This is a genomic window from Streptomyces platensis (assembly GCF_008704855.1).
In the GTDB taxonomy this organism is placed as follows: domain Bacteria; phylum Actinomycetota; class Actinomycetes; order Streptomycetales; family Streptomycetaceae; genus Streptomyces; species Streptomyces platensis.
The window spans coordinates 8,012,239-8,067,578 of record NZ_CP023691.1 but is presented as its reverse complement, the minus strand read 5'-3'; the positions used below and the strand labels follow the sequence as shown (position 1 = coordinate 8,067,578).

Here is a 55,340-nt window from a genome sequence, read left to right as displayed (position 1 = left end):
GGGTGCGCACGCATCGCGTCCAGCACCGCGTCGGCGTGCTCGCGGGGGACGAACGCCACCAGCTTTCCCTCGTTGGCGACGTACATCGGATCCAGGCCGAGGATGGCGCAGGCGTTGGCGACGGCCGACGGCACGGGGATCGCGCGCTCCTGGACGACGATGCCGGTACAGGAGGCGGTGGCGATCTCGCACAGGGCGGCGGCCAGCCCGCCGCGGGTGGGGTCGCGCAGCACATGCAGATCGGGGGTGACCGCGAGCATGGACTCGACGAGGCCGCCGAGGGCCGCGCAGTCGCTCTCGATCTCGACGCCGAACTCCAGGCCCTCGCGGACGCTCATGATGGCCACGCCGTGCAGGCCGATGTCACCGCTGACGATCACCACATCGCCGGGAACGACGCGCTGCGGGCGCAGATCGACGCCCGGCGGGATCAGGCCGATGCCGGCGGTGTTGAGGTAGACACCGTCACCGTGGCCCGCCTCGACGACCTTGGTGTCACCGGTCGCCACCTCGACCCCGGCGGCCCGCGCCGCCGCGCCCATGGCGTCGGCGACCCCGGCGACCACCGGCATCTCGACCCCCTCCTCCAGGATGAAGCCGCAGGAGAGATAGGCCGCTCTGGCGCCGCTCATGGCAAGGTCGTTGACGGTGCCGTTGACGGCGAGGTCGCCGATGCAGCCGCCCGGGAAGAAGAGCGGCCGCACGACATAGGAGTCGGTGGAGAACGCCAGGCGGACGCCCCCGAGGGACACCGCGGCGGAGTCGCCGAGCTGCGCGAGGATCTCGCCGCCGAAGGCGGGGGCGAAGATCTGCTGGACGAGTTCGGCGGACAGCGCACCGCCGCCGCCGTGCCCCATGACGACCCGGGGCTGGTCACGGAGCGGCGTGGGGCAGGTCCAGCCGGAGATGTCCACGGTGGGCAGACCGCGGTCGGCCGGGGTGGGGCCGCCAGAGGTGGGGTGCTTGGTGTCAGGCAACGGGGCTCGCCTCCTGCGGGGTGGGCGTGGTGCCGAGTCGGCGGTAGAGGTAGTAGGCGGCGCAGGCGCCCTCGCTGGAGACCATGGTGGCGCCGAGCGGGGAGCGCGGGGTGCAGGTGGTGCCGAAGGCTTCGCACTCGTGCGGTTTGATGAGCCCCTGGAGGACTTCCCCGCTGCGGCAGGCGGCGGGTTCGCGGGTGGTGATGCCGTCGACGGAGAAGCGGTACTCGGCGTCGAAGTCGCGGTAGCGCTCCGACAGCCGCCAGCCGCTGGCGGGGATGGTGCCGATACCGCGCCAGGCGCGGTCGGTGACCTCGAAGACATCGGCGAGCATGGCCTGCGCGGCCGGGTTGCCCTCGCTGCGGACGGCGCGCGGATAGGCGTTGTCCACGGTGTGTTCGCCGCGTTCCAGCTGGCGGACGGTGCGGCGGATGCCCTCCAGGATGTCCAGCGGTTCGAAGCCGGTGACGACGATGGGCACCTGGAAGCGGTCGGCCAGTTCGGGGTACTCCCCCATGCCCATCACACTGCACACATGGCCGGCGGCGAGGAACGCCTGGACCCGGCAGCTGGGCGACGTCATGATCGCCTCGATGGCGGGCGGCACCCGGACGTGGGAGACCAGCATGCTGAAGTTGGGGATGCCGAGCTTGCGGGCCTGGTGGACCGTCATGGCGTTGGGGGGCGCGGTGGTTTCGAAGCCGATGCCGAAGAACACCACCTCGCGGTGCGGGTTCTGCTGGGCGATCTTCAGGGCGTCGAGCGGGGAGTAGACGACGCGGACGTCGCCGCCGTGACCGCGCACCTGGAAGAGATCGCGGTCGCTGCCGGGGACGCGGAGCATGTCACCGAAGGAACAGAAGATCACGTCGGGCCGGGCGGCGATCTCCAGGGCCTTGTCGATGACCTCCAGCGGCGTCACACAGACCGGGCAGCCCGGACCGTGGATCAACTCGACCTGATCGGGCAGCAGTTGGTCGATACCGTGCCGGATGATGGTATGGGTCTGCCCGCCGCAGACCTCCATCAGGGCCCAGGGGCGGGTCACCGTGGCCCGGATCTCGTCGAGCAGCCGCCGGGCCAGCTCGGGGTTCTGGAATTCTTCGAGGTACTTCACCGGCTCACCTCCCGTGATCCGTCGTTGCGGACGGCCGGGGGCGTGCCGCCCGCCCCGTCCCCTCCCTCGGGGGCGGCAGCCGCCTCCCAGGGATCGCCGAACTCCTCCTGGAGCAGGCCCAGTTCCTCGAACAGGGCGAGGGTGTGCCGGGCGGATTCCTCGTCCAGCCGCTGTAGCGCGAAGCCGACATGGACGATGGCGTACTCACCGACCTTCAGGTCGGGGACGTACTCCAGGCACACCTCCTTGACCACACCGCCGAAGTCGACGGTCGCCATGCGGGTGCCGTCCCGTTCCTCGATGTCCAATACCTTGCCGGGTACCGCCAGGCACATGGGCCCTCTCCTCGTCGTGGGTACGTTGCGTCCGCCGCGCCGCGGTCCCGCTCAGCGCACGGCGGCTCCTGCCGTGCGCGCCGCCACGACGATCTGACCGAGCGCCAGTCCCCCGTCATTGGGCGGGACGCGGCGGTGGCGCAGGACGGTGAAGCCGTCCTCCCGCAGGAGGCGGGCGGTGGTCTCGGCCAGCAGGGTGTTGGCGAAGACCCCGCCGGTCAGGGCCACGGTCGTCAGACCGGCCCGCTCCCGGGCCGACGCGCACCAGCGCCGGACGAGGTCGGCGACCGCGGTGTGGAAGCGGGCCGCGATCAGCGGGACGGCGGTGCCCGCGCGGAGGTCCCCGACGACGGCGGTGAGCACCGGCGCCGGGTCCGCGACGAGGTCGGCGGCCGCCGGTCCGGTCTGCCCGGCGCGCAGCGCGAACGTGTAGCCGGGACCGGGGTCCTCGCCCGCGGTCAGGGCGGCGGCTTCGAGGGCGATGGCGGCCTGGGCCTCGTACCCGGCCCGGTGGCAGACCCCGGCCAGCGAGGAGACGGCGTCGAAGAGCCGGCCCATGCTGGAGGTGGGCACGCAGTTGAGGTCCCGTTCGAGCTGCCGGGCCAGCAGCCGCCGCTCGTCCGGCGGGCAGGCCGCCACCGGGGGAAGCTCCGCGGCCCAGTCGATACCGGCGGCGCGCAGGTGGGCCAGGGCCATCCGGTAGGGGCGCCGTACGGTGGTGTCGCCGCCGGGCAGCGGCACGTAGGCGAGCTGTCCGAAGCGGCGGTAGCCGTCGTAGTCGGCGAGCAGGATCTCGCCGCCCCAGATGGTGTGGTCGTCGCCGTAGCCGGTGCCGTCGAAGGCGACCCCGATGACGGGGTGGCCGTCGCGGAGTCCGTGTTCGGCCATGGCCGAGGCGATATGGGCGTGGTGGTGCTGGACGCGGACCAGCGGCCGGCCGTCGGTGTGGCACTGCGCCCACCGGCCGGAGCGGTAGCCGGGGTGCCGGTCGGCGGCGAGGAGTTGGGGGCGTACCCCGGTGACCGTCTCCAGATGCTCCTCGGCCCGCTCGAAGGCGAACTGGGTCGCCACATCGTCCATGTCGCCGATGTGCGCGGACAGCCAGGCGCGGTGCCCTTCGGCGAGGCAGAACACGTTCTTGAGGTCGCCGCCGGTCGCGAGCGCGGGCCGGACCGGCACCGGGAGCGGCACCGGGAACGGGGCATAGCCGCGGGAGCGGCGGACGAACAGCGGCTCCCCGTCGCTGATCCGGACCACGGAGTCGTCACAGGGAATCCGGATCGGCCGGTCGTGGGTGAGCCAGGCGTCCGCCAGATGCGCGAGGCGGCGTACGGCCTCGTCGTCGTCGGTGACGATCGGTTCGCCCGCGACATTGCCGCTGGTCATGACGAGCAGCCGGGGCCCCGGAGGGTCGCCCGGCAGGCCGAGGAGCAGGTGGTGCAGCGGGGTGTACGGAAGCATGACGCCCAGGTCGGGGCTGCCGGGGGCGACGGCGTCGGACAGCGTGGGTGCGCCGGGGGCCGGGGCCGGGTGCGTCGTGCGGCGCAGCAGGACGATCGGGCGCACCGGCCCGGTGAGCAGGGCGCGCTCCTCCGCCCCGGCGCGCACCAGGTGGGCCACCTCATCGACATGACGGGCCATCAGGGCGAAGGGTTTGTCGCCGCGGGCCTTGCGGCGGCGCAGCAGGGCGACGGCGGTGTCGTCGGAGGCGTCACAGACCAGGTGGTAGCCGCCGAGACCCTTGACGGCCACGATCGCGCCCTCGGCGAGCAGCCGCCGGGTGTCGGCCACCGGATCGGCGCCGGGTGCCGGGAGCGGGGGGCGGGTGCGGTCGGCGGGGTCCGCGGTCAGCAGCCGCAGCCGGGGGCCGCAGTCATGGCAGGCGATGGGCTGGGCGTGGAATCGCCGGTCGCCCGGGTCCGCGTACTCCCGCGCGCAGCGGGGGCACATCGGGAAGCGGTCCATGGTCGTCAGCGCCCGGTCGTAGGGGATCGCGGTGACGATGGTGAAGCGCGGCCCGCAGTGGGTGCAGCTGAGGAAGGGGTGCCGGTGGCGGCGGTCGGCCGGGTCGGTCAGCTCGGCCAGGCAGGCCGCGCAGGTGGCGGCGTCCGGGGCGACCAGGGTGCGGGAGGGGCCGTGGGCGCGGGAGGGGAGGATCTGGAAGCCGGTGTCGCCGGCCAGGGAGATGTCCTGGCCGTCGACGGTCTCCACGACGGCCAGCGGCGGGGCCTCACCGCTGAGGCGTTCACCGAAGCGGGCCAGCGCCGCCGGGGCGCCCTCGACCTCGGCGACCACGCCCTCACCGGTGTTGGTCACATGACCCGTCAGCCCCAGTTCGGTGGCGAGGGTGTGGACGAACGGGCGGAAGCCGACGCCCTGGACGACGCCGCGCACGGTGATCCGGCGGCGTACGGCGGCGGTGGGAGGGGCGGTCGCGGTGCTCCCCTCGGCCTGCCGGATGGTCATGAGCGGCTCGACGCCACGGTGTCGGGGTCGGTGGTGTGCGCATGGCCGCCCGGTGTCCGGTGCGGGTGGGTGTGCTTCCCGGCGTGGGTGTGCTCCCCGTGCGAGGGGGCTGCCGTGTGGGTGTGCCCCTCGTCGCACGGCTGGCCGTCCTCGGCGTCGTGGACGTGGTGGGACTTACGGGTCATGACCGGGATGTGCACCGGTGTGCCGTCCCGCGCCGCCAGCGCCCGGTCCAGCAGCAGCCCGTCGCCCTCCCCGCCGCGCGCCGAGGTGAGGACGACCTCCACACCGGGGTTGATCTGTTCGACGTTGGCGCGGAACTCCTTCTCGTCGAACGACACCGCCTCGGCGATATCGGTCTTGGTGACCACCACCAGATGCGCGAGACCGAAGGCGGTGGGGTACTTCAGCGGCTTGTCCTCGCCCTCGGTCACCGACGCCAGCACGACGCGCAGCGTCTCGCCGAGGTCGTAGGAGGCGGGGCAGACCAGGTTGCCGACGTTCTCGATGAACAGCAGCCGGGTGTCAGCGGGGAGCCAGCCGTGCAGGTGCCCGCCGAGCATCTCGGCCTCCAGGTGGCACAGCCCGTCGGTGAGCACCTGTTTGACGGGCACGCCGGAGCGGGCCAGCCGGACGGCGTCGTTCTCGGTGGCGAGGTCGGCGGTGAGCGCCGCGACGGGGATGCCCCGGTCGCGGGCGAGGGTGAGTTCCCGTTCCAGGAGCGCGGTCTTGCCGCTGCCGGGGCTGGAGAGCAGATTGACGAGCGCGGTGCCACGGGCGGCGAGGTCCTCGCGCAGGGTGTGGGCACAGGCGTCGTTCTTGGCCAGGACCGCCTGTTGCAGGTCGACGACACGGCACATGGTTCAGCGCTCCTCGTGGGTCGGTGCGTGTACCGGGGCGTCGTTCCAGCACACGCTGACGATCTGGAGTTCCCGGCCGGACAGCAGCTCGGCCGTGGCGCCGCCGCAGCCCGGACAGCTGAGCTGCGGCGGGCTACCCACCGGCCAGCTGTCCGCACAGGGCTCGCAGCGGGCGCGGGCCGCGACGGGTTCCGTCACCAGCTCCGCCCCCTCCAGCACCGTTCCGGCACAGGCGAGTTCGAAGGAGAAGGCCAGCGCGTCGGGGACCACCCCGGCCAGTTCACCGACCCGCAGCCGGACACTGTGGACGGCGGTGGCGCCTGCGGGCCGGGCCGCGCTCTCGACCTGGTCCACGACCGCAAGCGCGATGGACATCTCGTGCATCGGTCCCTCTCTGGTGCGGGGACGACCGGGTGCCGCTCGGCTTCATTAGACGGCGCGGCCGGAGGGCGGCCGGGGTGCCTCGCCGGGGCGGCGCGGTGGCGTACACCGTTCGGTGCAGCGCCACCCCGTCACATGGCGCGGATGCGCAGATAGCGCTTGAGGTCGGGCAGCATGGACTTCACGACGAGGGCGAGCGCGGCGGCGAGCGCCCCGCTCAGGGCGAGCTTCAGCATGGTGTCGTGTTCCTCTCACTGGTGTGCGGTCCGGCGGCGGACGGAGTCGGTTCCTCCGCGCCGACCAGCCGCAGGATGAGCTGTACGGCCTCGTCGACCGCGGCGTCGACGGGTTCGCTGAGCCCGATGCCTTCGGTGACATCGGCGGGTTCGCAGCCGACGACCAGCACGCGCTCCGGGCGCTGGCCGCCGGTGCCCGCGCTGAGGGTGTCCAGGAGCGCGAGCACGGCGTCGGGGGTCATGTGGTGGCCGTCCAGCGCGGTGTCCGGCGGGCGGGCGGCGGGCGCGGTGGCGTCGAGGAGGTAGACGGTGCCGGGATCGCCGCCGCGCGCGGAGGCGTCCACGAGGAGCACGGTGTGGTAGCCGTCCAGCATCTGGTAGGCGAGGTGCACGCCCCGTACGCCGACGTCGACGACCTCGACCCCGTCGGGGAGTTGCTGCTCACCGAGCCGGCGGACGGCCTCGACGCCGAAGCCGTCGTCGCCGAGGAAGATGTTGCCGACGCCGGCGATCAGCGTCTTCGCGGGCCGTCTGACGACGGCTGCCTCGGGACTCACGCGTCCTCCAGGGGAGCGACCTCGTCGGGTTGGAAGTACAGGAACCGGCCCTGTTCGCGCCGGATGTCGGCGCCCGGGTCGCCCTCCACGGTCACCGCGAGGTGCACCCCGCCGTCGACGTCGTGCAGGACCGCCTCGACCTGCGCGGTACGGCCCTGGAGGAAGAGGTCCTGGGCGTCGGTGCGCCGCAGGCCGGGGCGCAGCAGCACCCGGCTCCCGGCGCCGACCGACTGCCCGTCGAGGGTGATCCGGTCGCGGACGGGGTCGACGCTGCGGTCGCTCGCCGGGTCCCACCAGGGGGTGTCCGGGCGGAGGCCCGGCACGTCCGGGGTGAGCGTGTCCGGGGCGGCCGGGCCGGGCCCGGTGACCTCGCGCAGGGCCCGTACGGCGCCGTGCAGCCGCTCCAGCACCTCGGGCGGCATGGTGTCGGCGAGCTCGATGACCTCGGCGGCGCGGGGGTCGGTGCCGCGGGCCTCGCGCTTCTCCTCGTCGGTGAGGGCCGCGGTGCGCAGGGTCAGGATCTCGTCGATCTCCAGGGCGTCGTAGAGCGCGCCGGGGCTTTCCGGGGCGATGGCCGGGTGGTCCTCCAGGATGATCGGCGCGGAGAGCATCACATCGGCGCGGCCGGACTCGCCGGCCAGCACGGGCCAGGCGTGCTCGTTGCGGCAGGCGGCGACGGCCGCCTTGGCCCACTCCTGCGGGTCGGTCATGGAGACGAACGCGCCCGCGCTCAGGCCGAGGAGGAGATGGGACCCGACCAGCGAGCGGGGCAGTGCGGCGGCGCGGTCGGCGCCGTCTTCGTCCGGTTGCCAGCTGCTGGTGTTCTCGACGGTCGCGGTCAGCCGGAACGCCACGTACGGGCCGCCGAGTTCGGTCGCGGTCAGCCGGACCCGGCCGTCGATCCGGGCGGTGTGGCGCACCAGCCGGCCGACGAGCTGGCCGTCGGCGTCATGGACGGGCTCGGTCTCGTCCCGCGCGGGCCGGGTGAACGGGACGGCGACGCCCTCGCCGGTGAGCTTGGAGACATCGGCCGTGAGCGTGACGCGCTCCTCGACGCCCTCGTCCCAGGGGACCAGCACCCGGTCGGGCAGTGCGAGCTCCGCCACGGTCTCGAACCCGCCGTCCGGGGACCGGCGTTGGACCGTGCGCCGCTGAGCGCGCAGAAACCGCAGCTCGGCCGAGAGCCGGGCGCCGGAGCGGGGCTCCATGAGGCATTCGGTGCGCTGGAAGGAATGCTCCGCGCTGCCGGCGCCCCAGTGGGGCGGGACGAGCACCCCGAACTGCCAGCGGAGTTGGTTCTTGGCGGCGGACGCGCGGTACGGATAGAGCACATAGCCCTCGAACAGCACGGCGTCGGCCACCTGGCGGGCGGCGGCGAAGCGGTCCGCCATCTCCTCGGGCAGCACGCTGGTCGTCACGGCGCGGTCCTCTCACTGACGGGGCGGACGGCGGCGCCCGGGAAGAGCCGGGCGTGCGGTGCGGGTGGTGGGGTGCCGTCGGCGGCGGCCAGCAGCGACTCGACGGTCGCCTGCCAGGAGGGCAGGGCGTGCCGGGAGCGGTAGGCGAGCAGCGCGTCGAGGGTCTCGCGGGGCAGCCGCAGCCAGCCGCAGCCGGGGAAGTGTGCCTCGGTCATCTCCTGCCAGACGGCCACCGGCATCCGTACGGACGCTTCCTTGTTCCAGGGCACCGGGTGCACCTGGAAGCCGCCGGCGCCGGCGAAGACCGTGCCGGAGAACAGCAGCAGCAGCGGGACCTCGCCCTCGCGCAGCGCATGGAAGTAGCGGCCGACCGCGACGTCCAGGTCATAGGTGCAGGGAACCGGCAGATCCACCTCGGTCTCACCGGTGAAGCCGGGGACGACCAGCGAGACCTGGGCGAACTGGAGCGGGTGCAGGGTGGTGCCCCAGCGGGACCGCTCGCCGAAGAGGTCGGACAGCGCCTCGGCCTCGTCGGCCCGGTAGCCGCGGCGGGCCGGTTCGATACGGAGCTGGCAGCGCAGCGCGAGGGCGTGCACCCGGGCCGCTTCGGCGGCGGTGATCCGCAGCCGGAAGAGGAGGGTGGGGGCGGCCGCGTAGCGGTCGGCGCGTACGCCGGTGCAGACGAAGGACAGCTCGGTCACGGCCGGTCGTCCTCCCTCGGCTCGCGGGCCCGGCGGGCGACCTTGGTGAAGAAGTCGGCGAGCGCGGCGCGTGCCTCGGCGCCGCCGTCGAAGCCCTGCCACAACAGGCGCATCCGGCCGACGAGTTCGTAGCAGATGTCGACGGGCACCAGGTAGCAGTCGATCCGGCCCTCGGCGCGGCGCAGCAGCAGCGCCTCCACATCGGGCCGGAGGAGGGCCGCCAGCCGGCTGGCGGAGAACACGGTCTGCCAGGTCGACGGGTCGAGTTCGCTCTCGGTGGCGCCGGCCGGGCTGGGGTAGAGGGCGGCCAGCCGGTCCGGCTCGGCGGTGCGCAGGAAGAAGGCGACACCGACGGGGATCTGGAGCCGGTCCCAGGCCGTGTCGTCGAGGGTGTGGCCGGGGTCGACGAAGTAGCGGTCGGGGACCGTACGGAACTGTCCCGTACCGGCGCCGGGCCGGTCGAAGAGCAGCGCGCACGGGGTGCAGGCACAGGCCAGCGCGCGGCGTGCGGTGTCGACCAGGTGACGGTGGTTGTGCTCGGCGAGCACCACGGCGCACAGCTCGCAGCGCTCGGGGGCGGCCGGCACCGGGGCCCGGAAGCGGCGCAGGCCGCGGTGGGCGGGCGGCGGTCCGAGGCGCGGGAGCGCCGATGGCCGGCCGCTCACGAGGCGGTGGCGGCGGTCGGCGGGCGACGGGAGATCTGCAACAGCGCCGGCTCGGCCCGTCCGCCCGCCGCCTCCCACTCCATGGAGGTCACCTCGGGCGCGAAGCAGGAGACGGCGGCCTCGACGGCCTGCTGGGCCTGTTGGCTGGTGCTCGGGCAGCCGCAGCCGCCGGAGTCGGCGGCGCGCAGTCGCAGCGTTCCGGCGTCCGCGTCGAACTCGGCGACCTCGGCGGGGTGTTGGCGGCGGACACTGTCCAGGGCGCGGCCGATGCGGGTCGCGGTGTCCTCGGGGTGCAGATCGTGCAGCACCAGCAGGCTGGTCACCAGCTCGTCCCGCAGCAGCGCAGAACGGGCGCCGTCGCCGCCCGTGGCACTGCCCGTGAGGTGCATGATCCGGGCGAGGCCCGCGCCGTAGAAGTCCATCAGGACGCGGACGAGTTCCTCGGCGGCGGCGCTGGCCTCGCGGTCGTCGCGCTGCGCGAGCCGGTCCAGCACCTCTTCGACGCGCCGGCCGGTCGCCTCGGCGTTCGGCACGGCTGTGGAGGCGGCGGCTGCGGACGGCGCGGCGGCCTCGGGTGTACCGGTCCGCGGTGCGGCGGCCTCCACCGTGGTGGCCCCGGCGCTCATCCGGCGAGCCCGCTCAGCCCGGTGGGCACATGCATCTTCTCGACCGACTTGCCGTTGCCGACGTACATATGGACGCCGCACGGCAGACACGGGTCGAAGCTGCGCACCGTGCGCATGATGTCGATGCCCTTGAAGTTCTCCGGGGAGTTCTCCTCGAAGATCGGGGTGTTCTGGACGGCGTCCTCGTACGGGCCGGGGGTGCCGTAGGTGTCGCGGGTGCTGGCGTTCCACGGGGTCGGCGGGTACGGGTGGTAGTTGGCGATCTTGCCGTCCCGGATGACCATGTGGTGCGAGAGGACGCCGCGCACCGCCTCGGTGAAGCCACAGCCGATCGACTCGTCGGGGACCTCGAACTTCTCCCACGTCTGGGTGCGCCCGGCGCGGACCTCCTCCAGGCCCTTCTCCGCGAAGTGCAGCGCCATGGCGGCGGTGTACGCCTGGAAGTAGGTGCGGGCCCGGTTGCGCTCCAGCGCGTTGCTCCACTTGGGGATCTTCCACTCGAAGCGGGCCTCGGGCCGCGTCATGGAGCGGGGCAGGTCGATGGTGACGCTGTGGCCGGTGGACTTGACGTACGGGGTGTCGACGAGCCCCGACAGGGCCGTGGACCACAGCCGGGCGATCGGGCCGCCGCCGGTGTCCAGGGCCAGATGCTCCTTGCCGTCGAACCAGCGCGGCGACATCACCCAGCTGTACTTGTCGTTGAAGTCCCGCTTCTGCGGGGCGGGGATGGTGTGCTGGTTCCACGGGTGGCGCGGGTCGACGGGGTTGCCGAGCGGGTCGTGGGTGACGAACTGCTCCTGGCCCTCCCAGTCCTGGTAGTAGGAGCTGCCCAGCAGGATCCGGATACCCAGGTTGATCTCGGTGAGGTCGTTGGTGACCAGCTTGCCGTCGACGATGATGCCCGGGGTGACGAACATCTTCCGTCCCCAGTCCGTCATGTTGCGATAGGTGAAGTCGCAGTGGTCCGGGTCGTTGAGCGCACCCCAGCAGCCGAGCAGCACGCGCCGGCGGCCGACCTCCTCGTACCCGGGCAGCGCCTCGTAGAAGAAGTCGAACAGGTCGTCATGGAGCGGGACGACCCGCTTCATGAATTCGACATAGCGCATCAGCCGGCTGAGGTAGTCGGTGAAGAGCTGGACGCTGGCGATGGTGCCGACACCGCCCGGGTAGAGCGTGGAGGGGTGCACATGGCGGCCCTCCATGAGGCAGAACATCTCCCGGGTGTAGCGGCTGACCTGGAGAGCCTCGCGGTAGAACTCGCCCTCGATGGGGTTGAGGGAGCTCATGATGTCGGCGATGGTGCGGTAGCCGTGGTCGCCCGCGTGGGGGGCCTCGGTGCGCTGGGCGAGCTCCCAGACGCCGGGGTTGGTCTCGCGGACCATCTTTTCGCAGTAGTCGACCCCGACCAGGTTCTCCTGGAAGATGTTGTGGTCGAACATGTACTCGGCGGACTCGCCGAGGTTGATGATCCACTCCCCCAGGTGCGGGGGCTTCACCCCGTAGGCCATGTTCTGGGTGTACACCGAGCAGGTGGCGTGGTTGTCACCGCAGATACCGCAGATCCGGCTGGTGATGAAGTGCGCGTCGCGCGGGTCCTTGCCGCGCATGAAGACGCTGTAGCCACGGAAGACGGATGAGGTGCTGTAGCACTCCGCCACCCGCTTCTGCTTGAAGTCGATCTTGGTGTGGATCCCGAGGCTGCCCACGATCCGGGTGATCGGATCCCAGGACATCTCCGTCAGACCGCTGCCGTCGGCCGCCTTCGTTCTCGGTGCCATCGTGAGTGCCGTGCCCTTCTTTTGCGTGCGCGCGGAGGTGGGGTCGGACGGAGGGTCCGGGGTGCTGCCGGACGGCTACGGGCGGGGTGTGCTCACCACGGTTTCCGGTAGCCGGTGGTCAGTTGGTCGCCGCGGTGGCGCCACTTGGGCTCGTGGTCGACGGTCCTGGCCGTGATGCTCCGGAGACGGCGGACCACGCTGCCGTACGCGGAGCTGGCACTGCTGGAGATCTTGCCGCCGGGCGGCTCGTCCATGAACGGCATGAACTTGTCGGGGAAGCCGGGCATGGTGCAGGCGATACAGATACCGCCGACGTTCGGGCAGCCGCCGATGCCGTCCATCCAGCCCCGCTTGGGCACGTTGCATTTGACCACGGGACCCCAGCATCCGAGCTTCACCAGACACTTGGGCGAGTCGTAGGTGGTGGCGAACTGGCCCTGCTCGTAGTAACCGGCCCGGTCACAGCCCTCGTGCACGGTCTCGCCGAAGAGCCAGGTGGGCCGCAGCTGGTCGTCCAGCGGGATCATCGGAGCCGCGCCCGTCGCCTGGTAGAGCAGATAGGTCAGCGTCTCCGAGAAGTTGTCCGGCTGGATCGGGCAGCCCGGCACACAGACGATCGGGATCCCGGCCTTGGACGTCCAGTCCCAGCCCAGGTAGTCGGGCACACCCATGGCTCCGGTCGGGTTGCCCGCCATCGCATGGATACCGCCGTAGGTGGCGCAGGTGCCGATCGCCACGACGGCCAGCGCCTTGGGGGCGAGCCGGTCGATCCACTCACTGGTGGTGATCGGCTGGCCGGTCTCCGGGTTGTCACCGAAGCCGCACCAATAGCCCTCCGGCTTGATGGACTCGTTGGGGATGGATCCCTCGATGACCAGCACGAACGGGTCGATCTCGCCGCGTTCGCCCTTGAAGAACCACTCGATGAAGGTGTCCGCGCCGTCGACCGGACCGCATTCGAAATCGATCAGTGGCCAGTGGACGGCGATCTTGGGCAGCCCGGGCAGCACACTGAGCGCGATCTCCTCAATGCTCGGCTGCGTCGCGGCGGTGAGCGACACGGAGTCGCCATCGCAGCTCAGGCCGGCGTTGATCCAGAGAATGTGGATCGGGGACTCGTCCTCGGCGGACGGCTTTCCGTTCGCAGCGGCCTTGTCGGCCACGCTCGAAGCTGCGGACATGGGCAGGTCTCCTAGGCAGATATGCAACGAAAGCGCTCATTCAAGGCTTCCATCCACCTTGGTAACACCGATACCCGGACACGGGGCGGTCACCAGGGGCCGTTGCGGTGACACACCACCCGAGCGTCCGCATCAACGGCCACAGCACCACAACGGGTCACCGCCGACCGCCGTCACGCCACGTGCGTCGTGCCTGGGCGCCACACACCACACGCCCCCGGCGCACCGTGCGCCGGGGGCGTGCTGTCGTGGCGGGTCGTCCGCGGCCGTCCTAGTCACGGGTCCGCGGACCGGGCCGTCAGCCCAGGGCACCGGCCTCCACCGCGGTCACCTCGAACCGTCCGCCGCACACCCGCAGCCCGCGGCTGCCGGTGGTCATCGACTCCTTGGAGCCGGGCGGGTAGACGAAGACGATCTGCGACTTGCCCCAGCACGGGGTGTCGGAGACGCCCTCGTTGAGGGTGTGCAGCAGGGCGTGGGCGCTCTGGCCCGGCTGGAGGCGGACGACACCGCCGGCACCACCGTCGCGGGTAGCGGGCTTGCCGACGGGCGAACCGTCACGGTTGATCAGCGAGACGCCCGGGAAACCGCGCAGCGAACAGGCCTTCGTGCCCTTGTTCGTGAAGACGAGGGGGTAGCGGATGTTGCCCGCACCGGCGTCGGCGGCGCCCAGGCGCAGCGACATATTGGCGGCGGTGCAGCGGTCCGACGCCGCCTGGGTGGAGGTGTGGGCCTCCGCGGCGCTGGGGGCCTTGCCCGTCGGCTTACCGCCCGGCGTGGCCGCCTTCGCCGACGGCCGCTGAGCGCCCGCGGAGGACTGCGCCTTCGCACCGGACGACTCCGCGCTGCCGTGGGACGACGAGGAGCCGCCGCTCTCCTTGTCGTGGGAGCTGGCGGGTGCGGCGGCCGACGAGGGGCGGGATGCGGCGTCGGGGCCGCCCTCACAAGCGGTGAGCGCAAGCGCCGCGACAGCGATCAGCGATCCGGCGGCGACACGACGACCGCGGCCGAGCGTCTTGATGGTGAGCGACATAACTGTCCCCCTCGTCTGGTAGGTGCGAGCTCTCGTAGTGGGGTGCGGTCCGTCCGTTGCTCGTTCCAGCGTGGCCCTGGGCACTGCCGGTCCGCTAACGAGGCACTAACACATCACTAACGAGTGTGGGTCACCGACACGCCGAAAACCCCGGCAACCGGCGTGGCCAGCCGGGATGTGGGGCGTGCCGCTCAGAATCGCAGAAAATTCCCGGATTGCGGATGCGGCACCGCCGGGTTCGGCCGTTCCGCCGACCGAGATCACCGGTCCCACGGCCCCCTGCGGTGCCTCCGGCCCCGGTGGCACCGCTCCGGTGTCACCCGTCCGGACGCCCCGAGTTGCGGGCGGGGAGGTGGTGGCGTAGGCGTGATCGGACGCAAGGGCGGTCGGCGGGCGCCGGAGGAGCGCCCGCCGACCGCCGTGCCTAGCGGTCCTCCCGCTTCGCCCGGTTCACGGCCGACAGCACCGCCCGCACCGAAGCCGTCAGGACGGAGGTGTCCTGGCCCGCGCCCCAGTACGTGGTGCCGCCGATGCGGCACCGGACGTAGGCGACGGCGGCGCTGTCCGGGCCCGGGGCGAGGGCGTGGCCGGCATAGCCGAGGATGTCGACGGGGTGTCCGGCGGCGGCCAGCGCGTCGGCGAACGCGGCCAGCGGACCGTTGCCGGCGCCTTCGTGGCGCCCCCGGCCGTCGGCGGTGCCGCCCCCGGCGAGGTCGCAGCGGACGCGGTGCTCGCCCGGCGCGGGCTCGGACGTACTCCAGGAGTCGAGCGTCAGCGGGCCCTCCTCCCCCGGCGCGAGATAGGTGCTCCGGAACAGCTCCCACAGGTCCTTCGGGGTGGCCTCCTGCCCGCTGTCGTCGGTGGCGCGCTGCACCGTGCGGGAGAAGTCGGGCCGCATGTCGGGCGGCAGGTCCAGGCCGTGGTGCAGTTGCAGCAGATGGGCGATCCCGCCCTTGCCGGACTGGCTGTTGACCCGGATGACCGCCTCGTAGGTGCAGCCGAGGTCGGCCGGGTCGACGGGCAGATACGGCACCGTCCAGGGCGCCTCGGACTCCGGCACGCCCAAGTAGGCCGCGCGCCGGGCGTGGTGGGCCAGGCCCTTGCTGATGGCGTCCTGGTGGGTGCCGGAGAAGGCGGTGTGGACGAGGTCACCGGCGTAGGGGTGGCGTGGGTGGACGGGCAGCCGGATGCAGTCCTCCACCGTGCGGCGGACGGTGCCGAGCTCGGAGAAGTCGATCATCGGGTCGACGCCCTGGGTGTGCAGATTGAGGGCCAGCGTGACCAGGTCGACGTTGCCGGTGCGCTCCCCGTTGCCGAACAGACAGCCCTCCACCCGCTGCGCCCCGGCCAGCACGGCGAGTTCCGCACACGCCACCCCGGTACCGCGGTCGTTGTGCGGATGCACGGAGAGGACCACCGCGTCCCGCCGCGTCAGATGACGGTGCAGGTACTCGATCTGGTCGGCGTACACATTGGGGGTGGCGACCTCGACGGTGGCCGGCAGATTGTGCGTCACCGGACGGTCGGGCGAGGCGTCCCACAGGTCCGTCAGGCCATTGCAGATCTCCAGTACGAGATCGGGCTCGGTGAGGTTGAAGACCTCCGGCGAGAACTGGAACCGGATGTCGGCCCCGGGCCGTGCAGCGGCCAGCCGGGCCATGTACGTCGCGGCGTCGTGTACCAGGTCGCGCACCTCCGTACGGCTGCGACCGAGAACCACCTCACGCCACGTGGGCGCGGTCGGCGTGTAGAGGTGCACGACGGTGCGCGGCAGCCCCTCGATGGCCGCGAAGGTCCGCTCGATCAGTTCACGCCGGGCCGGGGTGAAGACCACCACCGTCACGTCGTCCGGCACCGCGCCGCTGTCCGCCAGGTGGCGGACGAAGTCGAAGTCGGTACGGCTCGCGGAGGGATAGGCGACCTCGATCTCCTTGAAGCCCATCGCGACGAGCAGATCGAACATCCGGCCCTTCCTGGGGGTGTCCATCGGCTCGGCGAGCGCCTGATTGCCGTCGCGCAGATCGACCGGCACCCACAGCGGGGCGCGCTCGATCCGGGCGGCGGGCCAGGCCCGTCCGGTCAGCGGTACCTCGACGCGCTCATGGGCGGGCCGGTAGCGGTGGGACGGCATCGCGCTGCCGCGCTGCGGATTCCACGCCGGCGCGTCGGCGGGCACCGGCCCGGCGGGCGTACGGAGCGCGGGGAAGGCGCTCGCGGCGGCGGGATCGGCGGAGTGGGTACGGGGCATGACGGTCCTTCACAAGCCGGAGGGAGACCGGCAGCACCGAACCCCACGGCGGGGTGCCGGTCGCGTCAGGCCCCGCCGCGGCGGCCGAGAAGGAGACCACGCAGCTTCATGGCCGGTACAGTAACCACGGATCAACTCCTCAGACAACCTGAGAGGTGTGACGGGATGTCACTCGAAGCGCTCAGCCCGAGCCCCCTGGTCGAACAGGCCGCCCAGCGGCTGCGCGACCAGATCAGCGGCGGCCACTGGCCGGTGGGCACCAAGCTCCCCGGCGAGACGACGCTGGCCAGAACCCTTGGCGTCGGCCGCTCCACGGTCCGCGAGGCCGTACGGGCCCTGGTCGGCGCCGGACTGGTGCGGCCACGCCAGGGCGCCGGCGTCTTCGTGATCGCCACCGAGCCCACCGAGGACTGGCCCACCCGCCTGCGCCGCGCGGCCGTCGCCGATGTCTACGAGGTGCGCGCCATGGTCGAGGTGCAGGCCGCCCGGCTGGCTGCCGCCCGGCGCACGGAGGCCGACATCACAGCGATGCGGGCCGCCCTGGAGGGCCGCCGCACGGCCGCGGGAGCTGACCACGCGGCGTTCGTGGACGCGGACATCGCACTGCACGCCGCCGTGGTCGACGCCGCCCACAACCCCGTACTGACCGATCTGTTCACGGAGTTCGCGCCGGCCCTGCGCCAAGGACTGATCGACCTCGTGGAGCTGCTGGGGCTCCGGGACGGGGACCCGCAGCACGGCGACGCCCGGCACGCCGCGCTCGTCCAGGCCGTGACGGACGGCGACGGAGAGGCGGCGAGCCGCGTCCTCCAGACCGAACTCGACGCGACACTGGCACAGCTCCTGGGCCGCTGACCTGCACCGGACGGCCCGCGTACGGACACCCGCCGATTACCGCCGCGCCCCCGTATTCGACAGGATGGGCGGCATGACCGAGATCCGCACCCCCCGCCTCATCCTCCGCCGCTGGACCGACGACGACCTCGCCCCCCTGGCAGACATCCACGCGGACCCGCAGGTCATGCGCTGGATCGGCGACGGCTCCACGCTCGACCTGGACCAAACCGCCGAGGAGATCGAGCGATGGGAGGAGGAGTGGGACGACGAGGGCTTCGGCATCTTCGCCATCGAACTCCTCGCCTCGGGCGAACTGGCCGGATGCGCCGGCCTGTCCGTCCCCGCCTTCCTCCCGGAGGCCGAGCACGAGGTGGCGATCAGCTGGCGCCTGGGCCGGCAGTACTGGGGCCAGGGCTACGCCTCCGAAGCCGCCCAGGCCGTCCTGGAGTTCGCCCTCCAGGACCGCGGCCTCGACCGCGTCATCGCCGTCAACCCGCTCGGCCATGAGTCCTCCCTGAACGTCGTAGGCAAGCTCGGCATGACCTTCGAACGGGAGGCCACACATCCGGAGTACGGCCATGCGCTGACGGTGCACAGCATCGATCTCACGGAGTACCAGGCCTGAGGGACACCCCGACACCCCTGGCGCTTCGATTTCAGAAGCACCAGCCTCCTTCCACTGCTTCGAAGAGCGAATCAAGCGGAAGGGGGAGTCATGCCTGCCCGGATTGCACCGCCCGAGGCGCCGCACCCGTCAGAGGTGGCGGAAGTACTGCACCGCATGATGCCGGGGGACGAGGAGCCGATCGCGCTCTTCCGGCTCTACGCACGCAACCTCCCGCTGACCGAGGCGCTGCACGCCTGGGGCTCGTACCAGCTCAGCCGGCGACTCGGTTCGCAGCTGCGAAACCGCCGCCCTGCCGGGTGAGGGGGAGTCGGCAGGGCGCCTGCATGCGTCTGCGGGTGTGCGTCCGCGTGCCGGAGTCCGTCAGCCGGCGAGTGTCGGTGACTGTGCCAAGTCCAGTTCCAGGTCGAGGGTTTCGTGGGCGCCGGCGGTGAGGGATATCGGTGCGGCGTGTGGCGGGTAGCCGGCCGCCGTGAGGGTGTAGTCGGCGCCGCTCAGGCCGGAGAAGGCGAAGGCGCCGTCCGGTCCGGTGACGGTGTGCCCGGCGACCGTGCCGTCCTCGGCGAGGGTCACGGCGGCGTCGGCGACCGGCCGGCCGTTCGGGCCCCGGACCGTGCCGCGCACGGTAGCCGTCGGCTTCAGGCGGGTGTCCTGCCGTTCCGGTGCGCCGCCGGACAGGTCCACGGCGCGGGCCTGCGGCTGGTGACCGGCGGCACTGAGAACCAGGGTGTAGTGGCCGGGCGGCAGAGGGGAGATGTCCCACGCTCCCTCGGCGCCGGAGGTCGTACGGGCCACCACAGCGCCCTCGGCGTCGGTGACGACGATGCTCCCGCCGGTCAGCGGGGTGCCCTCCGCGCCGCCGAGCAAGGTGCCGCCCAGTCGGCCGGTGCCGGTGAGGACCAGGTCGACCCGGGTCGCGGCGCCCGCGCCGCGATAGGTGGCGGAGGCCGCGTGCGGGGTGTGGCCGGGCGCGGCACCCGTGAGGACGTAGGTGCCGGCCGTGGGGGCGTCGAGTGCGAAGTGCCCGTCGGCGCCGGCCGTGGCGAGGCCGGCCTGGCGGCCCTGCCGGTCGATCAGGGTGATGCTCGCGCCGGGGACCGGGCTGCCGGAGGAGTCCGCCACCCGGCCCCGGAACCCGGCGGCGTCGGCACTCGCGGCCGTCGTCCCGAAGGTGGGCCGGGTGAGGACCTCGTGCGGTTCGGTGACCGGCCGTGCCCAGGACGGCGCCGGCTTCACCAGCGGCCTCATCTGCCCGTCCGCGGTGATGAGTTCGACGGCGTCATCCGCGGCCATCGGTTCGGCTGCTTTGACCGAGGCAGCCGGTTCGGCTTCGTCCGCCGCGACGAGATCAGCGTGCACGGGCGGCATGGCGGTGAGCGGCGCAGCGGGCATCGTTGCCGGCCGGGGCGCACCCTGCGTCCCCTCGGCGTCCACCGCGTCCACCGGGCCGTCGGTGCTCTGGGCGACCAGGGTCGGGCCGGCCGCCTTGCGCTGTGAGGGCAGGAAGCAGGCCAGGGCGACGCCGACGAGGACGGCGGCCGTGGCGATGAGGAAGGAGACCCGGAAACCGGCCATCGTGGGCACCGTGACCGGCCCCATCTTCTGGGACATATCGGCCAGCACCATGCCGATCACGGCGCTGGACACCGAGGTGCCGATGGAGCGCATCAGGGTGTTCAGGCCGTTGGCCGCGCCGGTCTCCGAGGCGTCGACGGCGCCGATGATCAGGGCGGGCAGCGAGGAGTACGCCAGGCCGATGCCGGCGCCGACGACCACCGCGATGATGACGGTCTGCCAGGCGGCATCCATCAGGCCGATGCCCGCGCCGTAGCCGATCGCGATGACGAGCATGCCGAGCAGCAGCGAGACCTTGGGGCCGCGCCGGGCGGCGATCCGGGCGTACAGCGGGGCGACGAGCATCATCGTCAGACCCAGGGGCGCCATGCACAGCCCGGCCACCACCATCGACTGGCCGAGCCCGTAGCCGGTCGACGTGGGCAGCTGGAGCAGCTGCGGCAGCACCAGGGAGATGGCGTAGAACGCCACACCGACCGTTATCGAGGCGAGGTTGGTCAGCAGCACCTCGCGGCGCGCGGTGGTCCGCAGGTCGACCAGCGGATCGGCGAGACGCAGCTCCATCACGCCCCACAGCACCAGGATCACGACGGCAACGCCGAAGAGTATGAGGGTGGTCGGCGAACCCCAGCCCCAGTCGCTGCCCTTGGTGAGGGGCAGCAGCAGTGCCACCAGACCGGCCGACAGCCCAAGGGCGCCCGCCACGTCGAAGCGCCCCTGGGCCCGTACCGAGGTCTCCGGGACGACGAGGAGGGTGAGCACCATCGACAGCACGCCGATCCCGGCGGCACCGAAGAACAGGGTGTGCCAGTCGGCGTGTTGGGCGACCAGGGCCGCGACCGGCAGGGCGAGCCCGCCGCCGACGCCGATCGATGAGCTCATCAGGCCCATGGCCGAGCCGAGCCGCTCGCGCGGCAGCTCGTCGCGCATGATGCCGATACCGAGGGGAATGGCGCCCATGGCGAAGCCCTGGAGCGCCCGGCCCACGATCATGGTGACCAGATCACTGGTGAAGCCGCAGACCAGCGAGCCGACGACCATGACCGCGAGGCTGGTCAGCAGCATCCGCCGCTTGCCGTACAGATCGCCGAGGCGCCCCATGATGGGGGTCGAGACGGCACCGGCGAGGAGGGTGGCGGTCATGACCCATGTGGCGTTGCTGGGCGCCGTGTTGAGCAGCACCGGCAGGTCTTTGATGACCGGCACCAGCAGCGTCTGCATCACCGCGACGACGATGCCCGCGAAGGCGAGGACCGGGACGATGCCGCCGGGGGATCTCCGCCGCCCGTCCACGGCCGGGTCGGGCCCCGGGTGGGTGGCCGCGGTCTCCGCCGCCCTTGCGGGGAGTTGGTCCGTCGTCGTCCGGGTCATGCGTGCGGCCTCCAGGGCGGCAGAGGTGGGTGGGTGTCGTCCAGCGATGAAGCCGGCGGTGAAGCATGGGGTGGGCGGCAGGCGTTCGGGCGTGGGGCGTCGTCTACGGGCACGGGCACGATCAGGCCGTGGACGGATGGCGGGCCGATCCGCACAAGACTGATACGTGCATGACGAACGTTTTGCCTGCGCGCGCTATTCCGCTGCGCGGCCCCGCATCTGCCCCCGGCAGCGGTGATCCCCCTCACCCCGCACCACTCCCCCGCGCCCTCACACGCCTTACTCATCGCGCCTCCCCCTGACCCGCCCATCGACGCGGACTTCACTGGCCCCGCTGAGACCAGTGAACAGCACACCACTGACAATCCCGTTCGACGACGACGAGCCCCCTGCCCACCCCGTCGCCACCGCGCTCACGACTGCTCATCCACCGCCGCACCCGTCAATGGCGAGAGGCGCCGCGATCCCTCCGCGACGCCTCTCGCCTGCACAAGTCATCCATGACTCATACACACTTCACCATTCAACCGTCTGCGCGGTATGTTTCCGCCGCCCTCAGGACGCCGCCCGGATCGCCTCCACTCGCCCCGGACCCCGGCCTCCGGCCGGGCCGAACTCACCCCGTGACGACGTCAACCTCGGCATCGGCGCCGGCCGCGGCCTTTGCCACCGTCTTCGCCTGCAGTGCGGCATTGAGTTGTGCGCCCCGCTCGGAGTCCAGGTTGAGCTTGGCGAGGATGGCGGGCACGGCGATGCTCGGGAGGGTGTGCTCGAAAAAAACGGTGAGCCGGCGGCTGAGGTCGGCCCGGTTGGTCAGGGCCTGCGACATCATCTGCAGTCCTGCGAAGGCGCCGACGAACAACTCGGCGGTTTCCCCCACGACGACGCTCTCCAGGACTTCGCCGCGGCTGCGGGCGTCGTTCAGCAAGCCCTCGACGAACCGGGTCCACGACAGCATCGACTGCTTGCGGTCGAGGTGATTGGAGCCCTGCTCGACCGCCAGTCGCGCCGCGCCCCGCTGAATCGGGTCGCTGCGCAGCCGGAAGGCCAGCACCTGGCCCGAGTCGACGAATTCCTGCAGCTTGATCGTCTGCGGCTCCACGGCGATATCGACCACCTGCTCCTCGATCACCGCGAGCGCCAACTGTTCCTTGGAGGCGAAGTGGAAGTACAAGGCGCCCTTCGTCACGCCGGCACGCTCGAGGACTTCGGCGATCGTCGCGCGGTCGTAGCCCTGCTCGTCGAAAACCGACGCGGCCGCCTCCAAGATCACTCGCCGGGTCCGAATCGCGCGGTCCTGTTGTGCCACAGGACGCCTCCTGTCTCTCAATGTCTCAACGTTCCGCAACAGTTAGTTACAGCTCAAGTCGTCGCTCGATCAGCCACTTTCCCCTTTTCGACGGCCCGGCATTGAAAATAAAACCGGATGGTACGTATCTTATCAGCGATGTACCTCAACCCGTAGCGACGCCTGGGGGCAGTCATGAGCAATACGATGCAGGTCAGCACTGTTCAGCCCAGGTCTCCACACCCACTGCCGGCCCCCGGTGGGGACCGGGTGACCGGACCGCGGAGCCCCCACGACGTCCGGGTTCCCCGGGAGTTCGTACACCGTCCTCTCACCGACGACATGCTGATCACCTCATGGCGCCGGCACGATGACACGCGTTTCTCGCTGACCGCCCAGTGGCCGCACGATCACGGGTACTTCACCCCCAACCGCGGGCGACACCATCTCATCCTCACGGGTGAGACCATCCGTCAGGCCGGGTTGTTGCTCTGCCACGCCGAACTGGGTGTGCCGCTCGGCCACCACTTCATCCTCGGTGACCTCGTGTATACGACCCACCCCGAGCATCTCGCGGTGGGCAGCGGGCCCACTGCGCTGACCATCGACGTCCGCTGCAGCCGGATGCGCATGCGGGCGGGCACGCTGACCAGTGGCCGCTTCGACATGACGATCCGTAAGGCGGGCCGGATCGTGGCGACCGGCCACTCCGACGTCACGGTCACCTCACCCGCCGTGTACCGCCGGCTCCGCGGCGATCGGCTGAGTGCGCGGCACACCCCCGGCCCCCTTCCCACCCCCGTTCCGCCCCGGCTGACCGGCAGCGCCAAGGACGGCGACGTCCTGCTCTCCCCCACCGGCCGGCCCCACCGCTGGCTGTTGCGCGTCGCGCCCGGTCACCCCGCGGTGGTGAACCCGGCGAACGATCATGTCCCCGGCATGGTGCTGCTCGACGCCGCCCAGCAGGCCGCCCGCACCCTCACCTTCCCCAGCACCTTCGTCCCGTACGCCTTCGGGACTGTCTTCCACCGGTACGCCGAGCACGGCACCCCCTGTGTGATCGAGGCCCACGGTGTCCCGTCGGCGCTGCCCTGCACCACCACGGTGCAGGTGACCGGCCTGCAGGACGGCCATCCGGTCTTCGTCTCCACCCTGACGGCGCTGGACCCACGGGACTGACGACCCCGTTCTCACGGCGCCCCGTTCACCGTCGACCGACGCACTGCGCGGCGCCGGCGCACCCCGCCCCGAGCGGCCACCCGCCCGTGCGAGCGGCTGTCGCAGCTCGGGCGGCCGGACCGGTGCGGCCGCATCACCAGCACACCAAACGACCGTCCTCGGGGGCGGTATGCCCACCACAGGCACGCGAAAGGCCAGACCACCATGGGTGAACTCAAGGGAAAGACCGCGCTGGTGACGGGATCCAGCCGGGGTATCGGCCGGGGCATCGCGCAACGGCTCGCCGCCGACGGCGCACTGGTCGCCGTCCACTACGGCAGTAACGACACAGCGGCCAAGGAGACGGCCGAGAGCATCATCGACGCGGGCGGCCAGGCCTTCATAATCGGTGCGGAACTGGGTGTTCCCGGTGATGCCGAGGCGCTCTACGCGGCGTTCGACCAGGGACTGTCGACGTACGGCGCCGAGCCCGGTCTCGACATCCTTGTCAACAATGCGGCGATCAGCATCCCGGGGCACATCGACGAAGTGACACCGGAGGACTTCGACCGCACCCTCGCGGTCAACACCAAGGCCGTGTTCTTCATCGCCCAGCACGGTCTGCGCCGGATGCGGGACGGCGGACGCATCATCAACATCTCGTCGGCGGTGACGAGTACGGCGTTCCCCTCGACCATCGCCTACGGCGTCTCCAAGGGTGCGGTGGACGCCTTCACCCTCACCTTGGCGAAGGATCTGGGAGCGCGGGGCATCACGGTGAACACCCTCTCCCCCGGCTTCATCGAGACCGACATGAACGCCGCGATGCGGGCGACGCCGGAGGCGCACGCCGCGCTGGCCTCCCTCTCGGTCTTCAACCGGATCGGCAAGCCCCAGGACATCGCCGACGTCGCCGCCTTCCTCGCCTCCGACGCGTCCCGCTGGATCACCGGCCAGCGCATCGACGTCACCGGCGGCTCCATGCTCTGAGGCCGCCCGCCCCTGGGTCCGCGTGCGGCCGGGGCCGCTTCAGGCGTCGTGGAAGACCAGGCCCAGGGAGTGCCGCCGGCCGGAGCGGACCATGCTCACGCCGTGGCGTACGGGGCCGGCCGACCAACCCCGGGCGGAGCGTACGGGGCGGTCGCGGGTCGTGAAGATCAGTCCGTGGCCCTGTGTCCAGTCGGCGGCCGCGACGCGTCGGGCGAGTGTGCCGGGGCGGGCATGGCGCTTGGTGGCCGTAGTGGTCGTGGTGGTCATGGAGCGCTCCTGTGGGCGTGGGTCGGTGCGGCGCTCGGCGGTCGCGGGAGGTACGGGGCAGCTCAGCTGACCTCCGGCCAAGCGCCCTCGATGCCGAGGAGTTGCTGCTTGCGTTCGGGCCCGCCCGCGTAACCCGACAGGGCACCGTTCGCGGCGATCACCCGGTGGCAGGGCCGGACGACGAGCAGCGGGTTCGCGCCGATCGCCGTGCCGATGGCGCGTACCGCACCGCGCGCCGCACCGATGTCGGCGGCGATCTTCCCGTACGTGGTGGTGGTGCCGTACGGGATGGCCTCCAGTGCCTGCCACACGCGCCGCTGGAAGTCGGTGCCCCGGGTTGGGGCGTAGGCGAGGGCGAAGCGGGTCAGCTCCCCGTCGAAGTAGGCACGGAGCTGGTGGGCGATACCGGCGAAGGCGGCGGGGGCGTATGTCCAGCCGTCCTGGACGGTCGCCCCACCCTTCTGCCCGGGTACGGACAGCGAAGCGAGCGCGGTGCCGCCCGGCGCGGTGGCCGATTCCTCGCCCACCAGCAGGAGTTCGCCCAACGGGCTGTCGAGGGTGGTGTAGAGCGTCATGGTCCGGTGCTTTCCGTGGTGGTGGGGCGGGGGCCGGCCGGCTCCGTGACCGGCGCGTTCCAGAAGTGGTGCATCGCGTACGAGCGCCAGGGGCGCCAGGCGTTCGCCCGCTCCCGCAGACCGGCCGTGGGTGCACCGGCCCGGCGCATGCCGGCCAGTACGGCCACATCGCCGGTCAGCAGGACATCGGGGTCCCCGAGGGCGCGCATCCGGATGTATCCGGCGGTCCACGGGCCGATGCCGCGCAGCCCGAGAAGCGCGCGTTCGGTCTCGTCCCGGTCGGCTCCGGCATCCAGGACGACCGTGCCGTCGACGAGGGCGGTGCTCAGGGTGCGCAGGGTCGCGCGCCGGGACTCGGGCATCCCGAGTTCGGTGAGGGCGGCCTGCGCCAGGTCGTCGGGGCGGGGGAAGAGGTGAGTGAGCGCACCGGCCGGTTCGGGCAGCGACTCTCCGTAGGCGGCGACCAGGGCGCCGCCCAGTGTGCGGCCGGCCGCGACCGAGACCTGCTGGCCGAGTACGGCACGGACGGCGAGCTCGTCCGGGGCGGGAGCGCCCGGGGAGCGCAGACCGGGGTGCCGGTCCACCAGCCGCGCCAGTACGTCATCCGCGCGCAGCCGTTCGGCGACCGCGTACGGGTCGGCGTCCAGATCGAAGAGGCGGCGCACCCGCTGGCTCGCGGTGGTGAGGTCCCGCAGCTCGGACAGGTGCAGCCGGCAGTCCAGCCAGCCGTCGCCGGCCGCCTCGTCGACCTCGGCGATGCCGGCGCCGTGCGGCAGCCGCAGGGTCCGCCGGTAGGTACGGGCTCCGGGCTCGCCGCTGACCTCCTCGATACCGGTGACCGCGCGCCGCTGGAGGTGGTCGAAGAGCTGCCGCGCCGCATACGGCCCGCGGAAGGCGAGCCGCAGCGGCAGCACCCCGGGCGTGCTGGGCGGTGCCACCGGGCCGAAGCGGGTTCCCTTACCGGGGCGGGCGGCACGCAGCTCGCTCGGGGTGAGCGCGTAGATCTCCTTGATGGTGTCGTTGAACTGCCGCACGCTGGCGAAGCCCGCCGCGAAGGCGATCTCGGCCGCCTGGAGTGCGGTGGTCTGGAGCAGAACCCGGGCGGTGTGGGCGCGCTGTGCCCGCGCCAGGGCCACCGGTCCGGCGCCCAGCTCGGCGTTCAGCTGCCGCTGGACCTGCCGGGCGCTGTAGCCGAGCCGGGCCGCCAGCCCGGCGACTCCTTCCCGGTCGACCACACCCTCGCTGATCAGCCGCATCGCCCGTCCGACGACATCGGCGCGGGCGTTCCACTCCGCCGAGCCGGGCACCGCATCCGGGCGGCAGCGCCGGCAGGCGCGGAATCCGGAGCCCTGGGCGGCCGCGGCGGTCGGGAAGAAGGCGACATTCCGGCGCCGGGGCGTGGTGGCGGGACAGCTCGGCCGGCAGTAGATCCCGGTCGTGGACACCGCGAAGAAGAAGGCGCCGTCGAATCGGGCGTCCCTGCTGCGCACCGCCTCGTACCTGCTGTCCTCGTTCATCACAGGGTCCACTGTGCAGCAGGTCAGACGGCGGCGCTGGCGGAAATCGGACGGGGCGTTCGGGGGGTGTGGCGCTGCGCGGCGCGCCCTGGACACTCCGACGGGACAGCAGGCAACGACTCGACTCCCAAGAGATCAACCGGAGTTCAGGAATCCCGCCGCGTCCCGCTCGTGCTACGAGGCCAGCGTCACGAGGATCAACAAGACCGCCAACAGCGCGAACGTCTCCCAGCGCATCGCCCTCCGCAGGACACTCAGGTCCGGAAAGCTCCCCGACCCGCCACCACCGCGCGTCGCGGACCCGCTGTCGGAACCGTCGTCGTCGCACCCGCTGTCGTCGCTCATTACCCTGCCCCCGCTCTCCTGCCGTTGCTGACCAGCCACGACGACCTTCCGATCGCCGGTCGTCAGCGTATCGGCCTGCCGTGCGGCACCGAGTGACGGGGACGGAGACGAGGAGCGAGACGAGTCCGGCGAGCGGGCCTTCAGGCCGGTGGCATCGGCCAGTCGTCCAGCGAGCCTCCGCGCCATTCGACGAGGCGCGGGTCGTCCAGCGCGATGCTCCCGGCCGGACCGGTGACACCCGCGCGGCGGAGGAATTCGGCAACATCGCCGCGGCCATGGGCCAGGCCGACGATCTGCCCACGCACGGTCACCCGTCGGCCACCGGAGGGCGTCGGCGGGTGCACGATGACAGGCGGATGCTCGGTCATGCATCCAGCCTGCGCCGGGGTTCGCGCTCGCGCATTTCGGCAGCCGCCGTGCGCGTCAGCCGTCCGCGGTCGCGGGACGCCTCCTCACCGGCCCGCTCTCGCCGGATACGGGGCACCCTTCGACGAGGCGGGTGGCCGTGTGGCATCGCCGCGCGGATCTCCGCCAATCCGCTGGATGCGGACGGGTCATAGCGGACACCCCCTGCGGCCCGCGGGCCACGTCGCCCTCGGCAAGAGGAAGCCCCGGCCAGACGGGGGGATGCTGGCCGGGGCGGCTCGGGAGGGGTGCCGCAGCACCCACACCCAATTGAACGGTGAACAACAGCTGCGCGTTCCAGACGGCGGAGTGATGACCGTCACCCCTGTCCGCGCACGGCGTGCCCCGCCCGCCCGGAGACGCTCGCCCGGCCCCGCTCAGCCTTCGGTGGTGTGTCCGGAGAGGCGTTCGACGCCGCGCAGGAGGGCGGAGTGGTCGAGGCCGCCGTCGCCCTGGGCGCGGAGGGAGGCGACGAGTTGGGCGACGACGCTGCCGACGGGGAGGGCGGCGCCGACCGTGCGGGCGGCGTCGGTGACGATGCCCATGTCCTTGTGGTGGAGGTCGATGCGGAAGCCGGGGCGGAAGTCGCGGGTGGTGAAGTTGTCCTTCTTGCGGGCCAGGACGGTGGAGCCGGCCAGTCCGCCGCCCAGGACGTCGAGGGCGGCGCTCAGGTCGACGCCGGACTTCTCCAGGAAGACGACGGCTTCGGCGCAGGCCTGGATGTTGACGGCGACGATGAGCTGGTTGGCGGCCTTGACGGTCTGCCCGGAGCCGTGCGGGCCGCAGCGCACGATGGTCTTGCCGAGGGCTTCCAGGAGGGGGCGGGCGGCGTCGAAGTCGGCCTGGTCGCCGCCGGCCATGATGGACAGGACCGCTTCGATGGCGCCGGCTTCGCCGCCGGAGACGGGGGCGTCCAGGACCCGGATGCCCTTGTCGGCGGCGGCGTGGGCGAGGTCGATGGAGGTCTGCGGGGTGATCGAGGACATGTCGATCAGCAGGGCCCCGCGCCGGGCGTGGGCCAGGATGCCGTCGGGTCCGTAGGCGATGGCCTCGACCTGGGGGGAGGCGGGGACCATGGTGATGATGACGTCGGCGTCGGCGACCGCCTCGGCGATCGAGCCGGCCACGCTTCCGCCGTTCTTGGCCAGCCGCTCCAGCTTGTCGGCCTCCAGGGTGTAGCCGGTCACCGGGTAACCGGCCTTGATCAGGTTCTCGGCCATGGGCGAGCCCATGATGCCCAGACCGATCCACGCGACCTTGGGAAGATTGCTCATGCGGTGCCTCTTTCACATCACGGAAGGGGAGGACGGCGGCGGAAGGGTGCCGTCCGGGGCTTTACGGGTGGGGCGGTGACGCCGGGCGCGGGGGTTCGCACCGCGCCCGGCACACCGCCCGGATCGGGTCCCGTGCCGGTCCGGCTCAGACCTTGAGCGGCTTGATCGCGGTGGGCGCGTGACCGGGCTCGGTCGCGACGTCTTCCCACTCGTTGACACTGGCGATGTCGGAACCGCTCATCGAGATATTGGTGATCCGTTCGAGGATCGCCTCGACGACGACCGGGACGCGGTGCTCCGCGGCCAGCTTCTTGGCCTCCTCGAAGGCGGCGCCCAGCCGGCTCGGGTCGGTGACCCGGATGGCCTTGCAGCCCAGACCCTCGGCGACCTTGACATGGTCCACGCCGTAGACGCCCAGCTCCGGCGCGTTGATGTTCTCGAACTCCAGGTTGACCTGGAAGTTGATGTCGAGGTTGCGCTGCGCCTGACGGATCAGGCCCAAGTAGGCGTTGTTCACCAGCACATGGATGTACGGGATCTTGTGCTGGGCGCCGACGGCCAGCTCCTCGAGCATGAACTGGAAGTCGTAGTCGCCGGAGAGCGCGACGACCGGGGTCTCCGGGTCGGCGGTGGCGACGCCGAGCGCGGCCGGGATGGTCCAGCCGAGCGGGCCGGCCTGGCCGCAGTTGATCCAGTGGCGCGGCTTGTAGACGTGCAGCATCTGCGCGCCGGCGATCTGGGAGAGGCCGATGGTGGTGACGTAACGGGTCTCCGGGCCGAAGGCCTTGTTCATCTCCTCGTAGACGCGCTGCGGCTTCATCGGGATGTTGTCGAAGTGCGTACGGCGCTGGAGCTGCGCCTTGCGCTCCTGGGTGGACGCGGCCCAGGCGCTGCGGTCGGGCAGCTTGCCCGCGGCCTTGAGCTCCCTGGCCACCTCGACGAACAGCTCCAGCGCGGCCTTGGCGTCCGAGGCGATGCCGTAGTCCGGGGCGAAGATCTTGCCGATCTGGGTGGGCTCGATGTCGACATGGACGAAGGTGCGGCCCTGGGTGTAGACGTCCAGCTTGCCGGTGTGGCGGTTGGCCCAGCGGTTGCCGATGCCGAGGACGAAGTCGGACTCCAGGAAGTTCGCGTTGCCGTAGCGGTGCGAGGTCTGGAGGCCGACCATGCCGGCGTTCAGCTCATGGTCGTCGGCGAGGATGCCCCAGCCCATCAGGGTGGGCACGACCGGGATACCGGTCAGCTCGGCGAACTCCACCAGCAGCCCGGACGCGTCGGCGTTGATGATGCCGCCCCCGGCGACGATCAACGGGCGCCGGGACGCATTGAGGAGCGTGACGGCCTTCTCGATCTGGGCGCGGGTCGCGGCCGGCTTGAAGGCGGGCAGCGGCTCATACGTCTCGGGGTCGAACTCGATCTCGGTCAGCTGGACATCGATCGGCAGGTCGATGAGGACCGGGCCGGGGCGTCCTGAGCGCATCAGGTGGAAGGCCTGCTGGAAGACGCCGGGGACCTGCGCGGCCTCCATCACGGTGGTGGCGGCCTTGGTGACCGGCTTGGCGATCGAGGCGATGTCGACGGCCTGGAAGTCCTCCTTGAGGATCACCGCGGTGGGGGCCTGGCCGGTGATGCACAGGATCGGGATCGAGTCACCGATCGCGGAGTAGAGACCGGTGATCATGTCGGTGCCGGCCGGTCCTGAGGTCCCGATGCAGACGCCGATGTTGCCCGGGTGGGTCCGCGTGTAGCCCTCGGCCATGTGCGAGGCGCCCTCGACATGGCGCGCCAGCGTGTGATCGATCCCGCCCGCGCCCTTGAGCGCCGCGTAGAAGGGGTTGATCGCGGCACCCGGCACTCCGAAGGCGTGGGCCACGCCCTCCCGCTTGAGGATCTCCACCGCGGCGCGGGCGGCTGTCATTCGAGGCATCGAGTACTCCTGCGTCGACCTGTCACGGGCAAGCTCCAGCGAAGCGGCGGAGAGAATTGATTCCGTATCGTGGAACTAATGTTTTGCTTTATGGAAGGAAAGTAGAGCGCGGCGTTCCCGTCGTCAAGGGATACGAGGCACCTCGCGCCGGACGCCCCGCCGGACGGGCGCAGGTCACGCCTGCGGCCAAAACACCTCCAGCACGACGAAAGCCGCCCACCGGGCCCTTGCCCGATGCGCGGCTTCGCGCCAGATCTGGAGACGCGGAGGGCCCCACCCGGCGGCCGGGTGGGGCCCTCGTTCTGCGACGGCGGCCCGCACCGGGGGCCGCTCGCGCTCAAACTCGTCAGCTCGCAGGCCGCTCCCACGGCCACCGGGCGTCCCGACCGGCTTCCAGCAGCGGGATCATGCGGAACGCCTGGTCCGTGAGGCCACCGAAGGTGTGCCGGTTCCGGCTGCCGGACGGAGCGTGTCCGGCCTCGTATCCGGCGAGATTCCAGGTGTACATCGGCACGGTGGCAGGTATGGACTCGGTGACCTCACGGGCGTCGTGTCCTGCCTGCTCGTCGGTGACGATGACGACCCGGTCGTGGCCGCGGAAGGTCTCGCGGAGGGCGGCGGCCGTGTCGGTGCCGCCGCCGAGGAACCAGCCGCCGTCCTTCCAGCGGCCGACCGCGCGCAGCAGCGACTCGGCACGCTGCGGCGGGAAGACCTTCGTGGCCGCGCAGGGAGCATCACCCCAGTGCCGGCGGCCGGACGAGAACGAGTAGACGTCCGCGCTCTCGCACCGCTGCCCCAGCGCGACCCCGAACAGCGCCGCCGCGTCCCACCGCATGAGTGTGCCGTCGCGGGAGAACCCCGCCTGCATCGAACTGGACGTGTCGACCATCACCAGCGTCCGGCCGCGCAGCCGCGGGATGTTCGCCAGCGATATCGTCAGCGCCTTCTCCAGGACGTGACCCCAGCGCAGCGAAGGCGCAGCCCGGTACGCCGAGTAGAAGCGCATCGGCAACTGGCGGGAGCGGGCGACCTGATCCGGGTCGGCGAGCTTCCGCGCCACCGTCTCGGCGACCTCGTCGGAGACACCGGCCTCGTCGAAGTTCCGCAGGTTGCGCAGCAGCGCCATGTACCCCATGGACGGGATGACCGCCTCCCACGCTGCGGCGTCCATCGGCCCCTGGAGCCATCCGGCCAGCGCCTCCCACGTCATGCCGGCGTGCTGGAGGAATGCGGCGGCGTCCGCGCGGGCGAGCAGGGCACGGCGCTTCTCGACGGCCCAGTCGCCGATCGCGGCCCGGGTGCGCAGCAGTTGCAGGGACTCGGGGATCGGCTTGTCGCGGTGGTGGCGACGGTCGATGGCGTGCTCGAACAGATCGCCCTGCCACCCGGCCCGGGGAGCGGGGTGGGTGAGTTCGATGACGTCACCGAAGCGGAAGCCCTTCGCCACGGTGTCGTACTTGAGCAGGGACTTCTCGTCGTACAGCGCGCCGACGGCGTCCTCGATGCCGCGCTTGACGGGCTTGGGGATGCGGCGGCCGTAACGCGATGTCCAGTAGGCGAGGAGCTCACCCGGCTCGTCAGCGCGCTGGAGGACGGAGACGATCGCCTTGCGGTTGAACCCCGCTCCTTCGTCCCTCATGGATGCGCCGGCCGGGCCGCCGGAACCGCGGCCTGCTTCGAGGCGGGCCTTGACGTACTCGGCCGCGCCCACGATCGCCGCGGTGCGCATGTTGCCGGGACCGCGCAGCCAGCCGAGCATCCCCGCGGTCCATACCGGGTCCTCGACGGCGAGCTGCCGGACGAGCTGGGTGTAGCGGTCGTCGCACTGCCCGCCGGTCTCGTAGAAGGTGTCGGTGCCGACGAAGTTGGCGACCGCGAGCAGGAACAGCTCCGACTTGGGATCGCGCTGATAGCCGGAGCCGCCTTGGTGGGTGCGGGTCCGCTCGCCGGTGGTGGTCACCGGCGAACTGGCGGCGGGAGGAGCGCCACGGGTGTTGAAGCGGGACAAAGGAAGACCCCTCACAGGGAGGGGAAGCTCAGCAGCGGGGTGCCCGAGATCAGAGTCGGCTGAGGAAACAAGGTGCTCTGCCAACTGAGCTACGCCGACCCGTAGTCGGCGACGGGACTCGAACCCGCGACCACCCCATTAACAGTGGAAGTATCCCCTGCCTGCGCACCGGGCACCCCGATGCCGCGCCTCCCGAGATCAAGGACGGCCTGCGGCGGGACTTTTGGAAGAAGTAGCCGTGGGCCTGCGCATTGGGAGGTGCTTGACGTGCATGACTGTAACCCGCCCCACTGACAGAGCTCATGGGATTTTCGCGCACCGCACGACGCAGCGCCCCGCCGCCTGCCGAGGCAGGGGCGGGGCGCCTCTGCCTCCCTGCCTGCGAGTCGATCTACCGAATCGGCATCCCGGACAGCGTCCGTGCGATCACCAAACGCTGGATCTCGCTGGTGCCTTCGAAAATGGTGTAGATAGCTGCGTCACGGTGCATCCGCTCGACCGGGTATTCGCGGGTGAAGCCGTTGCCGCCGAGGATCTGTACGGCCTGCGCGGTGACCTTCTTGGCGACCTCGCTGGCGAAGAGCTTCGACATCGAGCCCTCGGCGGAGGTGAACGGCTTGCCGGTCACGGCCATCCAGGAGGCGCGCCAGACCAGCAGGCGGGCGGCGTCGATCTGGGTGCGCATATCGGCGAGCTGGAAGGCCACGCCCTGGTTGTCGATGATGGGGCGGCCGAACTGGGAGCGGGTCCGGGCGTACTCCAGCGCCTCCTCGTAGGCCGCCCGCGCGGTGCCGACCGCCATCGCGCCGACGGCGGGCCGGGACGCCTCGAAGGTGGCCATTGCGGCGTTCTTCACCCTCCCCCCCTCCATACCGTCCTTCTTGGCGTTCTCGCGGGCCCGGGCGAGGCGCTCGTCGAGCTTCTCCTTGCCGCCGAGCAGGCAGTGGCCGGGGACCCGGACGTTCTCCAGGACGACCTCGGCGGTGTGCGAGGCGCGGATGCCGTGCTTCTTGAACTTCTGTCCCTGGGAGAGGCCGGGGGTGTTCGGGGGGACGATGAAGGAGGCATGGCCCTTGGAGCCGGCCTCCGGGTCGACGACCGCGACGACGACATGGACGTTGGCGATCCCGCCGTTGGTGGCCCAGGTCTTGGTGCCGTTGAGCACCCACTCGTCCTTGGCCTCGTCGTAGACCGCGCGGGTCCGCATCGCGGCCACGTCCGAGCCGGCGTCCGGTTCCGACGAGCAGAAGGCGGCGACCTTGACGTCGTCGACATCGCCGTACATCTGCGGGATCCAGGTGCCGATCTGCTCCTCCGTGCCGTTCGCGAGCACGCCGACGGCGGCCAGGCCGGTGCCCACGATCGACAGGCCGATGCCGGCGTCGCCCCAGAACAGCTCCTCCATGGCCATGGGGATACCGAGGCCCGTGGGGTCGAAGAACTGCTGGGCGTAGAAGTCGAGGGAGTACAGACCGATCTTGGCGGCCTCCTGGATCACGGGCCAGGGGGTCTCCTCGCGCTCGTCCCACTCGGCGGCGGCGGGGCGCATGACGTCCGCGGCGAAGCCGTGAATCCAGTCACGGACTTCCTTCTGCTCGTCATTGAGCTCCATGGTGAACTCGGCCATGTCCCCTCCAGCTGCTGCGGTATTGCGGTGTTACTAGCGGTAACCCGCAGTGTGTTACTCGCCAGTAAAAGCTGTCAACTCCCCTGGGGACGAAATCGCCGTGGAGATCGGGTGTTACGTTGCGCCAGCGCCACGGATTCACAAGGGTGGGGAGCACGACCATGGAAAGCACCGAGCACATCGGCCGCCGGCAGACGGCGACCGAGCGCCGACGGCGGGAGCTGCTGGAAGCCGCCGAGCGCATTGTGCTGCGCGACGGCCCGGACGCCTCGATGAACGCCATCGCCGCCGAGGCAGGTATCACCAAACCGATCCTCTACCGGCACTTCGGCGACAAGGGCGGGCTCTACCGCGCGCTCGCCGTACGGCACACGGATGCCCTGCTCGCCAATCTGGCGACCGCACTGGACGCCCCCGTCCTGCGACGGGACCGGGTCGAGGCCACCCTCGACGCCTACCTGCTCGCGATCGAGGCCCGGCCGCAGGTGTACCGCTTCCTGATGCACCCGTCGGACGAGGACAACGCCTCCGAGTCCGGCTTCGACGTCGGACGGCACTCCGCCCCCCTGCTGCGCCGGCTCGGCGAGGAGCTGGCCAAGGTGATCACCGACCGGCTCGACCTGGGGCCGGGCGGCGAGCTGACCGCGCGGGTCTGGGGTCATGGCATCGTCGGCATGATGCAGCACGCCGGTGACTGGTGGCTGCGCGAACGCCCGTGCTCACGCGAGCAGTTGGTCAAGCAGCTGGCCGATCTGCTCTGGGGCCAGCTGGCCGCGGTCGACGACCGCGCGGACGGCCCCGGCTTCTGAGCGCCGGTCCGTGAAACGGCGGGAGGCGCCGGTCGCTCAGCGGCCGGGCGCCTCTGCTGTCGCGGCCCACGGGGCCTTCGCCGCCGCCCGGAGCGCCCGCCGGCGGCGCAGCCCGGTCAGGTGGTCGACGTAGAGACCGCCGTCGAGATGGTCGCACTCGTGCTGGAGACAGCGGGCGAAGAAGCCGGTGCCGGTCACCGTGGCGGGCTCGCCGGTGACGCTGACCCCGGTCACCACGGCACGGTCATGGCGGGGGGTACCGGCTTCGATGCCGGGGAGCGAGAGACAGCCCTCGGGTCCGCGGATGACCGGACCGTCGGCCTCGACGAGCCGGGGGTTGACGAGATGCCCCAGATGACGGCGGTCCTCGTCGTCGGGGCAGTCATAGACGAAGACCCGCAGCGGGACGCCGATCTGGTTGGCGGCGAGGCCCACTCCCTGCGCGGCGTACATCGTCGCGTACATGTCCTCGACCAGCCGGGCCAGCTCGTCGTCGAAGACGGTGACCTCCTGGCAGGGCTCGGTCAGGGCCGGATCGCCCAGCAATCGCAGCGGGCGGACATGGCCGGAACTGCCGGGAATGGTGCGGGGACGCATGGGGACAAGCGTACGGTCCTGCACACAGCGGATGTCGCCGCACGGGTGGCGGGGTTCGGGGCTGCGGCCGGATCTCGATAGGCTGATCCCCGACCGAAGCCCCGGCCGGTCATCGGCTGCGGAGGAGCGTTCCACGGCAGCCCCACGGCAGGCGGGCGCCGGATGCAAGGAGGATCAAAGACGATGGCAGGCAACACGGAGCCGCTGTCGCCGCGGGCCAAGCTGGCCGTGACGGCAGGCAAGGCCGCGGCGGCGGTATCGCGCGCGGCGGGCCGCGGCAGCGGATCGGTGATCGGTGGCCGGGTGGCACTGAAACTCGACCCCGACCTGCTGGCGCGGCTGGCCCGGCACCTGGACGTCATCCTGGTGTCGGCGACCAACGGCAAGACGACCACGACGCGGCTGATCGCGGAGGCGCTGCGGGCCAGCGGCCCGGTGGTCTCCAACGCGCTCGGCGCCAACATGCCGGCCGGTATCACGTCCGCGCTGGCCGGTGGATCGGACGCCCGCTACGGCGTCATCGAGGTCGACGAGAAGTACCTCGCCGGTGTCGCACGCGATACGACGCCGAAGGCCATAGCGCTGCTGAACCTCTCCCGCGACCAGCTCGACCGCGCCGCGGAGACCCGGATGCTGGCCGAGCACTGGCGGGAGGGGCTGTCCGGTTCCAAGGCGCTGATCATCGCCAACGCGGACGACCCGCTGATCGTGTGGGCGGCCTCGTCGTCCTCGAACGTGGTGTGGGTCGCGGCCGGGCAGGAGTGGAAGGACGACGCCTGGTCCTGCCCCTCGTGCGGCGGTGTGATGCAGCGGCCGGGCGAGGACTGGTTCTGCGGCGAGTGCGGCTTCCGCCGTCCGACGCCCAGCTGGGCACTCTCCGGCGATCATGTGCTCGACCCGCACGGCAGCGCGTGGCCGATCAAGCTCCAGCTGCCGGGGCGCGCCAACAAGGCGAACGCCACCACGTCCGCCGCGGTCGCCGCCGCCTTCGGGGTGCCGCCGCAGGTGGCCCTGGAGCGGATGTTCTCGGTGCAGGCGGTGGCCGGGCGCTACGACGTCGTCACGTTCATGGAGCGGGAGCTGCGGCTGCTGCTGGCGAAGAACCCGGCCGGCTGGCTGGAGACGTTCTCGCTGATCGACCCGCCGCCGACCCCGGTGATCATGTCGGTGAACGCACGCGGCGCGGACGGCACCGACACCTCCTGGCTGTGGGACGTGGACTACACGCGGCTGGCCGGCCACCCGATCTTCGTGCTCGGCGACCGCAAGCTGGACCTGGCGGTGCGGCTGGAGGTCGCGGGCCTCGACTTCAAGGTCTGCGAGAGCCTGGACGAGGCGGTGCAGCTGGCACCGCCCGGCCGGATCGAGGTCATCGCCAACTACACGGCCTTCCAGGACCTGCGCCGACGGGTGGGCAACTGACGATGCGCGGACAAGGACGAGCGAGCATGAGTGACAACTCCCTGCGTCTGGTGTGGATCTACCCGGACCTGTTGAGCACGTACGGCGACCAGGGGAACGCCCTGGTGGTGGAGCGGCGGGCGCGCCAGCGCGGTCTGGACGTCCAGCGGCTGGACGTACGGTCCGACCAGCAGATCCCCACCTCCGGCGACATCTACCTGATCGGTGGCGGCGAGGACCGGCCGCAGCGGCTGGCCTCCGAGCGGCTGATCCGCGACGGCGGGCTGAGCCGTGCGGTCTCCAACGGCGCGATCGTGTTCTCGGTGTGTGCCGGCTACCAGATCCTGGGCCATGAGTTCATCAATGACCTCGGGGAGCGGCAGCAGGGTCTGGGGCTGCTGGACGTGGTGAGCACCCGCGGCGAGGCCGAGCGCTGCGTCGGTGACGTACTCGCCGATATCGACCCGCAGTTGGGGCTGCCGCCGCTGACCGGCTTCGAGAACCACCAGGGCGTGACGCATCTGGGCAAGACCGCCCGGCCGTTCGCCAAGGTGCGCTTCGGCAAGGGCAACGGGGTCGGCGACGGCTACGAGGGCGCGTGGAACGACACCGTCTTCGGTACGTACATGCACGGCCCGGTGATGGCGCGCAATCCGCATATCGCCGACCTGCTGATCAAGCTGGCGCTGGACGTCAACGCGCTTCCCCCGGTGGATGACACCTGGTACGAGGCGCTGCGCCAGGAGCGGATCGCCGCGGCGACCACGCCCGCCTGAGCGCCACCGCGCCCATTCGTACGCCCGCAGTCTTGCACTGCGGGCGTACGTGTTCCCGGGGGCTCCGCGCTTGTAGGGTGAGCGGATTCCAACCGGACGACGGGGTCCGGGCCCCCGGTTGAGTTGCAGAGGTTTTTCGAGCAATGCGTATTGGTGTCCTCACCTCCGGCGGCGACTGCCCCGGACTGAACGCCGTCATCCGGTCCGTCGTCCACCGCGCCACCGCTGATCACGGCGATGAGGTGATCGGCTTCCGTGACGGCTGGAAGGGCCTGCTGGAGTGCGATTACCGCAAGCTCGACCTCGATGCCGTCGGCGGCATCCTGGCGCGCGGCGGCACCATCCTCGGGTCGTCCCGGGTGCAGCCCGCGCATCTGCGGGACGGCGTCGAGCGGGCCCGCGGCCATGTCGCCGACCTGGGCCTGGACGCGATCATCCCGATCGGCGGCGAGGGCACACTGAAGGCGGCGCGGCTGCTGTCGGACGCCGGGCTGCCGATCGTGGGCGTGCCGAAGACCATCGACAACGACATCGCGGTCACGGATGTGACGTTCGGCTTCGACACCGCGGTGGGTGTCGCCACCGAGGCGCTGGACCGGCTCAAGACCACCGCCGAGTCGCACCAGCGGGTGATGATCGTCGAGGTGATGGGGCGGCACACCGGCTGGATCGCGCTGCACTCGGGCATGGCGGCCGGTGCGCACGCGATCGTCGTGCCGGAGCGGCCCTTCGACATCGAGGAGCTGACCGCACGGGTCTCCGAGCGGTTCGAGGCCGGCAAGAAGTTCGCGATCGTGGTCGTCGCCGAGGGCGCCAAGCCGCGTGAGGGCACCATGTCCTTCGACATCGGCGGCAAGGACATGTACGGCCATGAGCGGTTCGCCGGGGTCGCCCGGCAGCTGTCCGTGGAGCTGGAGGACCGGCTCGGCAAGGAGGCGCGTCCGGTCATCCTCGGGCACGTCCAGCGCGGCGGCACCCCGACCGCGTACGACCGGGTGCTCGCCACCCGCTTCGGCTGGCACGCCGTCGAGGCCGCGCACCGCGGGGACTTCGGGATGATGACCGCGCTGCGCGGCACCGACATCACGCTGGTGCCGCTGGCCGAGGCCGTGGAGACGCTCAAGACGGTGCCCGCGGAGCGCTACGACGAGGCCGAGTGCGTGCTGTGACCTCGCCGGCTCCGGCGCGATAGTTCCGCGCTGCACGAACCGCCCCCGCCCGATCACAAGGCCGGGGGCGGTTCTAGTCTTGTCGCCGGAGCATTGGTACGAATCAGGAGCGAGCGGATGGATCACAGCGGGCACGGCATGGACGGCATGAACATGGATCTGCCGCCGTTCACGCTGGGGAGAGGCCTGGAGTTCGGTGGTGATCCGGTCTTTCTCATCGGCTGTCTGCTGGGGCTCGGACTGTACGGCTGGGCGGTGATCCGGCTGCGGCGCCGGGGGGACGCCTGGCCGGTGGGCCGGACCGTCGCCTGGGCCCTGGGCGTGGTGTCGGTGGCCCTGGTGATGTGCACCGGGCTCAATGACTACGGCATGGCGATGTTCAGCGTGCACATGGTCCAGCACATGATCATCAGCATGCTCTCGCCGATCCTGCTGCTGCTCGGGGCGCCGGTGACGCTGGCGCTGCGCGCCCTGCCCGCCGCCGGACGGGGCCGCAAGGGTCCGCGCGAACTGCTGGTGGCGCTGCTGCACAGCCGCTACATGCGGATCATCACGCACCCGGCGTTCACCATCCCGCTGTTCATCGCGAGCCTCTACGCGCTCTACTTCTCGCCGCTGTTCGACTTCCTGATGGAGTCCCGGGCCGGGCACATCGGGATGATGGTGCACTTCCTCGCGGTGGGCCTGGTGTTCTTCTGGCCGATCATGGGCGTCGACCCGGGTCCGCACCGGCCGGGCTATGTGATGCGGATGCTGGAGCTGTTCGCGGGCATGCCGTTCCACGCGTTCTTCGGGATCGCGCTGATGATGGCCTCGGAGCCGATGGTCCACACCTTCCTGAACCCGCCCGCCTCGCTCGGGATCGACGCGCTGTCCGACCAGTCGGCCGCCGGCGGTATCGCCTGGGCCTTCAGCGAGATCCCGTCCGTGGTGGTGCTGATCGCCCTGGTCTTCCAGTGGTACAAGTCCGAGGAGCGTCAGTCGCAGCGCGCGGACCGCGCCGCCGACCGCAACGGCGACAAGGATCTGGCCGACTACAACGCCTATCTCGCCTCGCTCAACGCCCGGGGGCGATAACGGGGGGTCGGCGCGTAGCGCCGTCTTCTGGGGGTGGAGGTCGGGCGACGGGCGGGCGGGTCGCCACTCTGGCGGTACGGGCCGCGGCCGGGGACGATGGTCCCATGGCCGCGGCCCGCGTCGTTTCCCTCGGCGCCCGGCCGCCGTGAGGAGCGTGCGGGTATGCCCGGATCTGCGAAAACGATGGCCGTGTGCACGGTGGGCGGGCTGGTGGCGGCGACCGCTTACACCGTGGCGCTGGGCGCCAATGGCTGGGTCTGGTTCTCCTGGGTGGTGGTGGCGCTGGTGACGATCGGAGTGCTGGCCGCCCGGCCGGTCTGAGTCCGCCGGCGCGGGGCGCCGTTCAGAAGCGGAAGACGGCCCCGGTGGCGGAGTCCATCATGCAGGCGTTGGGGAACTCCTTGCGCCAGTTGACGGGGACACCGCGCCAGGTGCCGGTCGCGGTGGCGGTGACCGGGTCGTACTCCCTGGTGCAGGAGTGCGGCTCGCCGGGCAGCGCGTCCAGGTCCCCGCGGGCCCAGGTCAGCGCGTCGCAGGCGGCGCCCGCGTGCGGATGCCGGCGGTGGATGTCCGGGCAGCTGAGGCGCACCCCCCGGGTCCAGGTGTTGCCCGCTCCGGACATGGTGAGCACCAGGCCCTGGTCTCCGGCCGGCGCCGGCGGCTCATCGGCGCCGGCCGGACCGGCGCAGAGCAGGGCCAGGGACAGGGCGGCAAGCGCGGTGGCGGGCAGGGTGGCACGGGCGGGTCGGCGTCGACGGCTCACGGGCATCGCGGTCTCCTGGGAACGCTCGGGTGGGGTCACATGCGGGAGCCCGACAGGACACGCGGCGCCCGGCGGCCCCAGGCCACCTCGCCGCGCCCCGGCGGACAAGCGGCCACGCCGTGAGGTCGCCCGTACGGCCTGCGGATGCCCTCCAGGAGACAGGGTGGCCGGCAACGGAGGAGGCGGCTCCGCTGCCGGCCACCGGACCGGGGTCAGCCCACCCGCTCGATGCGGGCGCGGCGGATCAGGAACTTGCCGTCCTCACGTACCTGCTCGAAGGCCGCGTTGTTGAGCAGCACACAGCTGCCCGACGTCGAAGTGACGGAGACGGTCGTCGACTTGTCGTTGTCCAGGTTGGTCACCTTCAGCTTGGTCCCGGCGGGGAACTCGTCGCTGGACGCCGCCGGTGCGCCGCCCTCGCCGGAGAGAGTCACCGTCGAGCCGGGGCACACCACATCGCCGTCGCCGGCCGGCGGGGCGGCGGACGAGTCATCGGACGCGGGCGGGTCGTCCGAGGCGGGTGGCTGCGCCGATCCGGACGGCTCCTGCGACGCGGACCCCGCCCCGTCGGCGGGTGGCTGGTCCGCCGCCGGCGGGGCGCCCGCGGCCGCACCCCCGTCCCCGGAACAGCCCGCTTCCCGCTGCTGCAACCGGATCTGTTTGATCACGGCCTCCCGGTTGGCGATCCGTGCCGCCGACTGGGCGTCCGGCTTGGCCTTCTGGTCGGCGATGAACTTCTGATTGTTGCTCAGCGCGGTGGCCAGTCCGTCGCAGGCCGCCGATGCCTGGCTGGTGCCCGTGGTGACGATGGCGATACCGCCGACCAGTGCCGCGGCACTGACACCAACGATGATCTTCTGGCGCCGGCCGGCTTTCTTCTTGCGGGACATCTCTGACTCCTGTCCTCGGCCCGGACCGTGGGGCTGGGCTCGGTTGCCGGACAGTACGGCGCGTCAGCTCAGTGCGGTTCAGGGCGAGCGGAAAGTTGTCCGTGGATGCCAAAGCAGATACCGAAAGGTAACAAGCGGGCGCGATGATGTCCGGGTGCGCGTACTGATGCCGGTCCCCGACCGCGATTTCGATGTCACCGAGGTGGCGGTGCCCTGGCGGCTGCTCACCGACGCCGGCCATCGGGTCGTCTTCGCCACCGAACGCGCCGGGACCCGGCCGGCAGGCGATCCGCGGCTCCTCCGCGGGGTTCTCTTCGGACAGCTCGGCGCCGCGGAGGAGCCCAGGCGGTTCTACGAAGAGCTCACCCGCAGCGAGGAGTTCCGCACGACGGTCGGCTGGGCGGAGCTGGCCCCGGAGAACTACGACGGGCTGATTCTGCCGGGCGGGCACGCACCGGGGATGCGGCAGTACTTGGGTTCGGAGGTGCTGCGGCGGCAGATCAGCCGGTTCTGGGCGCTGCGGCGGCCGGTGGGAGCGATCTGTCACGGCGTGCTGGTGCTGGCGCGGGCGCGTGCGGCGTCCGATGGCCGGAGTCTGCTGGCGGACCGGCGTACGACGTGTCTGCCGAAGTACATGGAACGGTCGGCATATCTGGCCACCGCATGGCGGCTCGGCCGCTACTACCGTACGTATCCGGCGTATGTGGAGGACGAGGTCCGGGCCGCGCTGGATGACCCGGGCGTGCAGTTCGCGCGCGGACCGAGGGTCCTTGCCGCGCGGGGCACCGCGACCGATGACACCCCGGCGTTCGTCGTGCAGGACGGCAGCTACCTGTCCGCGCGCTGGCCTGGCGACGCGTACCTCTTCGGCCGCCGGTTCCGTGCGCTTCTGGAAGCCGCACCGCACTGAGGTGACAGGAGCGGGCCGGGAGGCCCCACTCCTCGTGCCGCCGGATCAGGCGGGCGCCTGCCGTCAGGACCTCCTCGGCCTGTTCCGGCGGGAGGGCTTCCCGGAGGAAGCCGACGGCCCGGCGCATCCGGTGTGCGGCGATCAGTGGCGATCCCGCGAGCGGCCGGCAGCGGGAAGGAGTCAGCATCGATCCGGCCTAAGGTGGTTACCCGCCGCGGCGCTTGCCCATAAACTCACTGGCCGTCTCCGGGCCCGTTCGTCGCCTGGGACGAGGTAGCCGCCCCGGCGGGCCGACGGATCAGGGAGCTGCGCTGTGCTCTATCAGGTGCTGAAGTACCTCCTTCTCGGGCCCTTGCTGCGGCTGGTGTTCCGGCCGCGGATCGAGGGGCTGGAGCATGTGCCGGAAGAGGGCGCGGCCATCATCGCGAGCAATCATCTGTCGGTCGTCGATAGCTTTGTGATGCCGGCGATCGTGCCGCGCCGGGTGACCTTTCTGGCCAAGGCGGAGTACTTCACCGGGCCCGGCCTGAAGGGGCGGCTGACCGCGGCATTCTTCCGGGGCGTCGGGCAGATTCCGGTCGACCGGTCCGGCGGCCGCGCCTCGCGGGCGGCGCTCTCCTCGGGGCTCGCCGTGCTGCGCAAGCCGGCTGCTCGGCATCTACCCGGAGGGCACCCGCTCGCACGACGGGCGGCTCTACAAGGGGCGTACCGGCGTCGCCTCGATGGCCGTCACCGCGGGGGTGCCGGTGGTGCCGTGCGCGATGATCGGCACGTTCGAGGCGCAGCCGACGGGCCGGCGGCTGCCGCGCGCCATGCGGATCACCATCCGCTTCGGCGCACCGCTGGACTTCTCGCGCTATGCCGGGCTGGAGGATGAACGCATCGCGCTGCGCGCCGTCACCGACGAGATCATGTACGCGATCCTCACCCTGTCCGGGCAGGAGTACGTCGACACCTACGCGGGCGAAGCCAAGGCCGAGGCGCAGGCACAGGCACGGGCACAGGGGCGGCGGGGGCACGGGGGCGGGAAGGGGCCCGCGCGCTGAGCGGCGGGCGACGGTCCAGAGCCCGGGGATGCCTTGCGCCGTGGGCGAACCGTACACCGGCCATGGCCTGACCGTCCGTAGGGTCCTGGCATGACCTCAGGCAGCGCAGTGGTGATCGGGGCGAGTGGACAGATCGGGCGTGCGGCGGTGCGGGCCCTGGCGCGGGACGGCTGGGCGGTGCGGGCCGCGTCCCGGCACGGCGAACGCGATGCCTCCTGGCCCGGGGACGTCCGCCCGGTGGCGATGGACCGGGAGGACGACGCAGCAGTTGCCGGGCTGATCGGCGAGGGCTGCGATGTGCTGCTGGACTGTGTGGCGTACAACGCCGCGCATGCGGACCAGTTGACGGCCCTGGCGGACCGGATCGGTTCGGCCGTGGTGATCTCCAGTTGCGCGGTGTACGAGGACGACCGCGGGCGCAGCTTCGCGACGATGGACGAGCCGGACGGCTCCCCGGTCTATCCGCTGCCCGTCCAGGAGTCCCAGCCGACCGTGCCGCCCGGCGACAAGGACTACGGCACCCGCAAGGCCGCCCTGGAACGGGCGCTGCTGGCACCGGGCGACCGGCTGCCGGTGACACTGCTGCGGGCCGTCGCCGTGCACGGCCCGTACAGTCCGCTGCCCCGGGAGCTGTACTTCGTCAAGCGGGTGCTGGACGGCCGCCGGGTGCGGGTGCTCGCGTACGGCGGCAACAGCCGTTTCCATCCGGTGCATGTCGACAACCTCGCGGAGCTGGTCCGGCTGGCGGCCCGCCGGCCGGGCTCGCGGGTGCTCAACGCGGCCGATCCGCAGGCACCGACGGTGGGCGAGATCTCGGCGGCGGTGGACGCGGTGATGGGTGCGCCGGAGAGCGAGATCGTGCGGGTGGACGGCGCCCCGCCGTCGTCCGACGTGGGCGACACCCCGTGGTCGGTCCCCCATCCCCTGGTCTACGACATGACGGCGGCGGAGCGCGAGTTGGGCTACCGCGCGGTGACGACGTACCAGGAGTCGCTGCCCGCGACGGTGGCCTGGCTGGCCGACCGGGTCAAGGGGCGGGCCTGGTGGGAGGTGTTCCCGCGGATGGCCGGGTTCTATCCGGACGAGAAGCTGTTCGGCTATGCGGCCGAGGACCGGTGGCTGGCGGGGCGGGCCGGAAACGGCTGAGCACCGCGGCGGGTGGCCGGCGATGCGGGGATGCGGGGATGCGGGCCGGAACGACAGGGGCGGCCGGGAGGATTCCCGGCCGCCCCTGCGTGCCGTCAGGTGGTGCCGGCACTGTTCATGCCGGCACCGTTCATGCCGCCGTCATCAATGCACGGCGGGCACGTCCAAAGCCCCCACGAGGGACTTCGCTGCCGACAGCTTGCTGGGCTCGGGCGTGGCATGCGGGGCGCAGGTCACGTCCTTGGCGTCGGTCTTTCCGGACAGGAAGTAGGCGTCGACCCGGTCGTTGATGCAGGGGTTGACCTGACCGGTGACACCGTGCGATCCGGCGTCCCGCTCGGTGATCATGCGGGAGCCCTTGAGCCGACGGTGCAGCTCGACCGCGCCGCCGTACGGGGTGGCCGCGTCGCGGACACTCTGCACGATCAGCACGTTCGGCAGACCCTTGCCGGTCTTGACGTCGACCGGCCGCTGCTGCTTGACCGGCCAGGTGGCGCAGGGCAGGTTCATCCAGGCGTTGGACCAGGTCATGAACGGTGCCCGCTGGTGGATGCGGGTGTTGTCGCGGTCCCACTTCTTCCAGCTGGTGGGCCACTTGGTGTCGGTGCACTCGACGGCCGTGTAGACGGCGTTGCCGTTCTCCGAGGCGATGTTGCCCGCGGTGTCCTTGAGGTTCGGACCGGCGTTCTCCACCAGCGGCTTGCTGTCACCGGTGAGGTACGCGCTCCAGACCTCGGCGACCGAGGCCCACATGGAGTCGTAGTACGGAGCGTTCTGGAAGAAACCGGTCAGCTCGGCGGGGCCGACGACACCGCCGATGGGCTTCTTCTTGGCGGTCGCCCGCAGCTTCTCCCAGGCGGCCTGGACCTTCTGGGGGGTGCTGCCGATGTGGTACGTGGCGTCGTTCTTGGCCACCCACTTCTTCCAGTCGCCCCAGCGGGTCTCGAACGCGACGTCCTGGTCGAGGTTGGCCTGGTACCAGACCTTCTCGCGGGAGGGGTCGACGACGCTGTCGACGAGCATCCGGCGCACGTGCCCCGGGAAGAGCGTCGCGTAGACCGCTCCCAGGTAGGTGCCGTAGGAGACGCCCAGGTAGTTGAGCTTCTTCTCACCGAGCGCGGCACGGATCACGTCCATGTCGCGGGCGGTGTTCGGGGTCGTCATGTACGGCAGCAGGCGGCCGCTGCGCTCGGCGCAGCCGTCGGCGTACTGCTTGGCGAGCTTGCGCTGGGCGCGCTTGTCGGCCTCGCTGTCCGGCACCGGGTCGGCCTTGGGCGCCTTGACGAACTCCTGCGGGTCCATGCAGGAGATCGGCGCGGAGTGGCCCACGCCCCGGGGGTCGAAGCCGACGAAGTCATACGCCTTCGCGGTCTTGGCCCAGAGCGGGTTCTTGGTGGTGATGCGGGTCGGGAACTTCATGCCCGAACCGCCGGGGCCACCGGGGTTGTAGAGGAGGGAGCCCTGGCGCTGCTCCTTGCCGCCGGTGCCGAGGGCACGGTCGACGGCGATCTTGATGGTGCGGCCGTTCGGCCGGGCGTAGTCGACCGGGACGGTGACATAGCCGCACTGGACCGGCGACTTGAGGCCCCAGTCCGCGGGGCAGTCCTGCCAGTCGATGCCCTTCTTGGCTGCGCGCGCGGCGGCGGTGGCCACACCGCGTGCTTCGGCCGAACCGCGCTGGTGCTGCTCACCCGCCTGGGCGGGCGTGGCGGTTATCGCTCCGGCGAGAAGCGCGCCGGAAACCAGGGTTCCGGCGGCGCCGAGCGCTGCTGTTTTTCTCACGTGGTCAATTCCCCCTGCATGGTGCGCCACTTGTGGCGGCGTTGATCACAGGCTTACAGAGGGATCCTGTCGTGCGGCGTCCCCTCCTGAACAGGTTTGGCCCACACTTCTTTACCAACCTGTAGGTTTCTTGCCCCGCCGCCGGCTGCCGCCGGTCACGTCTCCTCGGACGTATCCGCTCCTCCGGCGGTGCGGACACCGGCACCTGTGGGCTGCCGGCGAACGGCCGGACCTCGCGAGGGAACCTCATCATTCCGGCCAAGGCCGCCGCCCCGTGACGAACTTTCCCCCACCGCTCGGCCCCCGCAGTGACATCCTCAACTTGGGCCGGACTTGCGACAGTTGCCCGACGGAATAGGCGAATCCGCAGGCGGGCGGCCGGGGTCGCGGACGCGCGGCACGGCGGGAAAGCTCCCGGAGTGCGGTACGGCGCGATGGCCGCCAAAGGGGCGCGCAGGGGCGAGAATACGTCAATTGCCGTAGACCTGCCCCACAGGCATGTGCCAGCCGCACAGCTTCAGTAACCTTCCGTGAAGGCTCTCCCACTCACTGCCACGGGAGGGCTTCGGCGTTTTCGCGCTGTCAGAGCCGTCGCGAAGGAGATCCGAAGTGCCGGGTATCGATCAGGTGTTGTCCCAGGCGATGGGGATCCCGGGCGTTCTGGGCGCCGGACTGATCGATTGGACCAGTGGTCTCACGCTCGGCACGGCGGGGCAGGCGCCGCACGGCGATCATGACGCGGCCGCCGCCGACACCGCCGAGGTGGTGCAGGCCGTGGCCCGCAATGCCACCTTCGACACCCCGGGCGCCGGCGGCCCGGCCCTCGAAGACCTGATCATCACGGCCGAGAGCAGCTACCACCTCATCCGTTTTGTGCACACGGCCTTCGACAGCCAGACCTACCTCTACCTCTGGCTGGACCGCACCCAGGCCAATCTCGCCGTCGCGCGCCTCCGGCTGCGCGATCTGGCGGCGGAGCTCGTCGCGCCCTGAACACGGGCTCCGCCACACCGCACGCACGTTAAAGGAACCAGCCATGGGCCTGCCCATATCCCCTCCCCCGCCCGCGCCGGCAGGGCTGCTCGACCGGTGCGCCGCCGAGCGGGCCACCGGCGCCCTCCGTGGTCCGCACGGCTGCATCTACCTTCTCGACGGCGCGGTCTACTGCGTCGAGGGCACCGCCGCCCCCGGTCTCGACATCCGCCTCATCGCGGCCGGCAAGGTGCCGCCGCAGGGCTGGCAGTACGCCGTGGAGCGGGCGGGGCCGGACCAGCGGGGCGCTCAATACCTGGTCAGCGAGGGCTGGTTGACCCAGAGCGAACTGGAGATATGCCATCTCGCCGCCCTCCTCGACGCGGCGTTCTTCGCCCTGCCGCTGCCGCCCGAGTCCACCTCCTTCACGCCCGGGACCGCCCACTGGATGGGGGTCGTACGGCCGATCAGCGCCGGTGCGCTCCAGCAGGCGACGGCCCGCCGCCGGGCACTGCTCGACCGGCTCCACCCGTGGGCGGCCGTCGACTCCTCCCCCGTCATACCCGTCCGCCCGCGCACCTCGGCCGCCCCCACCACGGGCCGGCAGCGGCGGCTGCTCGACCGTGCCGACGGCCGGCACACCCCGCAGGAACTGGCCCGGCTGCTGGGTCAGTCCGCGTTCGCGACCCTGCTCGACATCCGCCGTCTCGCCGCCGCCGGCCTCGTCCAGCTGCCCCCGGCGCCGACGGCGCTCCCGCGGCGCCGACCCGGCGCCTGCCTGGACGGGCCCGCCGCCCCCGCCGCCGAAGGACGCCCCACCCCGACCTGGCACATACCGGTTCCGGACCTCCTCGATACCGGCGATCCGGATATTGCCCTCCTTGTCCGACTGCGTACGGCGCTGGAGGAAAACCTGTGAGCCCTGACGCACGAAGACGGTGCACACCATGAGGCGCGTCATCGGAAAACGTGCCCGGAAAAGGAGACTGATGACGATCGAACCCCGTATACGGGATGAATTGCACACGCTGCGCGATCAAGTGCGCCATTTCCAGGGCGGGATGGTCGCGAGCGTGGACGGCATGGTGATCGCCCACGATCTGCCGGATATCGAACCGGACGGTCTGGCCGCGCTCACCGCCGCCGCGATCGGCGTCGCCAAACGCCTCACCGAGGCGACCGGCCAGGGCACCTTCGAGGAATCCCTGACCCGCGGCGCCACCGGCTACATAGCCGCTTATTCGGCCGGGCGCCGCGCGGTCCTGACGGCCGTGGCCAGCACGGACACCAACGTGGGGCGGCTCCATCTCCAGGCCCGGAAGGCCGCGGAACGCATCGGCGCCCTCGTGGACGCGGCGCCCCACCGATAAGAGCTCACCGACGACAGGACAACTCTTCCACCGTCCCCGCACGTACGCAAAAACCCCCGGAACGCCGGAAACCTCGAACCCCGGGACCCCAGAACCGTTCAACCCCGGAACCGCTGAAACACCGTCAAGAAATCGAAAGGTCTGACCCCTCATGGCTCAAATGGAATCCGCTCTCGCCGACGCGATGTCGACCATCGAGGGCGCGGTCGGCGTCGCCCTGGTCGACTACACCAGCGGTATGGCGCTGGCCACCCTGGGCGACAGTCAGGCGCTGGACCTCAATATCGCGGCGGCCGGCAATACCGATGTCGTACGCGCCAAGATGCGCACCATGGAGATGCTGGAACTCCAGGGCTCCATCGAGGACATGCTCATCACGCTGACCGCGCAGTACCACATCATCCGCCCGGTGTCGGGCAAGAACGGCGGCGGGCTCTTCCTCTATCTGGTGCTGGACCGCAAGCGGGCCAATCTCGCGCTGGCGCGCCACCGTCTCGCCAAGCTGGAGGCCGACCTGGAGGTCTGAGCCGGCCGCCCCTCGCCCGCCGCCGTCACCCGGCGGCGGCGCTCCGGGCGGCCTCGTCCAGGAGGCGCCGCAGCCGGAGCGCGTCCGGGGCGACGGCCGTGGCCAGTGCCGCGGGTCCGGCGAGCGGTGCCAGGACGCCCTGCCCCGCGCCGTCGCCGGACCGCTCCCCCGCCGCATCGCCCAGCAGCCGCACCTCGGCCGGGCTCTGTTCGAACTCCCGCTGTACCACGAGGAGTTGGCCGAGGGCGCGGTGTCCGTCCAGCACGGCCGAGGTGTGCCAGCCGGGGGCGCCGGGCCCGTACGCCGTCTCCTGGTCGAGCAGCGTCCGGCCGGCCCGGCGGACGATGAGCCGGCTGCGCAGCGCCCCGGTCTCCTCGCCGCTGCGTCCCAGGACCTGCTCCTCGCGCAGTACCAGGTGAGCGGTGGGCGCGAGTTCGACAGTGGTGGTCATCCGCAGCACGCTGCCGGCCGCGGAGATCAGCGGTTCGGGCAGCCAGTCGAGCCGGGCACCGTCGCCCACCGTCAGCCGCACGTCGTAGGTGGCATGGTCGGCCGTGCGGCCGGGCAGCGCGACGGTCGCGGCGGCGGATGTGAGATGCAGGGCGGCGCCCGCCTCGGCGGTGGCTTCGATGGCCAGCCGGTCGCCGCCGAGGGGGGCACTCATGGCGCCCACGACACAGACCCGGGCCTGCCCGCCGGGCCCGCGGATCCGGCGCAGCGCGAACGGTCCGTCGCCGTCGAGGACCGGCAGCCGGGTGATGCCGTCCGCCTCGTCAGCCCGCGCGACGATGCGGGCGGTGGCACGCAGACCGGCGGCCGAAGCGGCGGCGGTCTGCGGCGGTGTGCGGAGCGCGGTGGTCATGCCGGGCCCGCGGTCCAGTCCGCCAGCCGCTCCCGGACCCACTCCGTCACGGGCCGGACGCCGTTCTCCGACTTCAGGGCGGTGAAGACGACCGGCAGCTCGCCGCGCTGGGCCTTGGCGTCGCGGGCCATGCCTTCGAGGTCGACGCCCACGTAGGGGGCGAGGTCGGTCTTGTTGACGACGAGGAGGTCGGAGGTGGTGACGCCGGGGCCGCCCTTGCGGGGGATGTCGTCGCCGCCGGCTACGTCGATGACGAAGATCTGGGCGTCGACCAGGCCCTTGGAGAAGGTCGCGGTGAGGTTGTCGCCGCCGGATTCGACCAGTACGAGGTCGAGCGGGCCGACCGCCTCCTCCAGGTCCTCGACGGCTTCGAGGTTGGCGGAGATGTCGTCGCGGATGGCGGTGTGCGGGCAGGCGCCGGTCTCGACGGCGGAGATCCGCTCGGCGGGCAGCACCGCCTCGCGGAGCAGGAATTCGGCGTCCTCGCGGGTGTAGATGTCGTTGGTGACCACGGCGAGGGACAGCTCGTCGCGCAGGGCGCGGCAGAGCGCGGCGACGGTGGCGGTCTTACCGGTACCGACCGGTCCGCCCAGCCCGATGCGCAGGGCGCGCCGGGTGCCATCGGCCCGTACGGGGGCGGGGGCGCTGTAGGTGTAGCGCTCGGGGAAGGTGTCCTTGTGGTCGAGATGCATGGTCACTCCGGTGATGGGTGCGGCCGCGGGCGGTGGTGGGTCCGGCGGGAGGGCCGGGGGTCAGGAGGCGAAGAGGCGTACCGGCCAGGCGGCGTGCTGTTGGGCGGTGATGTCGAGCAGCGGCGCGGAGGCGGCGGGCAGTGCGTCGACTCCCTCGGAGGCGATCCGCCGCGCGGCCTCGGCGCCCTGTTCCGCGACCCGGTCGAGGTCGGCGGTGAGGTGGGCGAGCACGGCGGTGGCGTCGAAGGGGTCCAGGCTCAGCAGCCGGACCGCCGCGGTGGCCGGGCCGCTGATGTTCTCGTAGGCGACGGCGTACGCGGCATCGAGCGGCGGCAGACCGGCCGACCGGGCGGCCAGGCCGAGGACGACGGGCTGGTGGGCGCCGCGGGGGCGGGCCGTGGCGAGTGCGTCGAGGGCGGCGCTCGGCCAGGTGGCGCGGGCCGCCCGCATCATCTGCCGGCCGAGCCGCCGGGCGACCTGCCGCAGCGCCGGGACGGGCGTACGGGCGTCGGCGGCGTCGTCCAGAAGGAGCGGGTCGTGGCCGGCCGCGGCCGCGGCGGCCAGACCCGCGGCGACCAGGCCCGCGGTGTGCAGCCGGCCCCGGCAGAAGGCCTCCAGGGTGGCGGCGTCCTTGATACGTCCCGCGGCGACGGCCGGTTCGGCGCCGCCCGAGTGGGCGTGCCCGCCGGCGGGGAACCGGCCGTCGGCGAGGACGAGCAGCGCTGCGCGGCTCATCGGTGGTCCGTGTCCTTCGTCGGGGTGTTCATGGGTGTCCCCTCAGAAGAGGAAGTACCGCTGGGCCATGGGGAGTTCGGCGGCGGGGCGGGGCTCGACCACCTCGTCGTCGATGGTCACGGTGAAGGTGTCCGGGTCGACCTGGACGCGCGGCAGGGCGTCGTTGTTGCGCATATCGGCCTTGGTGACGCCGCGGGTGCTGCGGATCGCCTCGAAGGCCTTGCTCAGCGGGAGGCGCTCGGGGAGGCCGTCCGCCAGGGCCTGCGGGGCGACGAAGTTGACCGAGTTGCTGCCCGGTGCCCGGCCGGTGGCGCCGAACATCGGGCGGGGCAGCACCGGCTGCGGTGTGGGGATGGAGGCGTTGGCGTCGCCCATCTGCGCATAGGCGATCTGGCCGCCCTTGATGACCAGCTGCGGTTTGACGCCGAAGAACGCCGGGTCCCACAGGACGAGATCGGCGAGCTTGCCGTCCTCGACGGAGCCGACGAGATGGTCGATGCCCTGGGCGATGGCCGCGTTGAGGGTGTACTTCGCGACATAGCGGCGGGCCCGGTGGTTGTCCGCGGCGCCGTCGCCGGGCAGTGCGCCGCGACGCCGCTTCATCACATGCGCGGTCTGCCAGGTGCGCAGCACGACCTCGCCGATCCGGCCCATGGCCTGGGCGTCCGAGGCCATGATCGAGATGGCGCCGAGGTCGTGCAGGATGTCCTCGGCGGCGATGGTGGAGGGCCGGATCCGGGATTCGGCGAACGCCAGGTCCTCGGGGACCGCGGGGTTGAGGTGGTGGCAGACCATCAGCATGTCGAGGTGTTCCTCGACGGTGTTGACGGTGTGCGGCCGGGTGGGGTTGGTCGAGGCGGGCAGCACGTTCGGCTCGGAGACCATCGCGATCATGTCGGGGGCGTGGCCGCCGCCGGCGCCCTCGACATGGAAGGCGTGGATCGAACGGCCCGCGATGGCGGCGAGGGTGTCACCGAGGAAGCCGGCCTCGTTGAGGGTGTCGGTGTGGATGGCGAGCTGGGCGCCGCTCTCCTCGCAGACGGTCAGACAGGCGTCGAGGACGGCGGGGGTGGCACCCCAGTCCTCGTGGATCTTGAAGCCGAGGATCCCGGCCCGCAGCTGGTCGCGCATCGACGCGAGGGAGGTGGTGTTGCCCTTGCCGAGCAGACCGACGTTGACGGGGAGCGAGTCCATCGACTCCAGCAGCCGGGCGACATGCCAGGCGCCGGGGGTGATGGTGGTGGCCTTGCTGCCCTCGGCGGGCCCGGTTCCGCCGCCGATCATCGTGGTGACGCCGGAGGCCAGCGCCTCGTCCGCCTGCTGCGGGCAGATGAAGTGCACATGGGTGTCGATGGCACCGGCGGTGAGGATCTTGCCGTTGCCCGCGATGACTTCGGTCTCCGGGCCGATGACCAGGTCGGGGTGGACGCCGTCCATGGTCTCGGGGTTGCCGGCCTTGCCCAGGGCGGTGATCCGGCCGTCACGGATGCCGACGTCGGCCTTGACGATGCCCCAGTGGTCGAGCACGACCGCGCCGGTGATGACGGTGTCGGGGGTGCCCTCGGCGCGGGTGGCGCGGGACTGGCCCATCGATTCGCGGATCACCTTGCCGCCGCCGAAGACGGCCTCGTCGCCGGCCCGGCCGGGGCCGCCCGAGCGGTCCTCGGTGATCTCGATGAGGAGGTCGGTGTCGGCGAGCCGGATGCGGTCGCCGGCGGTCGGGCCGAAGAGGTCGGCGTAAGCCTGGCGGGTGAGTTCAGCCATCGAGGGTTCCTCCGGTCTCGCCCCGCAGGCCCATGACGATGCGCTTGCCCCCGATGGGGACGAGTTCGACCTCGGTGGGGATGCCGGGCTCGAAGCGCACGGCGGAGCCGGCCGGGACGTTCAGCCGCTTGCCGTGCGCGGCCGCGCGGTCGAAGTCGAGGCCGGGATTGGCCTCGGCGAAGTGGTAGTGGGAGCCGACCTGGACGGGGCGGTCGGCGGCGTTGAGGACGGTGAGCCGCGTGTGGGGAAGGCCTTCGTTGAGGCGCACCGGCTCGTCGGCGTGGAGGATCTGGCCTGGGATCATGTTCCGCTCTCCCCGTTCAGTTGATGGGTTCGTGAACGGTGACGAGCTTGGTGCCGTCGGGGAAGGTGGCTTCGACCTGCACGTCGTGGATCATCTCGGGGATGCCGTCCATGACCTCGTCGCGGGTGAGCACCTTGCGGCCGGAGGACATCAGCTCGGCGACGGTACGGCCGTCCCGGGCGCCTTCGAGGATGTGCACGGTGAGCAGCGCGATCGACTCGGGGTGGTTCAGCTTCACCCCCCGGGAGCGGCGCTTTTCAGCCACGTCTGCCGCCACATGAATCATCAGGCGCTCCTGTTCATGCGGGGTCAGTTGCATACCTTCCACCTCACAGTCTTCCCGCCCGGACACATTCGCCCAGGTCACAGGCGTGGGCACACCCGTGTCGCTAGATGTACCACGCAGTAATTAAAGGAGGAGCAAACCGACTTTCAGCACTTGGCCATCAAGCGCTGTGCGCCAGGAGGCTAGTTCGGCGGGATTTCAGCGGCGTTACGGCCAGGGACCTGTCGACACCCCTTCTTTCGCCTGGTGTAACGCGGCGCTATCACCGCCCGTTACGGCGCGGGCACCGCCTCCCGCAGCAACCGGCACCCCGTCATCTCCCGGGCCGCACAAGCAATGCGCTGGCGAAATCCACCCCTTGAGGCCCGCCCGGGCGCACGGAACAGATGACCGCCATGCGCCATGAATCGCCACTATCGGCGTAAACGAGACCCGGCTCGCTCGCCGAACACAACTGTCCGGTATGCGCTCTTGACGGTTGGCAAAGTGATCGCAATTCTCATGTGCGCGTCAAACAGCTCCATCCCCCCACACCAGTATCGGAGCAAACACTGTGACTCGTTCCACGCGAATACGCCGGGCCGCGCTGGCCACGGGCGCCGTCGCCGCCGTCGCCGCCACCGTCTTCACCGCGGCCGGCGCCTACGCCGGGACCGCGCCGGCGGCCGCCCCGGACATCGACGTCAAGTCCGTCAAGGCCGACCTGGACCAGCTCCAGTCGATCGCCGACGCCAACGGCGGCAACCGCGCCCACGGACAGGCCGGCTACAAGGCCTCCGTCGACTTCATCAAGGGCAAGCTCGACAAGGCCGGATTCACCACCAAGGTCGAGGAGTTCGACGGCGGCGGCGCCAAGGGCTACAACCTGGTCGCCGACTGGAAGGGCGGCGACGAGAGCAAGACCGTGATGGCCGGCGCCCACCTGGACTCGGTCCCCGACGGCCCCGGCATCAACGACAACGGCTCGGGCTCGGCCGGCATCCTCGAGGTGGCGCTCGCCGTCGCCAAGGCGGATCTCAAGCCCACCAAGCACCTCCGGTTCGCCTGGTTCGGCGACGAAGAGGACGGCATGGTCGGCTCGCAAGCCTACGTCAA

55 protein-coding genes and 1 pseudogene (2 of these 56 only partly in view) are annotated in these 55,340 nt (G+C 71.4%); 19 read left to right on the top strand and 37 right to left on the bottom strand.

The window, feature by feature from the left end:
• The 16 genes from hypE to CP981_RS35605 all read right to left on the bottom strand — a co-directional run.
• Positions 1-923: the 5' portion of a hydrogenase expression/formation protein HypE gene (hypE, locus tag CP981_RS35675; RefSeq protein WP_085927603.1), read on the bottom strand. Its footprint begins 133 nt before the window's first position; the window shows 923 of its 1,056 coding nt (coding positions 1-923); the start codon lies at positions 921-923; its stop codon lies beyond the left edge, outside the window.
• A 46-nt stretch (positions 924-969) separates the two neighbouring features.
• A complete protein-coding gene (gene hypD / locus CP981_RS35670; protein ID WP_085927589.1) occupies positions 970-2,094 on the bottom strand; it encodes a hydrogenase formation protein HypD in 1,125 nt (374 codons plus the stop codon).
• Positions 2,091-2,429: a HypC/HybG/HupF family hydrogenase formation chaperone gene (locus CP981_RS35665; protein ID WP_085927588.1), complete on the bottom strand. Its 339-nt coding sequence runs from the start codon at positions 2,427-2,429 to the stop codon at positions 2,091-2,093. Before CP981_RS35665 ends, hypD begins: the two co-directional genes overlap by 4 nt.
• Positions 2,430-2,480: 51 nt before the next feature.
• A complete protein-coding gene (hypF, locus tag CP981_RS35660; RefSeq protein WP_085927587.1) occupies positions 2,481-4,895 on the bottom strand; it encodes a carbamoyltransferase HypF in 2,415 nt (804 codons plus the stop codon).
• The gene (gene hypB, locus CP981_RS35655) at positions 4,892-5,755 is read right to left on the bottom strand and encodes a hydrogenase nickel incorporation protein HypB (RefSeq protein WP_085927586.1); all 864 of its coding nucleotides are present in this window, start codon (positions 5,753-5,755) and stop codon (positions 4,892-4,894) included. Before hypB ends, hypF begins: the two co-directional genes overlap by 4 nt.
• A gap of 3 nt (positions 5,756-5,758) precedes the next feature.
• Positions 5,759-6,139, bottom strand: coding sequence for a hydrogenase maturation nickel metallochaperone HypA/HybF (locus tag CP981_RS35650; protein ID WP_085927585.1), 381 nt, complete (start codon positions 6,137-6,139; stop codon positions 5,759-5,761).
• Positions 6,140-6,267: 128 nt separating this feature from the next.
• Positions 6,268-6,372, bottom strand: coding sequence for a DUF6893 family small protein (locus CP981_RS39640; RefSeq protein WP_371873919.1), 105 nt, complete (start codon positions 6,370-6,372; stop codon positions 6,268-6,270).
• Positions 6,366-6,929, bottom strand: coding sequence for a hydrogenase maturation protease (locus tag CP981_RS35645; protein ID WP_085927584.1), 564 nt, complete (start codon positions 6,927-6,929; stop codon positions 6,366-6,368). The genes CP981_RS39640 and CP981_RS35645 overlap by 7 nt, the downstream gene beginning before the upstream one ends.
• Positions 6,926-8,347, bottom strand: a complete 1,422-nt coding sequence (locus CP981_RS35640) for a hypothetical protein (RefSeq protein ID WP_085927583.1) — start codon at positions 8,345-8,347, stop codon at positions 6,926-6,928. Before CP981_RS35640 ends, CP981_RS35645 begins: the two co-directional genes overlap by 4 nt.
• Positions 8,344-9,048, bottom strand: a complete 705-nt coding sequence (locus CP981_RS35635) for a DUF6084 family protein (RefSeq protein ID WP_085927582.1) — start codon at positions 9,046-9,048, stop codon at positions 8,344-8,346. Before CP981_RS35635 ends, CP981_RS35640 begins: the two co-directional genes overlap by 4 nt.
• Positions 9,045-9,713, bottom strand: a complete 669-nt coding sequence (locus CP981_RS35630; protein WP_085927581.1) for a DUF5947 family protein — start codon at positions 9,711-9,713, stop codon at positions 9,045-9,047. Before CP981_RS35630 ends, CP981_RS35635 begins: the two co-directional genes overlap by 4 nt.
• Positions 9,710-10,339: a hypothetical protein gene (locus tag CP981_RS35625; RefSeq protein ID WP_208853030.1), complete on the bottom strand. Its 630-nt coding sequence runs from the start codon at positions 10,337-10,339 to the stop codon at positions 9,710-9,712. The genes CP981_RS35630 and CP981_RS35625 overlap by 4 nt, the downstream gene beginning before the upstream one ends.
• Complete coding sequence (locus CP981_RS35620) at positions 10,336-12,117, bottom strand: nickel-dependent hydrogenase large subunit (protein WP_085927580.1); 1,782 nt, start codon at positions 12,115-12,117, stop codon at positions 10,336-10,338. The genes CP981_RS35625 and CP981_RS35620 overlap by 4 nt, the downstream gene beginning before the upstream one ends.
• 92 nt (positions 12,118-12,209) lie before the next feature.
• Entirely contained in the window at positions 12,210-13,298 is a 1,089-nt protein-coding gene (locus CP981_RS35615; protein WP_085927579.1) for an NADH-quinone oxidoreductase subunit B family protein, read from the bottom strand.
• 298 nt (positions 13,299-13,596) lie between these two features.
• Positions 13,597-14,331 (bottom strand): DUF4232 domain-containing protein, encoded by a 735-nt coding sequence (locus CP981_RS35610; protein ID WP_085927578.1) that lies wholly within the window; start codon positions 14,329-14,331, stop codon positions 13,597-13,599.
• Between the two features lie 424 nt (positions 14,332-14,755).
• Positions 14,756-16,579 (bottom strand): 2-isopropylmalate synthase, encoded by a 1,824-nt coding sequence (locus CP981_RS35605; protein WP_085927577.1) that lies wholly within the window; start codon positions 16,577-16,579, stop codon positions 14,756-14,758.
• Between the two features lie 165 nt (positions 16,580-16,744).
• On the opposite strand from CP981_RS35605, the gene CP981_RS35600 reads away from it, so the two are divergent.
• The 3 genes from CP981_RS35600 (at position 16,745) to CP981_RS35590 (ending at position 18,344) form a co-directional block, all read left to right on the top strand.
• Positions 16,745-17,434, top strand: a complete 690-nt coding sequence (locus CP981_RS35600; RefSeq protein ID WP_085927576.1) for a FadR/GntR family transcriptional regulator — start codon at positions 16,745-16,747, stop codon at positions 17,432-17,434.
• A 73-nt stretch (positions 17,435-17,507) separates the two neighbouring features.
• Positions 17,508-18,041, top strand: a complete 534-nt coding sequence (locus tag CP981_RS35595; protein WP_085927575.1) for a GNAT family N-acetyltransferase — start codon at positions 17,508-17,510, stop codon at positions 18,039-18,041.
• Positions 18,042-18,131: 90 nt separating this feature from the next.
• Positions 18,132-18,344, top strand: a complete 213-nt coding sequence (locus tag CP981_RS35590) for a hypothetical protein (protein WP_208853029.1) — start codon at positions 18,132-18,134, stop codon at positions 18,342-18,344.
• Positions 18,345-18,404: 60 nt separating this feature from the next.
• Here CP981_RS35590 and CP981_RS35585 read toward each other — a convergent pair whose 3' ends face one another.
• Positions 18,405-20,987, bottom strand: coding sequence for an MFS transporter (locus tag CP981_RS35585; protein ID WP_085927574.1), 2,583 nt, complete (start codon positions 20,985-20,987; stop codon positions 18,405-18,407).
• A 616-nt stretch (positions 20,988-21,603) separates the two neighbouring features.
• Positions 21,604-22,296, bottom strand: a complete 693-nt coding sequence (locus tag CP981_RS35580; protein WP_085927573.1) for a ScbR family autoregulator-binding transcription factor — start codon at positions 22,294-22,296, stop codon at positions 21,604-21,606.
• A gap of 174 nt (positions 22,297-22,470) precedes the next feature.
• On the opposite strand from CP981_RS35580, the gene CP981_RS35575 reads away from it, so the two are divergent.
• Positions 22,471-23,454: a ScbA/BarX family gamma-butyrolactone biosynthesis protein gene (locus tag CP981_RS35575; RefSeq protein ID WP_085927572.1), complete on the top strand. Its 984-nt coding sequence runs from the start codon at positions 22,471-22,473 to the stop codon at positions 23,452-23,454.
• Between the two features lie 204 nt (positions 23,455-23,658).
• The gene (locus CP981_RS35570) at positions 23,659-24,423 is read left to right on the top strand and encodes an SDR family oxidoreductase (RefSeq protein ID WP_085927571.1); all 765 of its coding nucleotides are present in this window, start codon (positions 23,659-23,661) and stop codon (positions 24,421-24,423) included.
• Between the two features lie 39 nt (positions 24,424-24,462).
• Here the strand turns inward: CP981_RS35570 and CP981_RS39325 are convergent, their stop codons facing one another.
• The 9 genes from CP981_RS39325 to CP981_RS35530 all read right to left on the bottom strand — a co-directional run bounded on the left by CP981_RS39325 (position 24,463) and on the right by CP981_RS35530 (position 34,368).
• Positions 24,463-24,690 (bottom strand): 2OG-Fe(II) oxygenase, encoded by a 228-nt coding sequence (locus tag CP981_RS39325; protein WP_280117061.1) that lies wholly within the window; start codon positions 24,688-24,690, stop codon positions 24,463-24,465.
• Between the two features lie 62 nt (positions 24,691-24,752).
• Entirely contained in the window at positions 24,753-25,265 is a 513-nt protein-coding gene (locus CP981_RS35560) for a methylated-DNA--[protein]-cysteine S-methyltransferase (RefSeq protein WP_085927570.1), read from the bottom strand.
• Complete coding sequence (locus tag CP981_RS35555) at positions 25,262-26,782, bottom strand: AlkA N-terminal domain-containing protein (protein WP_085927569.1); 1,521 nt, start codon at positions 26,780-26,782, stop codon at positions 25,262-25,264. The genes CP981_RS35560 and CP981_RS35555 overlap by 4 nt, the downstream gene beginning before the upstream one ends.
• A gap of 174 nt (positions 26,783-26,956) precedes the next feature.
• Complete coding sequence (locus tag CP981_RS38010) at positions 26,957-27,127, bottom strand: hypothetical protein (protein WP_167536185.1); 171 nt, start codon at positions 27,125-27,127, stop codon at positions 26,957-26,959.
• Positions 27,128-27,267: 140 nt separating this feature from the next.
• Positions 27,268-27,495 carry a hypothetical protein gene (locus CP981_RS35550; RefSeq protein WP_042158238.1) on the bottom strand — a complete coding sequence of 76 codons (228 nt, stop codon included), beginning with the start codon at positions 27,493-27,495 and terminating at the stop codon, positions 27,268-27,270.
• A gap of 414 nt (positions 27,496-27,909) precedes the next feature.
• Positions 27,910-28,806, bottom strand: a complete 897-nt coding sequence (locus CP981_RS35545) for a 2-hydroxy-3-oxopropionate reductase (protein WP_150522385.1) — start codon at positions 28,804-28,806, stop codon at positions 27,910-27,912.
• A gap of 145 nt (positions 28,807-28,951) precedes the next feature.
• Positions 28,952-30,733 carry a glyoxylate carboligase gene (gcl, locus tag CP981_RS35540; RefSeq protein WP_085922100.1) on the bottom strand — a complete coding sequence of 594 codons (1,782 nt, stop codon included), beginning with the start codon at positions 30,731-30,733 and terminating at the stop codon, positions 28,952-28,954.
• 346 nt (positions 30,734-31,079) lie between these two features.
• Positions 31,080-32,741: a TROVE domain-containing protein gene (locus CP981_RS35535; protein ID WP_085922101.1), complete on the bottom strand. Its 1,662-nt coding sequence runs from the start codon at positions 32,739-32,741 to the stop codon at positions 31,080-31,082.
• A gap of 391 nt (positions 32,742-33,132) precedes the next feature.
• Positions 33,133-34,368 carry an acyl-CoA dehydrogenase family protein gene (locus CP981_RS35530; protein ID WP_085922102.1) on the bottom strand — a complete coding sequence of 412 codons (1,236 nt, stop codon included), beginning with the start codon at positions 34,366-34,368 and terminating at the stop codon, positions 33,133-33,135.
• A gap of 161 nt (positions 34,369-34,529) precedes the next feature.
• On the opposite strand from CP981_RS35530, the gene CP981_RS35525 reads away from it, so the two are divergent.
• Positions 34,530-35,177 (top strand): TetR/AcrR family transcriptional regulator, encoded by a 648-nt coding sequence (locus tag CP981_RS35525; protein WP_085922103.1) that lies wholly within the window; start codon positions 34,530-34,532, stop codon positions 35,175-35,177.
• A 36-nt stretch (positions 35,178-35,213) separates the two neighbouring features.
• On the opposite strand, the gene def is transcribed toward CP981_RS35525, so the two are convergent.
• On the bottom strand, positions 35,214-35,774 hold the full coding sequence (gene def, locus CP981_RS35520; protein WP_085922104.1) for a peptide deformylase: 561 nt from the start codon (positions 35,772-35,774) through the stop codon (positions 35,214-35,216).
• 183 nt (positions 35,775-35,957) lie between these two features.
• Between def and CP981_RS35515 the strand changes: the two genes are divergently transcribed.
• The 5 genes from CP981_RS35515 (at position 35,958) to CP981_RS38005 (ending at position 40,518) form a co-directional block, all read left to right on the top strand.
• Positions 35,958-37,196 (top strand): MurT ligase domain-containing protein, encoded by a 1,239-nt coding sequence (locus tag CP981_RS35515; protein WP_085922105.1) that lies wholly within the window; start codon positions 35,958-35,960, stop codon positions 37,194-37,196.
• A 26-nt stretch (positions 37,197-37,222) separates the two neighbouring features.
• The gene (locus CP981_RS35510; RefSeq protein WP_085922106.1) at positions 37,223-37,951 is read left to right on the top strand and encodes a type 1 glutamine amidotransferase; all 729 of its coding nucleotides are present in this window, start codon (positions 37,223-37,225) and stop codon (positions 37,949-37,951) included.
• Positions 37,952-38,094: 143 nt separating this feature from the next.
• Positions 38,095-39,120 carry a 6-phosphofructokinase gene (locus CP981_RS35505; RefSeq protein ID WP_085922107.1) on the top strand — a complete coding sequence of 342 codons (1,026 nt, stop codon included), beginning with the start codon at positions 38,095-38,097 and terminating at the stop codon, positions 39,118-39,120.
• Positions 39,121-39,237: 117 nt separating this feature from the next.
• The gene (locus tag CP981_RS35500; RefSeq protein WP_085922108.1) at positions 39,238-40,197 is read left to right on the top strand and encodes a cytochrome c oxidase assembly protein; all 960 of its coding nucleotides are present in this window, start codon (positions 39,238-39,240) and stop codon (positions 40,195-40,197) included.
• A 162-nt stretch (positions 40,198-40,359) separates the two neighbouring features.
• The gene (locus CP981_RS38005; protein WP_167536184.1) at positions 40,360-40,518 is read left to right on the top strand and encodes a hypothetical protein; all 159 of its coding nucleotides are present in this window, start codon (positions 40,360-40,362) and stop codon (positions 40,516-40,518) included.
• 22 nt (positions 40,519-40,540) lie between these two features.
• Here CP981_RS38005 and CP981_RS35495 read toward each other — a convergent pair whose 3' ends face one another.
• Both CP981_RS35495 and CP981_RS35490 read right to left on the bottom strand, forming a co-directional pair.
• On the bottom strand, positions 40,541-40,966 hold the full coding sequence (locus CP981_RS35495) for an SSI family serine proteinase inhibitor (RefSeq protein ID WP_085922109.1): 426 nt from the start codon (positions 40,964-40,966) through the stop codon (positions 40,541-40,543).
• Between the two features lie 206 nt (positions 40,967-41,172).
• Complete coding sequence (locus CP981_RS35490) at positions 41,173-41,850, bottom strand: hypothetical protein (RefSeq protein WP_085922110.1); 678 nt, start codon at positions 41,848-41,850, stop codon at positions 41,173-41,175.
• 154 nt (positions 41,851-42,004) lie between these two features.
• Here CP981_RS35490 and CP981_RS35485 point away from each other — a divergent pair, with 154 nt between their 5' ends.
• The 3 genes and pseudogenes from CP981_RS35485 to CP981_RS35475 all read left to right on the top strand — a co-directional run bounded on the left by CP981_RS35485 (position 42,005) and on the right by CP981_RS35475 (position 44,952).
• Positions 42,005-42,760 carry a type 1 glutamine amidotransferase domain-containing protein gene (locus CP981_RS35485; protein ID WP_085922111.1) on the top strand — a complete coding sequence of 252 codons (756 nt, stop codon included), beginning with the start codon at positions 42,005-42,007 and terminating at the stop codon, positions 42,758-42,760.
• 313 nt (positions 42,761-43,073) lie between these two features.
• Positions 43,074-43,806, top strand: a pseudogene (locus CP981_RS35480) (lysophospholipid acyltransferase family protein).
• 90 nt (positions 43,807-43,896) lie between these two features.
• Positions 43,897-44,952: an NAD-dependent epimerase/dehydratase family protein gene (locus CP981_RS35475; RefSeq protein WP_208853028.1), complete on the top strand. Its 1,056-nt coding sequence runs from the start codon at positions 43,897-43,899 to the stop codon at positions 44,950-44,952.
• Between the two features lie 144 nt (positions 44,953-45,096).
• Here the strand turns inward: CP981_RS35475 and CP981_RS35470 are convergent, their stop codons facing one another.
• Positions 45,097-46,734, bottom strand: coding sequence for an alpha/beta hydrolase (locus CP981_RS35470; protein ID WP_085922113.1), 1,638 nt, complete (start codon positions 46,732-46,734; stop codon positions 45,097-45,099).
• Between the two features lie 609 nt (positions 46,735-47,343).
• On the opposite strand from CP981_RS35470, the gene CP981_RS35465 reads away from it, so the two are divergent.
• The 4 genes from CP981_RS35465 (at position 47,344) to CP981_RS35450 (ending at position 49,602) form a co-directional block, all read left to right on the top strand.
• The gene (locus CP981_RS35465; RefSeq protein WP_085922114.1) at positions 47,344-47,727 is read left to right on the top strand and encodes a hypothetical protein; all 384 of its coding nucleotides are present in this window, start codon (positions 47,344-47,346) and stop codon (positions 47,725-47,727) included.
• Between the two features lie 43 nt (positions 47,728-47,770).
• A complete protein-coding gene (locus CP981_RS35460; RefSeq protein WP_085922115.1) occupies positions 47,771-48,625 on the top strand; it encodes a hypothetical protein in 855 nt (284 codons plus the stop codon).
• Between the two features lie 70 nt (positions 48,626-48,695).
• Positions 48,696-49,076 carry a roadblock/LC7 domain-containing protein gene (locus tag CP981_RS35455; RefSeq protein WP_085922116.1) on the top strand — a complete coding sequence of 127 codons (381 nt, stop codon included), beginning with the start codon at positions 48,696-48,698 and terminating at the stop codon, positions 49,074-49,076.
• A 151-nt stretch (positions 49,077-49,227) separates the two neighbouring features.
• Positions 49,228-49,602, top strand: a complete 375-nt coding sequence (locus tag CP981_RS35450) for a roadblock/LC7 domain-containing protein (protein ID WP_085922117.1) — start codon at positions 49,228-49,230, stop codon at positions 49,600-49,602.
• A gap of 25 nt (positions 49,603-49,627) precedes the next feature.
• Here the strand turns inward: CP981_RS35450 and CP981_RS35445 are convergent, their stop codons facing one another.
• From CP981_RS35445 to CP981_RS35420, 6 genes are read right to left on the bottom strand one after another with little or no spacing between them, the layout of a single operon-like run.
• Positions 49,628-50,464 (bottom strand): urease accessory protein UreD, encoded by an 837-nt coding sequence (locus CP981_RS35445; RefSeq protein ID WP_085922416.1) that lies wholly within the window; start codon positions 50,462-50,464, stop codon positions 49,628-49,630.
• Positions 50,461-51,156 (bottom strand): urease accessory protein UreG, encoded by a 696-nt coding sequence (gene ureG, locus CP981_RS35440; protein ID WP_085922118.1) that lies wholly within the window; start codon positions 51,154-51,156, stop codon positions 50,461-50,463. The genes CP981_RS35445 and ureG overlap by 4 nt, the downstream gene beginning before the upstream one ends.
• A gap of 60 nt (positions 51,157-51,216) precedes the next feature.
• Positions 51,217-51,891, bottom strand: a complete 675-nt coding sequence (locus tag CP981_RS35435) for an urease accessory protein UreF (RefSeq protein ID WP_085922119.1) — start codon at positions 51,889-51,891, stop codon at positions 51,217-51,219.
• Between the two features lie 42 nt (positions 51,892-51,933).
• Complete coding sequence (locus CP981_RS35430) at positions 51,934-53,655, bottom strand: urease subunit alpha (RefSeq protein WP_085922120.1); 1,722 nt, start codon at positions 53,653-53,655, stop codon at positions 51,934-51,936.
• Complete coding sequence (locus tag CP981_RS35425) at positions 53,648-53,959, bottom strand: urease subunit beta (RefSeq protein WP_085922121.1); 312 nt, start codon at positions 53,957-53,959, stop codon at positions 53,648-53,650. Before CP981_RS35425 ends, CP981_RS35430 begins: the two co-directional genes overlap by 8 nt.
• A gap of 16 nt (positions 53,960-53,975) precedes the next feature.
• Complete coding sequence (locus CP981_RS35420) at positions 53,976-54,278, bottom strand: urease subunit gamma (RefSeq protein ID WP_085922122.1); 303 nt, start codon at positions 54,276-54,278, stop codon at positions 53,976-53,978.
• 520 nt (positions 54,279-54,798) lie between these two features.
• On the opposite strand from CP981_RS35420, the gene CP981_RS35415 reads away from it, so the two are divergent.
• Positions 54,799-55,340 carry the 5' portion of a M28 family metallopeptidase gene (locus CP981_RS35415; protein ID WP_085922123.1) on the top strand. 403 nt of this gene lie beyond the right edge of the window, so 542 of the gene's 945 nt are visible here — the first part of the coding sequence; its start codon is at positions 54,799-54,801; its stop codon lies beyond the right edge, outside the window.

Bases quoted from the DNA above. Each gene is read 5' to 3' on its own strand.
- CP981_RS35665 (WP_085927588.1), bottom strand. From the start codon at position 2,429: ATGTGCCTGGCGGTACCCGGCAAGGTATTGGACATCGAGGAACGGGAC.
- hypF (WP_085927587.1), bottom strand. From the start codon at position 4,895: ATGACCATCCGGCAGGCCGAGGGGAGCACCGCGACCGCCCCTCCCACC.
- hypB (WP_085927586.1), bottom strand. From the start codon at position 5,755: ATGTGCCGTGTCGTCGACCTGCAACAGGCGGTCCTGGCCAAGAACGAC.
- CP981_RS35650 (WP_085927585.1), bottom strand. From the start codon at position 6,139: ATGCACGAGATGTCCATCGCGCTTGCGGTCGTGGACCAGGTCGAGAGC.
- CP981_RS39640 (WP_371873919.1), bottom strand. From the start codon at position 6,372: ATGCTGAAGCTCGCCCTGAGCGGGGCGCTCGCCGCCGCGCTCGCCCTC.
- CP981_RS35625 (WP_208853030.1), bottom strand. From the start codon at position 10,339: ATGAGCGCCGGGGCCACCACGGTGGAGGCCGCCGCACCGCGGACCGGT.
- CP981_RS35620 (WP_085927580.1), bottom strand. From the start codon at position 12,117: ATGGCACCGAGAACGAAGGCGGCCGACGGCAGCGGTCTGACGGAGATG.
- CP981_RS35615 (WP_085927579.1), bottom strand. From the start codon at position 13,298: ATGTCCGCAGCTTCGAGCGTGGCCGACAAGGCCGCTGCGAACGGAAAG.
- CP981_RS35610 (WP_085927578.1), bottom strand. From the start codon at position 14,331: ATGTCGCTCACCATCAAGACGCTCGGCCGCGGTCGTCGTGTCGCCGCC.
- CP981_RS35605 (WP_085927577.1), bottom strand. From the start codon at position 16,579: ATGCCCCGTACCCACTCCGCCGATCCCGCCGCCGCGAGCGCCTTCCCC.
- CP981_RS35600 (WP_085927576.1), top strand. From the start codon at position 16,745: ATGTCACTCGAAGCGCTCAGCCCGAGCCCCCTGGTCGAACAGGCCGCC.
- CP981_RS35595 (WP_085927575.1), top strand. From the start codon at position 17,508: ATGACCGAGATCCGCACCCCCCGCCTCATCCTCCGCCGCTGGACCGAC.
- CP981_RS35590 (WP_208853029.1), top strand. From the start codon at position 18,132: ATGCCTGCCCGGATTGCACCGCCCGAGGCGCCGCACCCGTCAGAGGTG.
- CP981_RS35585 (WP_085927574.1), bottom strand. From the start codon at position 20,987: ATGACCCGGACGACGACGGACCAACTCCCCGCAAGGGCGGCGGAGACC.
- CP981_RS35575 (WP_085927572.1), top strand. From the start codon at position 22,471: ATGAGCAATACGATGCAGGTCAGCACTGTTCAGCCCAGGTCTCCACAC.
- CP981_RS35570 (WP_085927571.1), top strand. From the start codon at position 23,659: ATGGGTGAACTCAAGGGAAAGACCGCGCTGGTGACGGGATCCAGCCGG.
- CP981_RS39325 (WP_280117061.1), bottom strand. From the start codon at position 24,690: ATGACCACCACGACCACTACGGCCACCAAGCGCCATGCCCGCCCCGGC.
- CP981_RS35560 (WP_085927570.1), bottom strand. From the start codon at position 25,265: ATGACGCTCTACACCACCCTCGACAGCCCGTTGGGCGAACTCCTGCTG.
- CP981_RS35555 (WP_085927569.1), bottom strand. From the start codon at position 26,782: ATGAACGAGGACAGCAGGTACGAGGCGGTGCGCAGCAGGGACGCCCGA.
- CP981_RS38010 (WP_167536185.1), bottom strand. From the start codon at position 27,127: ATGAGCGACGACAGCGGGTGCGACGACGACGGTTCCGACAGCGGGTCC.
- CP981_RS35550 (WP_042158238.1), bottom strand. From the start codon at position 27,495: ATGACCGAGCATCCGCCTGTCATCGTGCACCCGCCGACGCCCTCCGGT.
- CP981_RS35545 (WP_150522385.1), bottom strand. From the start codon at position 28,806: ATGAGCAATCTTCCCAAGGTCGCGTGGATCGGTCTGGGCATCATGGGC.
- gcl (WP_085922100.1), bottom strand. From the start codon at position 30,733: ATGCCTCGAATGACAGCCGCCCGCGCCGCGGTGGAGATCCTCAAGCGG.
- CP981_RS35530 (WP_085922102.1), bottom strand. From the start codon at position 34,368: ATGGCCGAGTTCACCATGGAGCTCAATGACGAGCAGAAGGAAGTCCGT.
- CP981_RS35525 (WP_085922103.1), top strand. From the start codon at position 34,530: ATGGAAAGCACCGAGCACATCGGCCGCCGGCAGACGGCGACCGAGCGC.
- def (WP_085922104.1), bottom strand. From the start codon at position 35,774: ATGCGTCCCCGCACCATTCCCGGCAGTTCCGGCCATGTCCGCCCGCTG.
- CP981_RS35515 (WP_085922105.1), top strand. From the start codon at position 35,958: ATGGCAGGCAACACGGAGCCGCTGTCGCCGCGGGCCAAGCTGGCCGTG.
- CP981_RS35510 (WP_085922106.1), top strand. From the start codon at position 37,223: ATGAGTGACAACTCCCTGCGTCTGGTGTGGATCTACCCGGACCTGTTG.
- CP981_RS35505 (WP_085922107.1), top strand. From the start codon at position 38,095: ATGCGTATTGGTGTCCTCACCTCCGGCGGCGACTGCCCCGGACTGAAC.
- CP981_RS35500 (WP_085922108.1), top strand. From the start codon at position 39,238: ATGGATCACAGCGGGCACGGCATGGACGGCATGAACATGGATCTGCCG.
- CP981_RS38005 (WP_167536184.1), top strand. From the start codon at position 40,360: ATGCCCGGATCTGCGAAAACGATGGCCGTGTGCACGGTGGGCGGGCTG.
- CP981_RS35495 (WP_085922109.1), bottom strand. From the start codon at position 40,966: ATGCCCGTGAGCCGTCGACGCCGACCCGCCCGTGCCACCCTGCCCGCC.
- CP981_RS35490 (WP_085922110.1), bottom strand. From the start codon at position 41,850: ATGTCCCGCAAGAAGAAAGCCGGCCGGCGCCAGAAGATCATCGTTGGT.
- CP981_RS35475 (WP_208853028.1), top strand. From the start codon at position 43,897: ATGACCTCAGGCAGCGCAGTGGTGATCGGGGCGAGTGGACAGATCGGG.
- CP981_RS35460 (WP_085922115.1), top strand. From the start codon at position 47,771: ATGGGCCTGCCCATATCCCCTCCCCCGCCCGCGCCGGCAGGGCTGCTC.
- CP981_RS35455 (WP_085922116.1), top strand. From the start codon at position 48,696: ATGACGATCGAACCCCGTATACGGGATGAATTGCACACGCTGCGCGAT.
- CP981_RS35450 (WP_085922117.1), top strand. From the start codon at position 49,228: ATGGCTCAAATGGAATCCGCTCTCGCCGACGCGATGTCGACCATCGAG.
- CP981_RS35445 (WP_085922416.1), bottom strand. From the start codon at position 50,464: ATGACCACCGCGCTCCGCACACCGCCGCAGACCGCCGCCGCTTCGGCC.
- ureG (WP_085922118.1), bottom strand. From the start codon at position 51,156: ATGCATCTCGACCACAAGGACACCTTCCCCGAGCGCTACACCTACAGC.
- CP981_RS35435 (WP_085922119.1), bottom strand. From the start codon at position 51,891: ATGAGCCGCGCAGCGCTGCTCGTCCTCGCCGACGGCCGGTTCCCCGCC.
- CP981_RS35430 (WP_085922120.1), bottom strand. From the start codon at position 53,655: ATGGCTGAACTCACCCGCCAGGCTTACGCCGACCTCTTCGGCCCGACC.
- CP981_RS35425 (WP_085922121.1), bottom strand. From the start codon at position 53,959: ATGATCCCAGGCCAGATCCTCCACGCCGACGAGCCGGTGCGCCTCAAC.
- CP981_RS35420 (WP_085922122.1), bottom strand. From the start codon at position 54,278: ATGCAACTGACCCCGCATGAACAGGAGCGCCTGATGATTCATGTGGCG.